The following is a 57671-nucleotide window of genomic DNA, read 5'->3' as shown; positions in this document are numbered from 1 at the left end:
CTGCCGATTACCCGTGGTGCGGCACCGTACACACCGACGATCGAGCACGGACATGGCCGGATCCACCCGGTACGACAGGGCTACGGATGGACTTACACCTGGGTCAACCTGAGCACCGGGGGCTCCGGAACCATCACCGAGCAACAGCCGACCGATGCCGCCACCACGACCGGCTCCGGCCAGGTCGTCGTCACGGCATCCGTCCGGATACCGGATCTGGGCGAGGTGATCGTCACGCCCAGCGTCGGCACGTTTTTCGTGACCCCGTAGGGCCGTCTGCTCGTCTTCGACGAGGCCCGTCAGCGCCGGGTGATCCGGGCCCGCACTCCGTCGAGCACATCGACGGCGCCGGGGCCCGCTGCACCGAGCCCGAACTCGGTGGCGAGTACCTCGCCCGCGATCAGGTCGCGATGCCTGCCGGCCCAGTCCTCATGTGCCGCATCGACTTCGAGGACTAGGCTGATTCGGTCGGACACGTCGAGGCCGGCCGACTTGCGGGCCTCCTGCAGTTCGCGGATCACATCGCGCGCCCAACCCTCGGCCTCGAGCTCCTCGGTGACGGTCGAATTCAGCACGACCAGACCGGCATTACCGGGCAGCGCGGCGGTGGACTCGGGCTCGGCCGCGACGAGCCGCTGGGTGTACTCCTCGGGCAGCAAGACGATACCTGCAGCTCGAACGACGCCCTCGGCATCCTCGGCCCAGTCACCCGCCTTGACCGCCTTGATCACGGTCTGCACGTCCTTACCGAGCCGCGGGCCCGCGGCGCGGGCGTTCACGACCAGCTCGAACTTGCCGTGCACGTCGACATTCGGGGTCAGATCGACCTTCTTGACGTTCACCTCGTCGGCGATGAGGTCGGCGAACGGTGCGAGACGGTCCGCATCGCCGGCCGCGATGGTGACCTCCGAAAGCGGCAGGCGCACCCGCAGGTTCTGCGCCTTGCGCAGGCTCAGCACCGTCGAGCACACCGTGCGGACTTCGTCCATCGTGTCGGCGAGTTCGGCGTCGGCCGGAACTTCTTCCGCGGCAGGCCAATCCGTCAAGTGGACCGACTCACCGCCGGTGACCCCGCGCCAGATCACCTCGCTGATCTGCGGCAGCAGCGGTGCCGAAAGCCGCGAGACGACCTCGAGCACGGTGTGCAGGGTGTCGATCGCGTCCTGCTCCTCCTGCCAGAAACGCTGACGCGACCGGCGCACGTACCAATTGGTCAGTGCGTCGCAGAACGACCGAAGCTCCTCGCAGGCACCGGCGATATCGTAGCTGTCGAGCGCGTCGGTCATCGAATCGCGCAGCGCCGCAAGCTTGGCCAGCACATACCGGTCCAGGACATGCGGCGAATCCGTGCGCCACGTACCCGGCTTGGCCGCGTACAGCTGCAGGAACGTCCAGGCGTTCCACAGCGGCCGCAGCGCATGGCTCACACCCTCGCGGATACCGCGCTCGGTGACAATGAGGTTGCCACCGCGCAGGATGGGCGAGCTCATCAGGAACCAGCGCATCGCGTCCGAGCCGTCCCGGTCGAACACCTCGTTGACGTCGGGGTAGTTGCCCTTCGACTTGCTCATCTTCAGGCCGTCGTCGCCGAGCACGATGCCATGCGCCACAACTCGTTTGAACGCCGGACGGTCGAAGAGCGCGGTCGCGAGCACGTGCAGGTTGTAGAACCAGCCCCGCGTCTGACCGTTGTACTCGACGATGAAATCGCCCGGAAAGTGACCCTCGGCCTCCGCAGTGCCCTCGAACCATTCCCGGTTCTCGAACGGGTAGTGCACCTGCGCGTACGGCATCGAGCCGGATTCGAACCAGCAGTCGAGCACCTCGGGCACTCGGCGCATGGTGGAGCGCCCGGTCGGGTCGTCCGGGTTGGGCCGGGTCAGCTCGTCGATCATCGGCCGGTGCAGATCCGTCGGGCGCACACCGAAATCACGCTCGAGCTCGTCGAGGCTGCCGTACACGTCGACCCGCGGATACGCCGGATCGTCGGACATCCACACCGGGATCGGGCTACCCCAGTATCGATTTCGGCTGATGTTCCAATCCCGCGCGCCCTCGAGCCACTTACCGAACTGACCGTCGCGGATATGTTCGGGGACCCAGGTGATCTCCTGGTTGAGCTCGACCATGCGGTTGCGGAACTTGGTTACCGCGACGAACCAGCTCGGCACCGCCATGTAGATCAGCGGCTGACCCGAACGCCAGCTGTGCGGGTAGGAGTGCTCGATCGTCTCGTGCCGCAACACCTTTGCGGCGGCCTTGAGGTCGCGGATGATGTTCGGGTTGGCGTCGAAGACCATCTGACCCTCGTACGGCGGCACCATCGAGGTGAACCGGCCGCCCTCGTCGAGGGGCTGTACCAGCTCGATGCCGTTGGCAGAGCAGTACTCCATGTCCTCTTCACCGAAGGCCGGCGCCATGTGCACGATGCCGGTACCGGAATCGGTGGTGACGTAGTCCGCGCCGATCACCCGGTGTGCGTTCGGATGCCCCACGAAGAAGCCGAACGGCGGGTCGTAACGCAGCCCGACCAGCGCGGCACCGTCGTACTCGCCCAACACCTCATGCCCGTCGAGCTCTTTGGCGTAGTGCCCGACCCGTTCGGCGGCGAGCAGATAGCGCTTGCCATCGCCACCTCGCACCTGCACGTAGCGCAAGTCCGGATGCACGGCGATCGCCAGGTTGGACGGCAACGTCCACGGCGTGGTGGTCCAGATCAGCGCGTTGGCGCCGTCCAGGGCGGCCAGCGGGTGGTCCGCGGGGACATGCAGCGGCATGTCGACGGTCAGCGCCGGGTCCTGCCGCATCTTGTAGGCGTCGTCGAGCCGGGTCTCCTGGTTCGACAGCGGCGTCTGCTCGTACCAGCTGTAGGGCAGCACCCGGAAGCCCTGGTAGATCAGGCCCTTGTCGTAAAGCGTCTTGAACGCCCACATCACCGACTCCATGAAGTCGATGTCGAGCGTCTTGTAGTCGTTGTCGAAGTCGACCCAGCGGGCCTGACGGGTGACGTAGTCCCGCCACTCGCCGGTGTAGCGCAGCACCGACTGCTTGCAGTACGCGTTGAACTCGGCGAGGCCCATCGCGTCGATCTGCGACTTGTCCTTGATGCCGAGCTGCTTTTCGGCTTCGAGTTCGGCGGGCAGCCCGTGGCAGTCCCAGCCGAATCTCCGGTCGACCTTGTGCCCGCGCATGGTCTGGTACCGCGGCACGAGGTCTTTGACGTAGCCGGTGAGCAGGTGGCCGTAGTGCGGCAGACCGTTGGCGAACGGCGGGCCGTCGTAGAAGACGAACTCGGTCGCGTCGCCGCGCTGCTCGATGCTCTTGCGGAAGGTGCCCGACGCCGCCCACTCGTCGAGCACCTTGGCCTCGAGTTCGGGGAACAGCGGGGCGCTGGAATCGATGCCCGCGGTCAGGTCGACGCGGGGATAGGTCTGCCCGTCGGTGTTTCGCTGATCGGCCATCGTCGCATCTCCTGTGCCAGTTGCTCGGCACGGGGACGACGGCAGTGCTGCGTGCACTGCTACCGCGGTACCACCCCGCTTGCCCAGGTCCGCACCGCGGTGCCGGGGCCACTCTCCCGCGAGCTGTGACGGGCTCTCCCGTTCGGTTCTACTGAGCGAGCGATCTCGCCGTTCTTCCGAAGGCTCCCCGGTGATGACCGGATCGACGCCGAACATTTTCGATTCTACTGGCGCTGTGCAAATCGGTTTTCCGGGTGCACCGCGCGGGCCTACCGGCGGTCACGGTGCCTTGCCGCGGCCGGACAGTGCGCTGACCAGGAGCAGCACGGCACCGAGTAGGCATACCGCAATGCTCCCCCATGCCCACGCGACCGACCCGGTCGTCAGGGCTATCACGAGCAGGCCGAAGCCGACCGCGGCCATGACCAGCGTCAGTACCAGCACAAGGCTGCGAGCTTAGTTGCTCTCGTTCACGAAGGTGGATTGGCCGTGGTTATTGGCCGTGTCGAAGGCGTCGCCGCCGTCGGCCGGCACCGCGGAGCCACGGTTCTCCAGCTCTTCGAGCTGCGACTCCAGGTAGGACTTCAGCCGCACCCGGTACTCGCGCTCGAACGTCTTGAGCCGGTCGATCCGTCCTTCCAGCACGGTGCGCTGCTGGTTGATCGTGGCCATGACCTCGGTGTGCTTGCGCTCGGATTCCGCCGCGATCGCGTCGGACTTCTCCTGCGCGTCGCGCAGCTGATTCTGCGAGCGGGTCTGCGCGTCGGTGAGCAGTGCGTCGGACTTCTGCCGTGCCTCGGCGATCATCGTCTCCGAACGCGAGCGTGCATCGCTGACCAGGCGCTCCGAGTTGGTGCGCGCATTGGTGAGCAGCTGCTCCGACTCCGCCTTCGCCTCGCCGGTGAGCCGGTCGGCCATCTCCTGAGCGAGCCCGAGCACCTTCGCGGCCTGCAGGTTCGCATCAGCGGACGGCGCCGGAGCCGCCGGCGCGGGCGCCGGTTTGGGCTGCTCCGGCTCGGGCCTCGGTTCCGGCTTGGGGGCGGGCGCGGCCTGTGTGGCCTGCTGCGGGGCGTTCTTGGCCTCGCCGAGCTCGGTGTCGAGCTCACTCACCCGCTGGCGCAGATCGGCGTTCTCCTCGATGAGGCGGGCCATCTCCTGCTCGACCATGTCGAGGAATGCGTCGACTTCGTCCTCGTTGTAGCCGCGTTTTCCGATCGGCGGTTTGCTGAACGCGACGTTGTGCACATCAGCTGGGGTCAGCGGCATGGAAGGATCCCTTCACGCATTTCGGAGCGGCAAAGCAACTGGTCGGATCGGCGCCTGGGCGTCATCGAACCTCAACACTGTAACCGTGGTGCGCAGAGTCATGCCAAACCGGCCGGTTGGGCAAGTCGGCTGACGATTTCCATCAGGATGTAAACCACGAACAGCAGGACCATGATCGACAGGTCCAGCCGGAGCCCGCCGAGCGATATCGGCGGAATGATCCGGCGCAGCAGTTTCACGGGTGGATCGGTGATGGTGAAGACGGTTTCCAGAATCACCACGACGATCCCCGTCGGGTGCCAGTCGCGGGCGAACGCACGGATGAACTCCACGATGATCCGGCCGATCAACAACAGCCAGAAAATGAAGAGTACGAAGTACAACACCGCGAACAGGACCACGTATTCACTCTGCCTGACTATCGGCGAGCGATCAAAACCAAACGACCTGCGAACGAAACGACGACGGCCGCCGGTTGCCCGGCGGCCGTTGCGCTGCTGCCTATTGCTGGTTGTAGAAACCGGTTTCGGCGATGCGCTTGCGTTCCTCCGCCGAAACGTCGATGTCGGCTGGTGAGAGCAAGAACACCTTCGTCGCCACCTTGTCGAACGACCCACGCAGGGCGAATGCCAATCCGGCGGCGAAGTCGACGAGTCGCTTCGCATCCGCGTTGCTCATGTCGACGAGGTCCATGATCACCGGAGTGCCGTCGCGAAACCGCTCGCCGATGGTGCGGGCCTCGCCGTAGTCGCGCGGGCGCAGCGTGGTGATCTTCGACAGCGGGCCGCTCTCGTCGAACAGTGGGGTGCGGCGCTCCTCGGCACGGCGCTCGATCCCTGTGTCGACGGCGAGCGCACCGTGGGTCGCCCGCCCGCCCGTGCCACGCGCCACGGGAGCAGTCGGCCGGGACGCGCGGGGCGTGATCGACTCGACCCGTGCGGGACGACGCGGCTCGTACGGATCGTCCTCGAACTCGGGGCGGCGCGCGTAAGCGGCCGACTTGTAGGCGGGCTCCGGGTAGTCGCCGGCATCGTGCTCGGCGTACTCCTCACGAACGCTCGCGCGGGCCGGACGCCGCGGCTCTTCGAGGTAGTCGTCCTCGTAGTCCTCGAACGGGACCATGCCGAAGTACGCCTTGAACTTGTGCAGGGTGCTCATTGATCGACCTTCCTCGGCGCGGCGGGCCCGATTTTCTGAACTTGGTGGACTTCCGGCGGAGACAGCGTGGGGGTGTTTCTGTTGTGACTGGAGTGGTTCCGCGTTCTAGTCCGAGATTATCGGCCGCGAGCCCATCAGGGCGGTACCGACACGCACACATGTCGATCCATGGCGCACAGCAATTTCCAGATCGTTCGACATCCCCGCGGAGAGCTCGGTGGCACCGGGATGCCCGGCAGTCAATGCCGCCCGCAGTTCCGCGAGCCGGGCGAATGCGCGTTCCGGCTCGACGTCGAGCGGCGGAATTGCCATCAGCCCCTTCAGATTCAGCTGCGCGGCGTCGGCGACCACGTCCGCGAGTTCGGCCAGGCCCGCGGCGGCCACTCCGCCGCGGCTCGGATCGTCGTCGAGGCTGACCTGAACGAAGACCTGCAGGGCGGCGGCGCGCTCACCCTCGTCGTGGGCCTCCGCGACGGCGCGTGCCAGGGTCTGTGCGAGTCGCACGCTGTCCACCGAGTGCACCGCGTACGCCCAACGGGCGACCGCGCGAGACTTGTTGCGCTGCAAGCGACCGATCAGGTGCCAGCGGACATCCTCATGCCCTGTGTCGGCGACCTTCGCGGACGCCTCCTGCTCGCGGGACTCACCGAATTCACGGCACCCGAGGTCGTAGAGAATCTGCACGTCGGCGGCGGGGAAGAACTTCGTGACCGGGAGCAGGGCGACCTCGTCGCGGCTGCGTCCCGCCGCGCGGCAGGCGGCATCCAGTCGGTGCGACAGCCGGTCCAGCGCTTCGGCCAGCTCGGACCGTCGGCTCACGGCGCTGTCCTGTTTGGACCGTCTGTCACGGCACTGGCCAATTCGGACCGTCGGTCACGGCACTGGCCAATTCGGACCGTCTGTCACGGCACCGGGGGCACGGACTGCATCCAGATCACGCTGGCCAGTCTGCCAGTGGGCGCAGCACGGCGGTGACTGAACAATGTCGCGTCCTCGATCGTGCAGCGCGGATCCATCGCGACGGCCGAGACGCCCGCCGCCAGCAACTGGCGGCGCAACCCGGCGCGCAGGTCGAGACCGGGGGTGCCCTTCGCCGTCGTGGTCGCGCTGCCGGGCAGATGGGCTTCGACGTCGGCGCGCATCTGCGCGGGTACCTCGTATTGCCGCCCGCTGGCGGCGGGACCGAGGAAAGCGCCGATCCGATCGCGGCGCGCGCCGAGCGCCACCATCGCGTCGAGAACCACTGGGACGATCCCGATCCGGGCGCCCACCCGGCCCGCATGCACCGCGCCGAGCACACCGGCCTCGTCATCGGAGAGCAGGACGGGAACACAGTCGGCCGAAAGCACCACGAGCGCCAGATCGGGTGTGCTGGTGACCAGGGCGTCGGTGGCCTCGACGGCGTGCTCGCGCGGGCCGTCCACCACTTCGACGTTGCGGCCGTGAATCTGCTCCATCCAGACCAGCCGGTCCGGGGTCAGGCCGATCTGGGTGGCCAGTCGGACTCGGTTGGCTGCGACCGCGACAGGGTCGTCGCCGACGTGATCACCGAGGTTGAAGCTGTCGTACGGGGCGACGGACACGCCGCCCGCGCGGGTGGTGACCACCCGGCGAACCTTCGTGCTGCGTGCGGGTTTACCGGTCGGCTGTCCTTGCGGCCCGGTCAACGACGCATGAAGGACGGAACATCGACGTCGTCCTCGAGATCGTCCTGCTCGACCCGCCCGCGCGAACCACCGTGCAGGCCGACCGGTGCCACTTCTTCGGCACGCGCAGGTTCGACGTCCCGGTAGCTCGGCGCGGCGTCGGCGCCATTGCCGCGCGCACCGATCTGGCCGGCCCGGCCGACGCCGATCGAGCTGCGACCCGGCGCCGCCTCCACCGGCCTGCGCGCGGGCGTGCCCGCATCGAAACCGGCGGCGATGACTGTGACCCGAACCTCGTCGCCGAGCGAGTCGTCGATCACCGTGCCGAAGATGATGTTGGCGTCGATATGGGCCGCTTCCTGCACGAGCGAGGCCGCCTCGTTGATCTCGAACAGGCCGAGGTCCGAGCCACCCGCGATCGAGAGCAGGACGCCACGGGCGCCTTCCATCGAGGCTTCGAGCAGCGGCGAATTGATCGCCGATTCAGCGGCTTTCACCGATCTACCCTCACCGCGCGACGAACCGATACCCATCAGCGCGCTGCCTGCTCCCGACATCACCGACTTCACGTCCGCGAAGTCGACGTTGATCAGGCCGGGCGTGGTGATCAGGTCGGTAATGCCCTGCACGCCGTTGAGCAGTACCTCGTCGGCCGAACGGAAAGCGTCCATCAGGCTCACCGCGGCGTCACCGAGCTGCAGCAGGCGGTCGTTCGGAATGACGATCAGTGTGTCGCACGACTCACGCAGCCCGTTGATCCCCGTTTCGGCCTGTCCGCCACGGCGCTTGCCCTCGAACGAGAACGGCCGGGTGACGACGCCGATGGTCAGCGCACCGAGTTTGCGCGCGATGCTGGCCACGACCGGAGCGCCCCCGGTGCCGGTGCCGCCGCCCTCGCCGGCGGTCACGAACACCATGTCGGCACCCTTGAGCACTTCTTCGATCTCGTCCTTGTGGTCCTCGGCGGCCTTGCGACCGACGTCGGGGTCGGCGCCTGCGCCGAGACCACGGGTGAGTTCACGCCCGACGTCGAGTTTGACGTCGGCGTCGCTCATCAGCAGCGCCTGTGCGTCGGTGTTGACCGCGATGAACTCGACTCCCTTGAGTCCCTGTTCGATCATGCGGTTCACCGCATTGACACCGCCGCCGCCGATTCCGACGACCTTGATGACGGCGAGGTAATTGTGCGGGGGCGTCATATGCTCTCGCCTTCCTTCGATCCCGGGGCTTGGGTGGGGGGCGAGTACCCGAAACCCTAAACCTAAACCACAGGGTTAGCGTTATGTCAAGTACCCGACTGCGCAGAACGCTATTCGCCGGAACGGCAAACCGGACGCAGGCGCGCCGCGACACGCGAAAAAATCGGCACTACTTCACAGTTGGCAGGTCGGGGCTGGAGATGTCGTAGGTCTGCCCGGGCTGTGTCAGCAAAGGCAAGGCGATGGCGGCCTTGCGGTCCGCGTTGTCCGCACTCCCCCACACGATCACCCGCTTGTCCAGCAAAGTGAGACGGATGTCCGAGATCGACCGCGCCGCGACATCGGAGACCTGGGTGCGCAACCCGGGCGGGATGGTAGACAGCACATCGAGCGCGGCGAGCGTGACCGGGTCGTCGGGTCCCGGGCTCGACACGGTCAGCCGGGGCACGCCGGGCGGCGGCGGTTCGATCGCGAAATCGACTGCGCCGGAGTCCATCAGGTGCGTTCCCTGCGGCGAGTCGTAAAACACCGCCGGCTCCCGCTCGTCGACGGTCACCCGCACGGTCGACGGATACTCACGTTGCACGCGCGCCTGCGCGACCTTCGGAATCTGCGCCACCCGCTGCGCGGCAGCGCCGGTATCGACCTGCAGCAGCGGCTGCCCCTGCGGCAGGTCGAGCGCGGCCAGCACCTGATCCTCGGGAACCGAAGCCAGCCCACGCACCTCGACCGTGCGCACCGATAGCAGCGGGGTGAACCAGGCGAGGGCCGCCAACGCGATCACCACGACCACGCCGACCGCCACCCACAGCCACCGTCGGCTCATCCGTTCGGTTTTCCGTACCGCGGCCGGGCGCGCAACGCGTCGAGGATCTGGCTACCGAGCATGGTCACGTCGCCCGCGCCCATCGTGATCACCACGTCACCGGGCTGGGTCAGCGCGGCCACCTGTCGACCGACCCGCGACATATCGGGCTGGTAGTGCACCGGCTTGCCGACCGACTGGGCGATCAACGCGCCGCTCACCCCTGGCAGCGGCTCCTCTCGCGCGCCGTAGACGTCGAGCACGACGACCTCGTCGGCGAGGTCGAGCGCGGCGGCGAACTCCGTCGCGAATGTCGCGGTGCGGCTGTACAGATGCGGCTGGAACACCACCACGACGCTGCCGCGCCGGGAACGGGCGCCGTCGCGTGCCTCCTGCTCGACGAGTTCGACCGCGGCGCCGAGCACGGCGCGCACCTCGGTCGGGTGGTGGGCGTAGTCGTCGAACACCCGAACCCCGTGCTCACGGCCGGTGAACTGAAAACGCCGGTGCACGCCGCCGAATACGGCGAGCCCCTCGACCGCCTCCTCCACGTCCGCGCCGACATCGCGGGCCGCGGCGATCGCGGCGATCGCATTGAGCGCCATGTGCCGTCCCGGCACCGCGAGCCGAAGCGTGCGCGGGTTCGGCTCGCCGACGACCTGGAACTGCGCGACACCGCCGACGTCGCGCGGCTCCCAACTGTGCAGCCAGACGCCCACCGGGACACCCTCGTACACCGCGGGAACCTCGCCGGACGCAGTGCTCGGCGACTCGTCGGCGCCGACATTGGGCGACTCGCCGGCGGCGACTTTGGGCGACTCGCCGGCGGCGACTTTGGGCAGCGTGCCGTAACCGACCACCCGGATGTCCCCGCGCGGGCCCGCCACGACGCGGCGGGCCAGCGCCGCCGAACCGGGATCGTCGAGGCAGGCGACCAGCGCGCCACCGGGTGCGAGCCGCGCGAGGAAGTCGTCGAATACCTGCACATAGGCCTCGGTGGTGCCGAAATGGTCGAGGTGATCGGATTCGACATTGGTCACCACCACGGTGCCCGGGTCGTATTCGAGCAGCGAACCGTCGCTCTCGTCGGCCTCGGCCACGAAGACGTCGCCGGTGCCGTGATGGGCGTTGGTCCCTGCCTCGTTGAGCTCCCCACCCACCGCGAACGACGGGTCGAAACCGCAGTGCTGCAACGTGACGACGAGCATCGAGGTGGTGGACGTCTTGCCGTGCGTGCCTGCCACGAGCACGGTGCGATAGCCGCGCATCAACGACGCAAGCACCGTTGGGCGCAGCAGCACGGGCAGCCCGCGGCGGTGCGCCTCGACGAGTTCGGGATTGGTCTTCGGGATCGCGGCGTGGGTGGTGACGACAGCCGTCGGCCCGCCGGGCAACAGGTCCAGCGCCGACGCGTCGTGCCCGACCCGTACCTGGGCGCCACGGGCACGCAGGGCGAGCACCGCGCGGCTTTCCTTCGCGTCCGACCCCGACACCGCGCCGCCGCGCGCCAGCAGAATGCGGGCGATCCCGGACATCCCGGCGCCACCGATGCCCACCATGTGGACACGCTCGAGCTGTGCGGGCAGCGCCGACATCGTCGACCCGTCCTCCGCGCCGCGGAAATGGCCGCCGTCCTGCACGGGAATCACTTGCGCGCCACCTCCAGCACGATCCGGGCGACCTCGTTCGCCGCGTCGCGGTGGCCCGCGCCGGCCGCGGCGAGCCCCATTTCACGCAACCCGTTCCGGTCGAGTATCGCGGGGATCACCCGGTCGATGACGTACTGCGGGGTGAATTGCGCGTCGGCGACGATTGTGCCACCACCCTGCGCGACCACCGGCCGCGCGTTGAGTTCCTGCTCGCCGTTGCCATGCGGCAGCGGCACATAGAACGCGGGCAGCCCGACCGCGGACACCTCGGCGACGGTCATCGCGCCGGACCGGCAGATCGCGACGTCGGCGGCGGCGTAGGCGAGGTCCATCCGGGACAGGTACGGCACCGCGACGTACGGCGCGGCACCGTTGCGCGCGGTGTCGTGCGGGACGCCCGCACGGGCGCTGTCGGGCAAATCGAGGGTGTTCTTCGGACCGTGCGCGTGCAGTACCGAGATACCTGCCGCGGCCAACTCCGCTGCCGCACCGGACACGGCGATATTGAGCGAACGCGCACCCTGCGAACCGCCGAACACCAGCAGCACCGGACCGTCCTGCGGCAGCCCGAAATGCGCACGGGCGCCGGCCCGGAACGCCGAACGGTCCAGCCCCGTGATCGACGAGCGAACCGGAATACCGACGAGCTCCGCACTCGGCGCGCGACGGGCGTGAATGCCCGAACCGGGCACCGCAGCGAGCACGCGCGTGGCCAACCGGGCCCCGACCTTGTTTGCGATGCCGGCCTTCGCGTTCGCCTCGTGCACGACGATCGGAACCCGGCGACGCCGCGACAACCCCGCGGCCAGATAGGCAGGCAGCGCGACGTAACCGCCGAACCCGACGATGACGTCCGCGCCGGATCGGTCGATCACCTCGCGGGTCCGGCGCACCGAGTCCCACACCCGCTTCGGCAGCCGAAGCAGATCCTTGCTCACTTTGCGCGGCAACGGCACCGGTGGGATCAGTTCGAGTGGGTAGCCGCGCTCGGGGACCAATGTCGTCTCCAGGCCGCGCGCAGTGCCGAGTGCGGTCACCTTCACCGACGGTTCGAGTCGGCGCAGCGCATCGGCGACCGCGAGCGCTGGTTCGATATGCCCGGCCGTGCCTCCTCCCGCGACGATCACCGACAGTCCGTCAGGCTGACTCACCTATCTACGTCCTCGCTCTTCGTGGCGTTGCCCGCGTCGCCGACCTCGGAGCGCTTGCCCGCGCTGCCGCCGACCGCGTAGTCGCCGCTTTCGGCGACGCCTTTGCCGTCGCCCGTGTGCCGGCCGGTTCGCGGACCCGCGTCGAGGCGGTCCGTTTGCGGCCGTCGAGCTCACCGCGCGCCGGGTAGCGCACCGGCGTGCGCCGCTCGGCGCGCGCCCGGGCGACCTGCGCCCGGCCGGGCGCATAGGCCTCCGGCATGGGCAACCGGAGCATCCGGCTGAACCGTCCGTCCTCGCCTGCATGCAGCGCCGCGATCGCCTCCGGTTCGTGCCTGGCGGCGCTCGCGATGATCCCGAACATCAGCAGCGTAATCGCCAGCGACGAGCCGCCGGCCGACACCAACGGCAACTGCAGACCGGTGACGGGCAGGATGCGCACCACGTAGCCGATGTTGATCAGTGCCTGGCCGACGATCCAGGTGGTTGCGGTGGCCACGAGCAGACGCAGGAACGGGTCCGCGGACCTCGACGCGATCCGCATTCCGGTGTAGACGAACAGCGCGAACAGGCCGATGACGGCGATGCAGCCGACGAATCCGAGTTCCTCGCCGATGATCGCGAAGATGAAGTCGTTGTGCGAGTTCGGCAGGTAGCTCCACTTCGCGCGACTCTGTCCGAGCCCACGGCCGAACCACCCGCCGTCGGCAAGCGAGTACATCGCCTGCCGGGACTGGTAACCGATGCCCTGCGGGTCCTCGCCGGGACTGAAGAACGCCTTCATCCGGTCCGAGCGGTATCCGGCGGTGAGGGCAAGCGCGACCGCGGCCACCACGCCGGAGACGGAGATGGTGATGAACAACTTGGTGGGCAGGCCACCGAACCACAGCAGCGCCACCAGGATGATGCCGAGTGCGATCGTGGTGGACAGATTCGGCTGCAGCACAACGAGCATGCAGACGATCAGCGCAGCGGGCACCACGGGAAACAGGATCATCTTCAGGTTCGTGCGCTGCGGGATGCGCGAGGCCAGCACGTGCGCTCCCCACAGCGCCAACGTCACCTTCGCGACCTCGGACGGCTGCACCGAGAGCGGGCCGAGCATGAACCAGCGGCGCGCACCACCGCTGACCACGCCGATGCCGGGGATGAGCACGAGTACCAGCGCGACCATGGTGACCGCGAACGCGGGGAACGCGAGCTTGCGCAGCACCCGGATCGGCACCCGCAGCGCGAGGTAGAAGAGCACCGCCCCGAGCACCGCGTACATCAGTTGCTGGGAGAACAGTGCGTAGGCCGAATCGCCGCCGGCATAGGACTCGACGCTCGACGCGGAGAGCACCATCACCAGGCCGAGCACGGTGAGCAGGGTCGCGATCGTGACGACGAGATGGAACGAGGCGAGCGGTCGTGCGAGCCAGGTGCCGATGCGGTTGTTCCCGATCACCTTCTGGCCGATCACCAGTGGGTCCCGAGATCGGCTTCGGTAAGCTCCGCGGCCGCCACGGCGAAGCTGTCACCCCGGTGACCGTAGCTGCGGAACATGTCCAGCGAGGCGGCGGCCGGCGCGAGGAGCACGGTATCGCCGGGTCGGGCGAGTCGCGCAGCGGCACGCACCGCGTTCGCCATGACGGCGTCGGGGTCCGTCACGTCCGTTGCTGGAGTCACATCTGTTACAGCAGTCACTCCTGCATCGTCCCGCGTCGGAACGAGCAGCACCGGAACCTCGGGCGCGTGTCGCGCCAAAGCTGCTGCGATCTTGGTCGCATCGACCCCGATCAAGACCGCCCCGCGCAGCCGCGACGCCACCTCGGCGACCAGGTCGTCCACCGTGGCGCCCTTGAGCTGACCGCCCGCCACCCAAACGACATGCGGGTGCGCGAGCAGCGAGGAACGCGCAGCATGCGGGTTCGTGGCCTTCGAGTCGTCCACGAAGGTGACCCCGCCGAGTTCGCGGACCGCCGATGCGCGGTGCGGGCCGACGTGATGCGCGGCCAGTCCGGCGATGATGGCCCTTGGCGGGACGAGGATCGCGCGAGCCAGCGCGGCGGCGGCGAGCGCATCCAGAATCCCCGCCGGTCCGGGCGGGCTGATCGTATCCGCCGGTCCCAGATCGGCATCCTCGGCGAACGCCCGGTCCACCAGCCGGCCATCGCGTACGCCCAGCTCCTTCGGCCCGGGTTCCCCGATGCGGAAGCCGGCGGTGTGCGGGAGTGCGGCGGCCACCGGATCGTCGAGTCCGACCACCGCGACGTTGCCGGCCAAAGCCCGCGCCTTCGCCGCGACATAGCCGGACAGCCCGCCGTGCCAGTCGAGATGGTCCTCGGCGATATTGAGCACCGCCCCGGCGTTCGGGCGCACCGACGGCGCCCAGTACAGCTGGAACGAGGACAGTTCGACCGCGAGCACCCGCACATCGGGCCGCCGCAGCGCATCGATCACCGGCAGGCCGATATTGCCGCACGCGGCGCTGCCCAGGCCTGCCGCGCGCAGGATGGTGTGCAGCATCGTCGTGGTGGTGGTTTTTCCATTGGTCCCGGTCACCACCAGCCAGCGCCGGGTCGGCCCGTACAACTCGGCATGATCCACCCGCCAGGAAAACTCGATATCGCCCCACACCGGAATGCCGCGCCGCGCGGCCTCGATCAGCAGCGGTGCTTCCGGACGAAAACCGGGGCTGGTGATCACCAGCGCGATGTCGTCCAGCCCGCCCGCCGCGAGCAACTCGGCCTCGGGTGCGCTGTCGAGCCCGAGCCCGACAGCCTCGGCGAGCGAATCCGCCCGCCCGTCGGTGACAACGATCCGGGCACCCAGGATGCGAAGCGGGTCGATGACCGCCCGGCCGGAGATCCCCCAGCCGGCCACCAGCACACGCGCGTCACGAAGTCCGTGCAGATCCTCCGCGAGCGGCACGCCTAGTCCCCGATCGCCGCGAGGTACTCGCTATAGAACAGGGCGAGCCCGATTGCGGCGGCGGTACCGGCGAGCAGCCAGAACCGGATGATCACCGTGGTTTCCGCCCAGCCGGCGAGTTCGAAGTGGTGATGGAACGGTGCCATCCGGAACACGCGGCGACGCGACGAACGGAACACCGCCACCTGGATCACCACCGAGGCGGCCTCGGCCACGAACAGCGCACCGATGACCACCATCAGCAGTTCGGTGCGGGTGGTGATGGAGAGCCCGGCGAGCATGCCGCCGAGCGCGAGTGAACCGGTGTCGCCCATGAAGATGCGGGCCGGGGCGGCGTTCCACCACAGGAACCCGACACATGCCGCGGCGCCGGCGGCGCAGATCAGCGCGAGATCGAGCGGATCGCGCACGTCGTAGCAGCCCTGGCCCGGGCTGGTCTCGCAGGAGTTGCGGTACTGCCAGAACGTGATGATCACGTACGCACCGAGCACGAAACCCATCGAGCCCGCGGCCAGACCGTCGAGCCCGTCGGTGAGGTTGACCGCGTTCGACCAGGCGCTCACCAGCAGGTAGCAGAACAGGATGAACACCAGCGAGCCCATCGACACGGTGGTGATGTCACGAACGTAGGACAGGTGCGTGCTGCCCGGGGTCAGCCCGCTGGCGCCGCGGAACTGCAGCGCGAGGACGCCGAAGATCAGCGCGACCACCAGTTGCCCAACGAGCTTGGCAGTCTTGTTCAGCCCGAGATTGCGCTGCTTGCGGATCTTGATGAAGTCGTCGAGGAAACCGACGCCGCCCAGCGCGGTGGCCAGGCCGAGCACGAGCAGGCCCGACGCGGACGGCCCGTCGGCCTGGTAGCCGATCCCGATCAGGTGCGAGCCCCAGTACCCGGCCCAGAGCCCGGTAATGATCGCGACACCGCCCATGGTGGGGGTGCCGCGCTTGGACTGATGGCTCGCCGGGCCCTCGACGCGTATCTCCTGACCGAAGCCCTGCCGGGAGAACACCCGAATCAGCAGCGGCGTCAGCAGGATCGACACGGCCAGGGCGATCCCCGCCGCGAACAGGATCTGTCTCAATTCCCTGCCTCCGTCATGTCACCGAGCGGATGCTCGGCGCTGTCATCCAGGAGATGCTCGGCGACGGTCCACAGCCCGATCGCCTGCGACGCCTTCACCAGCACGAGATCACCGGGCGCAAGTTCGGCATCGAGCAACTCCATCGCGGCACGCGCGTCCGGGACGAGCACCGCTTCGTCGCCCCACGACCCTTCCATCACCGCGCCCTGATACATCCCGCGGGACGGGCGTCCGGTGCCGACCACGATGAGTTTGCCGACGTCGAGGCGGACCGCGAACCGGCCGATCGCATCGTGCTCCACCACCGAGTCGTCGCCGAGCTCGCCCATCTCGCCGAGCACCGCGAAACTGCGCCGCCGCTGCGGCGTCGAACGAGCCATGGAGACGAGTGCCTTGAGCCCCGCCCGCATCGAATCCGGGTTCGCGTTGTACGAATCGTTGATCACCGTGACGCCGTCGCCGCGGGTCCGCACGTCCATCCGCCGCGCCGATGCCGCCCGCGCCCCGCCGAGCGCGGCGGCGACACCGTCGAGATCGAGCCCGCATTCCAGCGCGACGGCCGCGGCGGCCAGCGCGTTGCCGACCTGGTGCTCGCCGTGCACCGCGAGCTCGACCGGCACCCGCCCGGCCGCGCAGTCGAGCACGAACCGCGCCCGGGCCTGGTCATCGAGCACGACATCGGTGGCCCGCACGTCCGCACCCGGCGTCTGGCCGACCATCACGACTCTGGCCGTGGTCCGCGCAGCCATGGCGGCCACCAGCGAATCGTCGGAGTTGAGGATCGCGACGCCACCGTCGGCCGCCGACGGCAACGCCTCCACGAGCTCACCCTTCGTCTGGGCGATCGCCTCCCGCGAACCGAACTCGCCCAAGTGCGCGGTACCGACGTTGAGCACCACACCGATGCGAGGGGGCGCGATGGCGGCCAGCGCGGCGATATGCCCGACTCCGCGCGCGGACATCTCGAGCACGAGGTGACGGGTCTGGGCGTCGGCACGAAGCGCCGTCCACGGATGGCCGAGTTCGTTGTTGAACGAGCCCGGCGGCGCCACAACCGGGCCGAGCGGACGCAGCACGGCGGCGAGCAGATCCTTCGTCGACGTCTTGCCCGACGAGCCGGTCACGCCCACTACGGTCAGGCCGGTCCGGGCACGCAGGTCGTCGACCACGAACCGGGCCAGTTTCGCCAGCGCGGCCAGCACTGCTGCGCCGGAACCGTCGGAGTCGTGTTCCAAGGCCATGGCCACACCGGCCGAGGGCGTGGCGTCGGTCGGGATCGGCGGCACGACGATGGCCGGGACATCGACCGGGCGCGCGGCGAGGGCGGCGACCGCGCCTGCCGCTGCGGCGGATCCGGCGTGCTCGTGCCCGTCGACCCTGGCGCCGGGCAGCGCGAGAAACAGATCACCGGCGGCGATCTTGCGCGAATCGAACTCGACGGAGCCGGTCACGACCGCGTCCGGGTCGGCCGCATCGTGCAACGTTCCGCCGACGATCTCGGCGATCCGCGCCAACGACAGTGCAATCACGCGCCGGTCGCCTCCCCCGCGTGCTCGATGGCGCTCGCGAGCACCTCGCGATCATCGAACGGGTACTTCACGCCCTGAATCTCCTGACCTGTTTCGTGTCCCTTGCCGGCCACCAACACCACGTCACCGGCGCCGGCCCAGTCGACCGCCGCCGCGATCGCCGCGGCGCGATCGCCGATCTCGCGCACCTCGCCGCGCTCGTCCTCGGCAACCGCGGTGGCGCCGGCCAGCATCGCCGACCGAATCGCCGCCGGGTCCTCCGTGCGCGGATTGTCATCGGTGATCACGAGGAGATCGGCGAACCGGGCCCCAACCTCGCCCATCATGGGTCGCTTGCCGACGTCGCGGTCACCGCCGGCGCCGACCACGAGCGCGATTCTGCCCGCCGACTGGGCGCGAAGCGTGGAAATAACCGCCGACAGCGCGGCCGGCTTGTGCGCGTAATCGACGACCGCGAGAAACTCCTGCCCGCGATCGACCCGTTCCACCCGGCCCGGCACGTCCACCTCGGCAAGCGAACGGGCAGCCGCGACCGGATCGACGCCCGCCGCGGCGCAGGTGGCGACCGCGAGCAGCGCGTTGGCGACGTTGTAGCGCCCGGGCAGGCGCAATCGCGCGGGAATCCCCTGCCACGGACTCGGTCCGACGATCCGGAACTCCTGGCCCCCCGTCGGCAGCACATGCTCCGCCGTCGCGGTCCAATCCGCCGGCCCGGACGTGGCCACCGTACTGAGGGCACCAGCCGCCTTTTCCGCCATCCGCCGGCCCCACTCGTCATCGATGCACACCACGGCGCGATCGGCGTGTACCGAGGAATCGGGCGCGAACAATCTGGCCTTGGCCGCGAAGTAATCCTCGAAGGTGGGATGGAAGTCGAGATGGTCCTGCGACAGGTTGGTGAACGCGGCAACATCGAAGCGGGTGCCGTCCACTCGCCCGAGTGCGAGCGCGTGGCTCGACACCTCCATCACCACGCAGTCGGTGCCCTGCTCGAGCATCGCGGCGAACAGCGCATGCAATTGCGGTGCCTCCGGGGTGGTCAGCGCGCTCGGTACTCGCCGGCCCTGCACCCGGGTCTCGATGGTGCCGATCAGGCCCGGCTCCCGACCGGTGGCGCGCAACGCGGCCTCGATCAGGTAGCTGGTGGTGGTCTTACCGGATGTGCCGGTGACGCCGATGACCAACATCTGCTCGGACGGTCGCCCGTAGATGGTTGCGGCGACCTCGCCGAGGACGCTGCGCGGGGACGGGTGCACCAGCACCGGCACCGAGTCGAGGCCGGCCTCGTCGAGCATCTGCTGCCCGGCCTCATCGGTCAGCACCGCCGCGGCGCCACGTTCGAGTGCCTGGGCCGCGAAGCCCGCGCCATGCGATTTCGACCCGGGCAGCGCGGCAAACAGATCACCCGGCAACAGCGCGGACGACCGGTGTTCGACGCCGGTGACCGTCGCGTCGGCCGAATCGCCCGGCCCGTGGATCACCGTTGCGTCGATGAAGCTTGCCAGCGCCGAAACCGAAGTCGACGGTGGCGCGCTGGGACGGAGCGCGGTCTGTGGACCGACTTGCGCGGGCACCGTGCTCCTTCCGTTTCTTTCGAACGCATCCGGTCACCGCTGCGCCTGCAGGCGCGGCAGAGCCGACGTGTCACGTTACCGAGGATTCACCCGGACACCGAACGCAGTCCCGGGCATGGCGGCCCGTTGCGGCGCTATCGGTTCAGTCGGCCTGCAACGTGTAGTGGCGTGGCGGCGGCGAGAGCGGCACGCTGTCGCGCTGCAGCATCCACGAGGCGATGTTGTGGAACAACGGCGCCGCGGACTGCCCGCCGCCACCGTCCACGCCGCGCTGCGGGGCATCGAGCATGATGCCGACCACGTAGCGCGGGTTGTCGGCCGGGGCGATGCCCGCGAAGGTGATCCAGTAGTTCGAGCTCGAGTAGCACTTGCACGCGGCGTCGACCTGCTGCGCGGTGCCGGTCTTGCCGGCCACCTGATATCCCGCCACGCTCGCGGACGAGCCGGTGCCCTGCTGATACCCCATCGGATCACGCTGTGTCACCGACTGAAACATCGACAGCAGCGTCGCCGAGGTCTGCTCGCTCACCACGCGCACGCCTTCGGGACGGTCGGGCTCGGCCCGCTCGCCGTCGGGTCCTATCTCGGCCCGGACGATGCGCGGCGGCATGCGAACACCACCATTGGCGACAGCCTGGTACATCCCGGTCATCTGCAACAGCGTCATCGACAGGCCCTGCCCGATCGGCAGGTTCGCGAACGTGCCACCCGACCACTGGTCGCGGCTCGGCACCGCGCCGGCGCTCTCGCCGGGCAGTCCGACGTTGGTGCGTTGCCCGAGCCCGAACTTCTGCAGCATCTCCGCGTACCGGTCCTCCCCGACCCGCTGGGCGAGCATCAGGGTGCCGACGTTCGAGGACTTCCCGAATATCCCGGTGGTGGTGTACGGCGCGACGCCGTGCCCCCACGCGTCGGCGACCGTGACACCGGCCATATGGATACTGCCGGGGACCTGCAGCACCTCGTCGGGATTGGTCAGGCCGTATTCGATCGCGGCCGATGCGGTGACGATTTTGTTCACCGACCCGGGTTCGAACGGTGTAGTGACGGTGAGGTTGCCCAGCTGCGCGGACTTCTTCGCCCCGACGCCCTCGGACGGATTGAAGGTGTTGTCATTGCTCATCGCGAGCACCTCGCCGGTGCGCGCGTCCAGCACCACCGCCGACGCGTTCTTCGATCCGGAGAGGTCCTTGGCCTGTTGCACCTGCTGCTGCACGTAGTACTGCAGATCCGAGTCGATGGTCAGCTCGACCTGCGAGCCGTCCACCGCCGGTTGCCGGTCCCGCCAGCTTCCCGGGATCACCGCGCCGTCCGAGCCGCGGTCGTAGGTTTGTGAACCGTCGGTGCCGGCGAGCGTGGAGTCCATCGAAGACTCGAGCCCCAGCAGGCCGTGCCCGTCCCAGCCGGTCGCGCCCACCATGTTCGCCGCCAACGCCCCGCCCGGGTACTGCCGGATATCTTGGCGCTCCAGTCCCACTTCCGGGTACTTGTCGGAGATTTCGGCGGCGACAGCGGGATCGACACTGCGCGCGAGATAGACGAACGTCTCCTCGCTACGCACCTTTTCCAGCACATCCTTCTCGCGCGCCGCAGCGCCGAGCTTGTCGTGCACGAGCTTCGCGATATCGGTGAGCCGTTGGTCGGGATCGGGCGCGCCGGGGTCCTTGGCCTTGGCCTCGGCGAGCTCCTTGCGCACCCGAACCGGCTGGAAGGTCAGCGCTTTGGCCTCCATCGTGAACGCCAGCGGCTTGCCGTTGCGATCCACGATCGCGCCGCGGGTCGCCGGGTCGACCACGGTGGTACTGCGCTGGCTCGCGGCCTCGGCCTGCAGCCGCGGTGCCGAGATCGCCTGCGCGATGAACAAGGGCACGACCACGGCGAACAACGCGATCAGCATCACCGCGCGGCCGGACACCAGCCGGAACCGCAGCGGGTCGTTCGCGCTGCGGGGGCGTGGCCGGCCAGCCGGCGGCCGACGCTGCGCGCCGGTGCGTTTGGTCGCACTCGCCCTTGTTCTTGCCGCGCCGCCCGAGTTTTTGCTCGTTCCGCGGGCGCGATTCACCGCGGCTGCCCGCTGCTCGCCTGTCCCGGAATGGCCATGGGTACCAATTGTTCACCCTGCGGCTGCGCATTCACGCCGGTCCGCTGCGGCGTGTCGCCCGCCCCGGTCTGCCGCGTCGGGGTCTGGGCCGTCGGCGTCTGGGCCGTCGCACGAGAACCCGCCGCCGAACGCGCCGTCCCGAGCACGGTGTTGTCCCGCGACTGCCCGTTGAGCAGTGGCACCGGCGGGCCCTGAGCCGGTGTCGGCGTGCCGACCACGGCAACGCCGCCGTCCGGGGCCACGACCAGCCGGGCGGGATCCTTCGCCGGGATCATGCCGAGCTCACGGGCCTTCGCGGCGAGGTCGGGAGCCGAATCCGCGGTCTCCACATCACGCTGCAACGACGCCAGCTGCTGTGACAACTGCTGGTTGTGCACCCGCGCGGCGCTGAGTTCGTAGCTGTCCTCGGCCGACCTGGTGGTGAGCAGCAGCGTGCACACCAGGCCGCAGGCCAGCAGGCCGATCACCGTGGCTACGTACGGAATCCGTGCGGCGAACTGCGAACTTCGCTTGGGCAGCGCGGCAATCGCGGCGGTATCGCCACGGTGCAGCGCCGCGCGCTGCTGACGACGCTCGTAGGCGCGCCGCGCCGCACCCGAGCGGGTGCTGGAATCGGTGTCCACCGCGGCGCGGACCGCGACGGTGCCCTTCTTGCCGCCCGCCCGGCCATCCTCGGACGACCTGCTCTTCCGGTCGCTTCCGCCGCGCTTGTCTTCGGCTCCCTTCGCGCCCCGTGCGCTTCCCTCCCGCTTCGCGCCCCGTGCGCGTTCCCCCCGCTTCGCTCCACCGGACGCGTTGTCGAGTGTGCTGGTGCGCGCGTTCATGCCGCTGACCTCCTGGCAATCCGTTCCGCCGCCCGCATCCGCACGGGCGCCGATCTCGGGTTTTCTTCGATCTCTTCGTCAGTTGCGCGCTCGGCGCCGCGGGTGAGCAGGCGGAACTCCGGGCCCATCCCCGGCAGTTCGACGGGGAGCCCCCGCGGCGTGCGGGAAACAGTCCGCGGTGCGAGTTCCTGTTTGACCACTCGGTCCTCGAGCGACTGATAGGACATGAACACCACGCGGCCGCCCACCTCGAGCGCGTCGAGCGCTGCCGGAACGGCGGTGCGCAGCGAATCGAGCTCGCCGTTGACCTCCACCCGCAGCGCCTGAAAGGTGCGCTTGGCGGGGTGGCCGCCGGTGCGGCGGGTGGCCGCCGGGATCGCGTCGTAGATCAGTTCCACGAGCCGGGCACTGGTGTCGAACGGTTGCTGGGCGCGGCGGCGGACGACCTCGCTCGCGATCCGGCCCGCGAACCGTTCTTCGCCGTAGACCTTGAGGATTCGCGCGAGATCGCCGTGGCTGTAGGTGTTGAGCACTTCGGCCGCGGTGAGTCCGCGCGACTGATCCATCCGCATGTCCAGCGGCGCGTCGACCGAATACGCGAAGCCTCGATCCTGCTCGTCGAGTTGCATGGACGAGACCCCGAGGTCGAACAGGATGGCCCGCACGGATTCCGTGCGGGCCAGTCGGGCTTCATCGAGCGCCTCCGGCAACTCGTCGTAGCGGCTGTGCACCAAGGTGATTCGATCGGTGAAGGGGCTCAGCCGCGCACGCGTGAGGCGCAGCGCCTCGGTGTCGCGATCGAGCCCGATGAGCCGCATCCGCGGGTAGTTGTGCAGGAAATGCTCCGCGTGGCCACCGAGCCCCAGGGTCGCGTCGACGTAGATGGCGTCATCGATATCGACTGTGCCCGTTGATGTTTCCTCGCGCAGCGCGGGCCCGAGAAGTTCGTCTGCGCGGTGCAGCAGGACCGGAATGTGGCGCGAGTCGGGCGAATTGGCCGAGCCACCGGATGCCTCCCGGTCGTCGCCCGCTTCGCCGTCCACCGTCGTCACTCCGATCCTGCAGTCGCTTCGCGCCGCACGTGCGCAGGCGCTTCTCGGTGGGTGCGAATGCTTCGGGGTCTCTGTCCGATGACTGGCGCCTGGCGCTGGGGAAGTGCGTCAGGATCCAGTTCGGACAGAGGCCTCGCGGCACTCGCCTGGCTCGGGTGCGGTTAGAAGATCTCGCCCAGCGACTCGTCGCCGGCCTGGGAGTAGTCCTCCTCGTTCTCTCCGACGTAGGACTCCCAGGCCTCGCGGTCCCAAATCTCGAGGAAATCCACCGATCCCGTCACCACGCACTCGCGCGAAAGGTTCGCGTACGTCCGGTGGTCGGAGGAAAGCGTTATCCGTCCTTGTGCGTCGGGGCGCTGCTCATCGGCACCGGCGGCGAGCCCGCGAATGAACGCACGCGCCTTCGGATTGCTCCGTGACACCGATGCGGCCTTTCGGGCCAACTTGACGAACTCTTCGCGCGGATAGACGGCGAGCGTATGGTCCTGACCTCGTGTGACCATCAACCCTCCCGCCAATTCGTCACGAAACTTCGCCGGCAACGTCAATCTCCCCTTGTCGTCGAGCTTCGGCGTGTAGGTACCGAGGAACATCTCGACACCTCCAAGGATCGCCACCGCTCTCCGATGTGCCCCACTTTACCCCACTTCCCCCCACTTACAACCGCTACGGATTGCGTGTTCGGCCTGATCTCGGACTATCCGCTGGTGAGAGAACTACTGCGAGGTGCGACAAATCGGTCACAGCAGAATTCGATAGGCCGGCCGCGACCGAGAGCTGCCGGTATTCCGGCAGAAGACTCGGCCAATTACCGGCCCGATGGGGCTTGCGGCGACCGATTCGCAGCGTTTGGGCGCCCGTGTGGAGCGAAGTGGGGATTGTGGGGCCGAGTGGGGATGGTGGGCGCAGTGCGGCGCACCACCCTGCCGGCGCACGAAAAACGGCGTGCACCGAGGTACACGCCGTCTGCATCTGCCCAGTCGGGCTGATTACTGCCCGGGGCTACTACTGATCGAATCTGCGGCGGAACCTGTCCTCCATCCGCGCGGAGAACCCACCGGACTTCCGCTTTCCGGCCGACTTTCCTGAACCGCCTGGACCGCTGCCCTTCGGCTTCGACCCCCCATCGTCGACGACGCTGAGGCCGGGACGGGACGTTCCTATCAGCAGCAACACTCCCGCACCGAACATGACGATGAAGCCGAGCAGGCTGATGATCGGGAACCCGCCCGGCTTGAACGGAAGTGCTACACCTGCAACGAGAAGCACGAGACCGAGGACAAAGAGCGTCGCTGCTTGCAGCCGCCGACGATTCGACGTGCCGCGCAGCCGTCCACCGCGAACGTGCGACGCAAACTTGGGATCCTCAGCGTAGAGAGCGCTCTCGATTTGTTCGAGCATGCGCTGCTCGTGCTCGGAGAGTGGCACGGTTACCTCCCCCGGCACTAGACATGGTCCGCCGCCTCCGGGTAAGACGACGCGTAGCCGACCATTTCGGCTACGTACTTGCAATGATACGAGGTGAACCTAGGTGGTACCACCTACTCTGGTTCACGACTTGTTCAATCTTTCCCGCGAAGTTCCCGTTACACCCGTTCGTGAGGTCATGCGGACATATCGGTCGCCGCCGCCGGCCGCAACCGGGACTCGTCGCCGATCAGGTCCTCGACATCGTGCAGGAACGCCGTCACCCGCAGACAGAACTCGTCGGCCTCGGCGCCGGTGACGTCTCGGCTGATCCCGGCCTCCAGCGCGGCCCGCGTCGCGGAAAAACCGGCGAAGTAGTCCGACCACATGACGAACTCGGGCGCCGCACGCGCCATCAACACCCAGGCGCTGCGGGACTTCGCCCTGGTGGGCGCACTCGCCGTGGTGATAGCGAGGACCGCGCCCGCGCCGCGCAGGGCGGCGAGATAGGCCGCACGGAACCGTTCCCGCGGGTCCCGCTCGCCCATCGCCTCGATCAGTAGCCGGTCCGCCCGGTCGAGCAGGGTGTGCTTGCGCGTCGCGCGGGCGCGCCGCCCTACCGTTCTCGACCCCTCACGCTGAGCAGCCAATCGACGACCTCCTCGCGTCGCCGGGACCCGGCGATGGTCCGCTTCCCTCGGCCCATCGCCGGATCGCCGATGTCGAACATTCATTCGACAGATTGAATGTAGCCACGCCCACCGACAAGTTCGCTCTCACGGAAATGGTCATGGCCGTCGAATACACCCCAGCGAAGCCGGTCGTCGTCGAACTCTCGGCGCAGGATCTGCGCAGCCGCCTGTACGAGGCGCTCGACGTCTACGTCACGGCGATGGGGTATCCGCGCGGCACCGAACACCATCGCGCACCGATGTGGACCGAGCACGTCACCCGCCCCGGCTGGCGGGCGGTCGGCGCGCTGCTCCCGACCACGAGCACCGCCGCGAGCGGCGAAATCGGCACCGCCGCGAGCGGCGAAATAGCCACCGCGTCGCAACTCGTCGCGATCGCTTACGGCTATCGCGGTGCGCCCCAGCAGTGGTGGCAGACGCAGGTCCACGCCGGGATGCGCAAGGCCGGCTGGGGAGAGGCCGATATCCGTACCATGCTGGCGAACTACTTCGAGGTGACCGAGGTGCACGTGCATCCCGACGCACAGGGCCACCGGCTCGGCGAAACGATGCTGGCGAAACTGCTCGACGGGCGGAGCGAGGAGCGGGCGCTGCTCTCCACCCCAGAGGTCAGCGGTGAGAACAATCGCGCGTGGCGGCTGTACCGGCGACTCGGCTTCACCGATGTCGTACGCAACTTCACCTTCGCCGGCGACAGCAGGCCCTTCGCCGTCCTCGGCCGACGCCTACCGCTGTGATACTCGACGCCGCGGTCATCGGTTCCGGACACAACGCCCTGGTCGCAGCCTGCTACCTGGCCCGCTCCGGCTGGTCGGTCGAGGTGCTCGAACGCGACACCGTGCTCGGCGGCGCGGTCTCCACCGTCGAGCGCTTCCCCGGACATCAGGTCGATCGCGGATCGTCCGCGCACATCATGATCCGGCACACCGGGATCGTCGAGGATCTCGAGCTGGCCCGGTTCGGGCTGCGCTATCTCGACTGCGATCCGTGGGCGTTCGCCCCCGCCCCACCCGACTCGGACGCACCGCCGATCGTGTTCCGCCGCAGCGTGCGCGACACCTGCGCATCGATCGAGGCAGCATGCGGCGCGCGCGATGCCGACGCCTACCGCCGGTTCGTGCAGGTCTGGGGACCGCGCAGCGCGCGGGTGATGCGCGCGTTCGGTGCCACACCGACCGCACCGAACCTGGCCAGAGCGTTTTGGGGACTGACGCCCGAGCGCGGTTCCGGATCATCGGGTCGTTTCGCAGGCTCCACTCCCGGCGCCGGCAGCGCGTTGTCACGGGAGTTCCTCGGCTCCGGCGACGCCCTGCTCGACGAATGGTTCGACGACGAACGGCTCAAAGCCGCGCTCGCCTGGTTCGGTGCGCAGTCCGGTCCACCGATGTCCGAACCGGGCACCGCACCGATGGTGGGGTTCGCCGCGCTCATGCACACCCTCCCGCCCGGACGCGCAGTCGGCGGCAGCGGCGCACTGACGAAGGCACTGGCCGCGCGGCTCACCGCGGACGGTGGTCGGGTACACACCGGGGACGAGGTCGCCGCGATCGCCAGGCGCGGCGAGCACTGGTCGGTTCGCACCGTCGGCGGTCGCGAGGTCACCGCCCGCACGGTCGTCGCGGGCTGCCATATCCTCACCACCCTCGACCTGCTCGAACGTGGCGGACACGACAGCACCGAGCTGGACCGATGGCGCCGACGCATCCGGGTCGGGCCGGGAATCGGGATGGTGGTGCGCTTGGCCACCACCGACTTGCCCCGCTACGGCGGCGTCGATTCGTCCGCCGAAACCAGTAGCGGCCTGCAACTGCTGGTCAATGACCGGCGGGTACTGCACGCCGGGCACGGAGCGGCGCTCGCGGGCGAACTGCCACCGGAGCCTGCCGTGCTCGCGATGAGCTTCAGCGCCCTCGACCCGTCCATTGCGGCACCGGGCCAGCATCAGCTCTCGCTCTGGTCGCAATGGCACCCCTACGCCCTGTCCGGTGGCCGGACCTGGGCCGATGTGGGCGAGCGCGAAGCCGACCGGATCATCGACGTGATGGACCGCTTCGCGCCGGGATTCGCCGATTCGGTCGTGCACCGCCACGTGCAGACCCCGGCGGACATCGAGTCCGAGCTGGGCATGCTCGGCGGCAACGTCATGCACGTGGAGATGTCGTTGGACCAGATGTTCTTCTGGCGGCCGCTGCCCGAACTGGCCAGGCACCGCGTTCCCGGAGCGCCGGGGTTGTATCTCACCGGGGCGTCCACCCACCCCGGCGGCGGCGTCTCGGGCGCGAGCGGACGCACCGCCGCCCAGGTCGCACTCGCCGACGCGAAACCCGGGTTCGTGCGCCGGTTCCTGCAGCGGTGAACAGCCCTGCGGGCACCGCGAAGCTGCCGATCGTCCTCGCGCTCGGCGCGGTGCTCGCCCAGATCTGCTACCCGTTGACGTCCGGATCCACACGCGACCTGGTGACGACCGCGGTGGTACTGCTCGGCGCCGCGGCCGCGCTCAGCGATGCCGCCGTTCAGCGCGGTGGGCGGTTCGCCGTGTCGCTGTTGCTGCTCACCGCCGGTATCGGGCTGGGCGCCGAAATCGTCGGCGTCGCGACCGGCGTCCCGTTCGGTTGCTACGACTACGCGAGCGACCGGCTCGGACCGGCGGTGGCCGGCGTCCCGCTCGTCGTCCCGCTGGCCTGGACCGCCGGCATCTACCCGGTGTGGGTGGTGGCCACCGTCGTCGCCCGCACGGTTCCGGCGCAGACCGCGCTCACCGCGATCGGTGCCGTCGGGTGGGATCTCTACCTCGATCCGCAGATGGTGCACGACGGCCAATGGCAGTGGTGCTCGACCGCGCCCGCGCTGCCCGGTGTCGACGGCATCCCGGTGACGAACTATCTGGGCTGGTTCGTGGTCGCTGCCGTGATGGCCGGCGGCATTGCCGCAGCCGCGCGCAGCGCCCGTCCACCCACGTCGCGCGCGGTGCCGATCGCGCTGTTCCTGTGGACCTGGCTCGGCTCGGCATTGGCACACGCGGTGTTCCTCGGACCGGAGCTGCGGTGGTCGGCGCTCTACGGGTTGATTGGAATGGGTGTGCTCGGTGTCCCCCTGCTCGTCAGGCTGCGCCGCCGCACCGGGTGAGGATCACGCCTGCACGCCGGAAACTCTGGCACCATGGCCGATGTGCAGCCGACTCAGCCCCGATCCCGGCGCGCCGCACGCGTCGCGTCGCTCGCCGCACTCGTCCTCCTGATTCCGCTGCTGTCCGGCTGCCTGCGCGTCCAGGTGTCGATGGGCGTTTCGGCCGATGACCGAGTGTCCGGCCAGATCGTCGCGGCCACGGTGCCCGCGGACGAGAACGACAAGGGACCCGAACTCGTCGTGCCGGACTCGCTCACCTCGAAGGTGCGCGTTCAGCCCTACAGCCAGGACGGGTACGTCGGCGCGCAGGCGTTCTTCTCCGATCTCACATTCGGTGACGTGGAGCAGCTCGGACAGCTGTCCGCCGAGAACTCCGGAACCTTCCAGATCCAGTTGCAGCGGTCCGGGGACTTGGTCACCCTCGACGGCAAGGTGGACCTGAAATCGGTGCCGACGCAGGGCTCCGATGTGCAGTTCACCATCGCGTTCCCGGCCCGGGTGGCCACCACGAACGGCACGAGGGAGGGCGACTCGATCGTCTCCTGGAAGCTGGCTCCCGGTGATGTCAGCACGCTGCGGGCCGAGGTCAAGTACGCCGATCCGAGTACCCGCAGCTTCGCCGGCTGGGCAGGCATCATGGGCGGGGTGACGCTCGGGGTCGCGGCGATCGTGGCCGCGCTGGCCTACATGAACCGCAATCCCCGCCCCCCGCGACCCTCCCGGCGCACCGCCGAACGGCAAACCGAAGACGCGTAGTGCTACCGGTCCGCGCGGCGACGCTGCTGGCCCTGGCTCGGGCCGGGCTCACGCTGTACAACCGTTACGCGTTCCCGCGGCTCGCCGCGGCCGCGCCGGGCTCCGCTCCCGGTCCCGTTACGGTTTGCATTCCGGCGCGCAACGAAAGCAGCCGACTGCCCGCGCTCATCGCCGACCTGCGCGCACAGCGCGATGTGGCCGACCTGCGGGTGCTGATCCTCGATGACGACTCGACCGACGACACCTTCGGCGTTGCCCGCGCCGCGATCGGCGACGACGACCGGTTCGCGCTGTACCGGCACACCGAGGCACCGCCGGCCGGCTGGGTCGGCAAGCAGTCCGCGTGCGACCGGCTCGCCGCGCTGGCCGATGTACCGGACGGCGTACTGGTATTTCTCGACGCCGATGTGCGGCTGGCACCGGAAGCGCTGGCGTCCGCCGCCCTGGCGCTGCGCACCAGCGCAGTGGCGCTGCTCTCGCCGTGGCCGCACCAACTGGCCGGTTCCGCGGCCGAGCTGCTGGTGCAGCCGCTGCTGTGCTGGTCGTGGGCGGCGCTGTTGCCGATGCCGGTCGCCAACCGGTCGCGACGTCCTTCGATGGCCGTCGCGTGTGGGCAGTTTCTGGTGTTCGACGCCGCGCAGTACCACCGGATCGGCGGACACGCGGCGGTCGCGGCGAGTCTGACCGAGGATCTCGCGCTGGCCCGCGCCCTGCGCCGCTCGGGGGCGCACACCGCGGCGCTGCCCGCCGGTGACCTCGTCCGGTGCCGGATGTACCGCGGCTCAGCCGAGCTCGACGCGGGCTATACACGCTGGCTGTGGTCGGCCTACGGCGGTGCGGCGGGCAGCCTGGCGGTGGCCGCGGCGCTGGTTTTCGTCGACCTGCTGCCGCCCGCCGTGGCGCTGTGCGGCCACGGCCGGGTGCGCGTCTGGGGCGCCATCGGCTACGCGGCCGCCGTCTCGTCGCGTGTGTCGGCCCGGTCCATGGAAACCGCGGCTCCGCTGCGTCGCACCGACCTCGCCGTGGCGCTGTCCCATCCGGTGTCGATCGCCGCCTACCTGGCGCTCACCGTGCGATCGCACCGGGCGCATCGGCGCGGCGCGACCCGCTGGCGCGGGCGACCGGTCTAGCGCTCGTTGGCGGCAAGCCAGTTCGCGCCCCGTCGGGCGGACGCCCGGGAAAGCCACGCGTCCTCGATCACCTCCGCGAGTTCCCGGCGGCTCAGCTCGCCGATCCGGCTTGCCCGGCACAGCACCGAGAGGTGTCCGTTGAAATGCGGCGTGCTGAAGAACGGCGTCGATTCGTCCTGGATCAGTGCCTGTTTGTCGTCCACGGACGGCACCCAGAACACGATCACGTCGGGATAGCGCTCGCCGGTCTCCGGGTCCTTCGCATCCGGCCGGGGGTTGCGGAAGAACACGAACGACTTACGGCCGACCTGGTACACCGGACGATCGTCGGAGATCCACTCGACCGTGACGTGTGGCATCCCGAGCGCGAGGTCGTGCACGTCCTGCACGCGCGCGCGGCGGGTGCGAGCCATTGCACCTCCCCGGCAGTCGGACGGGTCCAGATCAGACGGTTGCTGCGCCGAGCCCCAGGTTGGCCAGTACCTCGCTCGTGGCCCTGGCGAAGTTGAGCGTGATGAAGTGCAGGCACGGCGCACCCTCGGCGATGAGGCGCTCGCCCATCTCGGTGGCGAGTTCGATGCCGATCTCCCGCACCGCCGCGCGGTTCTCTTGTGGTCCGTCGCCGGCCGCGCGGGTCAACCGCTCTTCGAGGGCGCTGGGCAGGTGCGAACCGGACAGCTCGACCATCCGCCGGACCGACCGCAACGAAGTAATGGGCATGAGCTCGGGAATGATCGGTTTCGCGCCCTGTTCGGCGTCGCACGCGGTGACCCGGTCCCGCAACCGCAGAAAGTGCTCAACGTCGAAGAACATCTGGGTGATCGAGTACTCCGCACCGGCGCGGAGCTTGGCGCACAGGAACTCGGTGTCGTGGTCGAGGTCGGGCGAGCGGTAATGGCCCTCCGGGAACGACGCGACACCGACATGGAAATCGCCCAGGTCGCGAACCAGGCTGACCAGCTCGTGGGCGTACTCGACACCATCGGGATGGGTGATCCACTCGCCAAGCGGGTCCCCCGGCGGGTCGCCACGCAGCGCCAGGATATTGCGCACCCCACAGTCCGCGTATGCCCCGACGAGCGCACGCAACTCATCCACGGTGTGCTCCACCGCGGTGAGGTGCGCAACCGGCAGCAGCGTGGTCTCGGTCGCGATCTGTCCGGTGACGCGCACCGTCCGGTCGCGCGTCGATCCGCCCGCGCCGTAGGTCATCGACACGAACGCCGGACGCATACGCTCGAATTCGCGTACCGCACGCCACAATCGGGCCTCCGCGGCCTCGTCACGCGGTGGCGAGAACTCCACCGAAAACGGCACCCGACCGCACTCCGCGGACGCCAGGCGCTCCACCACGGACGGTGTCGATGACACCCAGCCCGCGCTGGCGCGGCCCCGGATCGGCTGCGGTGCGGCGGTGCCGACCGGCGGCGTGCCGCAGGTGTCGGAATCGGAGTTCACGGCCCCAGCATAAAGTGCCTCGGTCCCCCGCCGAGCGTCCGCACTATCGTGAACAGCGACCCCATCGACTCGCCGCGGAGGCAGCCCTGAGTATCGGACCAAGCCTTTCGGCGGCAGCGACAGCCGACCCGGCCGCCCTTCCGTCCGCGGTCGAATCCGAACTCGCCGACTTCTTCGCCTCGCGCCGTGACCTCGTCCAGGGGGTCGGCGGCGAATTCGTGGCGGCGGTCGACGAGCTCGAGCAGTTCGTGCTGCGCGGCGGCAAACGCATCCGCCCGTCCTTCGCCTGGATGGGGTGGCTCGGTGCCGGTGGCGATCCCGACGGACCGACGGCGCGCGCGGTGCTGAAGGTGTGTGCGGCGCTCGAACTTGTGCAGGCCTGCGCACTCGTGCACGACGACATCATCGACGCCTCCGCGACCCGCCGAGGCCACCCGACCGTGCATGTCACCTTCGCTGGTCGCCATGCCCGCGACGGCTGGACCGGCACGTCGTCGCGGTACGGCGATGCGGTCGCGATCCTGCTCGGCGATGTCGCGCTGGCCTGGTCCGACGACATGGTGCGCGAAGCCGGTCTCCCGTCGGCGGCGGCTGCCAGGTTGGCGCCGGTGTGGTCGGCGATGCGCACCGAGGTCCTCGGCGGTCAGCTACTCGACATCACCGGAGAATCGAGAGGCGACGAAACGGTCGAGGCGGCGATCCGGATCGACCGCTTCAAGACCGCGTCCTACACGATCGAACGACCGCTGCACATCGGTGCCGCGCTCGCGGGCGCACCGGACGAACTGATCGCGGCCTACCGGCAGTACGGCACCGATGTCGGGATCGCGTTCCAGCTGCGCGACGACCTGCTCGGGGTGTTCGGCGACCCGGCGACGACCGGCAAGCCGTCCGGGGACGATCTGCGCGACGGCAAACGCACCGTGCTCTTCGCGATCGCGCTGCAGCGGGCCGACGAGCGCTCCCCCGAAGCCGCCGCTTTGCTGCGCCGCCGTATCGGTACCGACCTGACCGACGCGCAGGTCGATGAGTTGCGCACCGTGCTCAACGAGCTGGGGGCGGTCGACGAGGTGGAGCGGCGGATCGCCGAACTCACCGCGCGCGGCCTCGCCGCCGTGGAGCACAGCAGCGCCACAGTGGCGGCGAAGCGGCACCTTCGCGCGATGGCGCGCTCCGCCACCCGGAGGACGGCCTGATGCGCACCGTCACCGGTCCCACCGACCATGTGCTGATCATCGGAGCCGGGTTGTCCGGGCTGGCGGCGGCGCTGTATCTGCGCGGCGCCGGGCACGAGGTCACCGTCGTCGAACGGGCCGACCATCCCGGCGGGCGGGTCGGAGTTTTCCGCGGCCCGGACTACGAGATGGACAACGGCGCGACCGTGCTGACCATGCCCGAGCTGATCACCGATGCGCTGGCGGCCGTCGGCACCACCCCGGCCACCGGACCGGAGCCGCTGCGCATCGAGCGGATCGAACCGGGTTACCACGCGCGGTTCCACGACGGCCGCGTCATCGAGGTCTACGGCGGCCCGGACGCGATGGCGGCCGAGGTCGAGCGCAGTTGCGGTGCCGGCGAAGCCACCTCCTACCGACGGCTGCGCGGCTGGCTCGGCGAGGTGTTCGACGCCGAGTACACGCGCTTCCTGGACGCGAACTTCGATTCGCCGCTCGACCTGGTCAACTCCCGCGCCGCGCTCGCCGACCTGGGCCGACTCGCCAGGCTCGGCGGCTTCGGCCGGCTCGGCCCGCAGATCGGACGCTTCCTGAAAGACCCGGCGCTGGCCCGGTTGTTCACCTTTCAGGCGCTCTACGCCGGCGTCGCGCCCGCCGAGGCGCTCGCCGTGTACGCCGCGATCCCGCATATGGACACCTGCCTCGGGGTGTATTTCCCGGTCGGCGGCATGCGGGCGATCGCGCGGTCGATGGCCGCGGCGTTCGTCGCGGCCGGCGGCAAGCTCGAACTGCGCACCGACGTGGCGCGCATCGATTTCGAGGGCCGTCGCGCGCGCGGCATCACGACGACCGAAGGCGCCCGGATCGACTGCGACACGGTGATCGCCACCGCCGACCTGGGTGCGCTGCCCGGGCTCGGCGTCCCGCGGCGCCGCCGACTGCGTGCCTCACCATCCGCGGTGGTCGCGCTGGGCACCGTCCCGATCGAGGTCAGCGCCCGCTGGCCGGGGCAGGCGCATCACGTCATCGATTTCGGCGCCGCCTGGGATTCGACGTTCGCCGAGATCACCGCCCGCCGGGGCCGCGGCCGGCCGATGTCGGATCCGTCGTTGCTGATCACGCGCCCGGCGTGCACCGATCCGGGTCAGTACATCGAGCGCGGGAGCCCAACAGGCGGCACTCGGCACGAGCCGCTCTCGGTACTCGCACCGTGCCCTAACTTGGAGAGCGCGCCGCTGGAGTGGACCGCGCTCGGGCCTGCCTACATCCGCGAGGTGCTCGGCGTCCTCGAGGCGCGCGGCTACATCGGTATCGCGGAGCATTTCACCGTCGACCACCTCGACACTCCACATACCTGGCAGGCGCAGGGCATGATCGCCGGCAGCCCGTTCTCCGCAGCACATCTGTTCCGGCAGACCGGGCCGTTCCGGACCCGTAACCTCGTCCCTACCGCGGACAATGTCGTTCTCGCGGGTTGCGGAACCACACCGGGGGTCGGCGTACCCACCGCGCTGCTTTCCGGAAAGCTCGCCGCCGCGCGGGTCGGCGGCCCGCGTGCCCGGCCCTAGCAGCGACAGTGGCAAAGGAGAGACGACGCTTGAACGTCATTTCCGACCACACCAACTAAGCTGTGGGCTCGACCGGTCACTCGACCGGCCTCGCCCAAACGACGTCGGGAGGCAAGCAGCGCTATGTCCCTCTCGTCGACGACGTCGGAAACCAGCGCCTCCAACGGGCGCGCCGCGGAGCCGATCAAGTCGGCCGGCCGATTCCGGTCCCGGCTGGGTACCGTCGCCGATTTCGTCCGGAGTCCCGAGGGACACCACGCCGTGCTCGGCCTGTTCGGCGCGATGATGATCACGTTCGGCGGCTTCGGCGCGGGCAGCGTGCGCCGTCGCGACCCGGTACTCGAGGCCGCGCACCTGTCCTGGCTGCGCTTCGGCCACGGGTTGGTGCTGTCGTCGCTGATGGTCTGGGTCGGCGTACTGCTCATGATCGCCGCCTGGGTGCGGCTGGGCCGGACCACCATCGCCGGCGGCGTCACCCTCAACGAACTACGCGCCATCGTCGGTATCTGGCTGTTCCCGCTGCTCTTCGCGGTGCCGATGTTCAGCCGCGACGCCTACTCCTATCTGGCGCAGGGCGCACTGCTGCGCGACGGCTTCGACCCGTACGCGGTGGGACCGGTCGCCAACCCCGGCATTCTGCTGGACAACGTCAGCAATGTCTGGACCACGACGACGGCCCCCTACGGCCCGGTCTTCCTGCTGCTGGGCCGCGCGATCACCTCGATCACCGGCGACAGCGTGATCGGTGGCACATTGCTGTTGCGCCTGACGATGCTGCCCGGCCTGGCTCTGATGATGTGGGCGGTTCCGCATCTGGCCCGCCACCTCGGTGGCAAACCGGCGGTCGCGCTGTGGCTGGCAGTGCTCAATCCGCTGGTGCTGATCCACCTCATCGGCGGCGTGCACAACGAGATGCTGATGGTCGGTCTGATGGCCGCAGGCATCGCGCTCGTCCTGGAGCGGCATCATGTCGCCGGTATCGGACTCGTCGCGATCGGTGTCGCGATCAAGGCGACCGCCGGAATCGCGTTGCCGTTCATCGTATGGATCTGGATGCAGCACGAACGCGAGCGGCGAGCCGAACGTGGCGAGGGGCCGCTCCCACATCCGGTCGCGTTGTTCGCGCGCACCGCCGCGCTGGGTGTCGCCGTCTTCGCCGCGGTGTTTGTCGTGGCCTCGGTGATCGCCGGCGTCGGCATCGGCTGGCTGACGGCGCTGTCCGGCTCGGCGAAGATCATCAACTGGCTGTCGCTGCCGACGATCCTCGCGCACATTGTCACCTGGTTCACCCCGCTCGCGCTCGGACCTGTCCTCGACGTCACCCGGATGTTGTGCGGCATCGCCCTGCTCGGCGTGCTGGCCTGGGCGTGGTGGCGGTTCCGCCGCACCGAACGCGAGGCCGTGCTCGGGATCTTGATCGCCTTCTGCGCCATTGTGGTGCTGTCGCCCGCCGCGCTGCCTTGGTACTACTCGTGGCCACTCGCCCTCGGCGCCGGCTTCGCCCTGTCCACCCCGACGCTGATGACCCTGGTCGGGGTGTCCACCTGGCTGATGCTCGTGTTCCAGCCGGACGGCTCGATCGGACTCTACAACCCGCTGCACGTTGCCCTGGCGACGTTCGCGGCTGTCGTTGCGGCGCTCTCGCTGCGCACCGTCGATCCCCTCCGGCTGCGGGCGACGCGTCCGCAGGCCCCGCCACCGCCCGCCGCGGCCGCCGATCGATCGTCGCAGTCCGCGGTGGCCGGCGATCATGACTGAGCCGGTCATGGCCGAATTCACCGATCTCGCCGCGGCGTACCGGATCTGCCGCGGCATCGCCGCACGGCACGGACGAACCTACTTCCTCGCCACCCGGCTACTCCCTGCCCAGCGCCGCCCCGCCGTGCACGCGTTGTACGCCTTCGCGCGCGCGGTCGACGACGTCGTCGATATCGACGCCGGGGCCCGTCGACCCTGGTCGGACCAGGCGCGCGACCTCGACCGGATCGAACGGCGGCTGCGCGGCACCGGCACACCCGACGAGTTGACCCCGGCGTGGGACCCGGTCTTCGCGGCGTTCGAGGACACCGTGCGCTCCTACGAAATCCCGCGCGAGTACTTCTGGGCGTTCCTCGACTCGATGCGCATGGACGTCCCGGGTACCCCGCTGTTCCGCAACCGCTTCGCCGACATGGCCGAGTTGGGCCGCTACATCTACGGTTCGGCAGCGGTCATCGGCCTGCAACTGCTGCCGGTGCTCGGGACCGTGGTGCCGGTCGAGGAAGCGGCCGAACCGGCCGCCGCGCTCGGCGAGGCGTTCCAGCTGACGAACTTCATTCGCGATGTCGGCGAGGATCTCGACCGGGATCGGGTGTATCTGCCCTCCGATCAGCTCGCCGCGTTCGGCGTCGACGACGAACTGCTCGCCTACTGCAGGCGCACCGGAACCTCGGACCGCCGGGTCCGCGCCGCATTGGCGCATCTAGCCGCGCTGAACCGGTCGATCTATCGGCGTGCGCGACCCGGTATCGCGATGCTGGAACCGCGCGTACGCCCAGGGATCAGTGCCGCGTTCACCCTCTACGGCGAGATCCTCGACCGGATCGAGCACGACGACTTCGCGGTGCTGCAAACCCGCGCCGTGGTGCCGCGCGGACGGCGGCTTGCGGTCGCGGTCACCGAGCTCGGCAAGGGAGTACTGCGGCACGCGGTGTGAACCGCCCCGCCGGGTCGGAAGGCCATCCCCGCGGTGCGGGTCAGAAGGCCATCGCCTGTGCGCGGCGAATGACCTCGCGGGCCTGATCCCCGTGCAACGCGGCCGCCGGGGTACCCGGCAGGCTCTCGTCTTCGGTGAACATCCAGCGCAGAATCTCCGGCTCGGTGTAGCCGCCGTCGCGCATCACCGAGAGCAGACTGGGCAAGAACTTGAGAACCTGCCCGTCGGAACCGAAGAAGTCCTCCGGCACTCCGACGTAGCCGTCCCGCTTGACGGCGATCAGTTGATGGTCGCGCAGCATCTGGTGTACTCGCGTAACGACGAGACCCAACTGTTTGGCGACATCGGGAAGCTGCAGCAGCGAGACATCGGCGGACAGGACATCATCGCAATAGGGGATGGAACTCACCCGGTTAACGTTATCGGCTCGCCGCATCGGATCTGTACCCGAGGCCATGTCGCGATACCGGACTTCGCGCTGGTCCTGGCTACCATCGTGTAACCACGGCGAATCACCGACCGACCCGTCGGTGCCGAGACGAGAGGGGGCAAAGCGATGCGTGGCGGGCGTGACCAGCTGTTGGGCCAACTGCTCGAGCGGCGCTACCGGCTCGACGCCCCGATCGCCCGGGGCGGGATGTCGATGGTCTACCGCGGCCTCGACGTGCGTCTCGACCGCCCGGTAGCGGTGAAGGTGATGGATCCCAAGTTCGCCGCCGATCCGCAGTTTCTGGCCCGGTTCGAGTTCGAGGCGCGCGCGGTCGCGCGACTCAAGCACCCCGGACTGGTCGCGGTGTACGACCAGGGCGTCGATGGCGAACTGGCGTTTCTGGTGATGGAACTCGTCGAGGGCGGGACGCTACGCGAGCTGTTGCGCGAGCGCGGCCCGATGCCGCCGCACGCGGCCCGCGCGGTGGCCGAACCGGTGCTCGATGCGCTCGGTGTCGCGCATGCGGCGGGCCTTGTGCACCGCGATATCAAGCCGGAGAACGTGCTCATCTCCGATTCCGGCGAGGTGAAGCTCGCCGATTTCGGTCTCGTGCGCGCCGTCGCCGCCTCGAACACGACGTCGAGCAGCGTGATTCTCGGTACCGCCGCGTACCTGTCCCCCGAACAGGTCACCAGCGGAACGGCGGACGCCCGCAGCGACGTATATGCGATGGGCGTCATGCTGTTCGAGATGCTTACCGGCCGGGTGCCGTTCACCGGCGACAACTCGCTCTCGGTTGCCTATCAGCGCATCGACAACGAAGTGCCGCGGCCGAGCGAACTCATCGACGGCGTGCCGGAGCAGTTCGACGATCTCGTGCTCGCAGCGACCGAGCACGATGCGAGCCGGCGATTCCCGAACGCGGGTGCAATGGCAGCCGAATTGCGATCTGCCGCAGTCGAACTCGAACTTCCACCGTACCGTGTGCCCGCACCCCGTCGGTCGGCCCAACATGCCAGCGCAGGTTTCCGGGCCGCACCGCCCGATGCGCCGACCACTCGCGCACCCACCGCCGCGCGCACGGCGGCCGCGACCACCGTGCTTGCCCAGCCACAGGCCCACCCCCATGCCCAGCCACCGGCCGCTCCGCCGCACCAAACCAAGGTCGTGACGACGGTGACGCCGCGTCCCGACACGGCGCCGGAACACGAACCGGACCGCGACCCGCGGCACCCGCGGTTCCCGGACCTGCAGAACGACCGGCGCCGATCCCGACGCACGACCATCGTCTGGTTGCTGATCGTGCTCGCGCTCGCGTTGCTGGTAGGCGTGGGCGGCTGGTGGCTCGGATCGGGTCGCTACACCGCCATCCCGCCCATCGACGGACTCGACCGTGGTGGCGCGGTCACGGCCATCGAGAACGCCGGCCTGTCCACCAAGATCAGCGGCCAACACTCGGACACCGTGCCGGTCGACGCGGTGCTCGGAACCGATCCTCCGGTGGGGTCGAGGATCCCGAAGAACAGCACGGTGACCGTGCTCGTGTCACTCGGCCGGCCCGCGGTGCCCGCGTTCACCCCCGGCGATGCGACGGACGACGTGTTCGAACGTATCCGGGCAGCTGGGCTGAAGCCGGTCGACGGCGGCGAGACCTACAGCCGGACGGCGGCGCGCGGCACGGTGGCCGCGCTCGACCCGACGCCGGGCACCTCCGTCGCGGTCGATGCGCAGGTGAAGGTGCTTCGCAGCAAGGGCGCGCCACCCGCGCCGATCCCCGACCTGAAAGGCCGCACGGTCGCCGACGCCACAGCCGCGCTCGCCGACCTCGGCGTAACGGTGCGCGAGACACGTACACGGTTCGACGCGGACGTCGACGAGGGAAACGTGATCGGCACCGATCCCGCCGCCGGGTCCACGCTCGACGGCGGGGACAGCGTGGTGCTGATCGTCTCGAACGCGGTAAAGGTTCCCGGTGTCGTCGGATCGTCGGTGGGATCGGCGCGTTCCGAGCTGGAGCAGCTCGGCCTGCGCGTGCAGGTGCGGCAGGTCGCCAAGACCGATAACTCGGTGGTGATCACGCAGAACCCGGGTTCGGGTTCGCGCGTCGAGCCGGGTAGCAAGATCACGATCATCTCGCTGCCGTGATCCCACAACCCGGATCGAGGGCCCCGTAGTTGCCCCAAAATCCCAATCAAGTCCTGGATGGTGACACCAGGCACTGTTACCGAATACTTACTCTCGCAGCATCTCCGCGACCAGGAACGCCAGCTCCAGCGACTGCTGAGTGTTGAGCCGCGGATCGCAGGCAGTCTCGTAGCGACCGGACAAATCCAGATCGGAGATGTCCTGCGCGCCGCCGAGGCATTCGGTGACGTCTTCACCGGTCAGCTCGATGTGGATACCGCCCGGATGGGTACCCAGCGCGTGGTGCACCTCGAAGAAGCCCTGCACCTCATCCACGATGCGGTCGAAGTGGCGGGTCTTGAAACCGGTGGACGCCTCGTGGGTGTTGCCGTGCATGGGGTCGCACTGCCAGATCACCTGGTGGCCGGTGGCCTGCACCTTCTCGATGATCGCCGGCAGCACGTCGCGCACCTTGGTGTTGCCCATCCGGGACACGATGGTCAACCGGCCCGGCTTGTTGGTCGGGTCGAGCCGCTCGACGTACTCCACCGCCTGCTCGGGCGTGGTCGTCGGGCCGATCTTGAGACCGATCGGGTTGGCCAGCAACTCCGCGAACGCGACGTGCGCGCCGTCGAGCTGGCGGGTGCGCTCGCCGATCCAGAGGAAGTGCGCGGACAGGTCGTACAGAACCGGGTTGCCCTGCTCGTCCTCGGACAGCCGCAGCATCGCGCGTTCGTAGTCGAGCACGAGCGACTCATGGCTGGCGAAGATCTTGGCCGACTGCAGGTTCGGGTCGGTCACCCGACACGCGTTCATGAACCGCAGGCCGCGATCGATCTCCTCGGCCAGAGCTTCGTAGCGGGCGCCGGCGGGCGAGTTCGCGACGAACTCGCGGTTCCAGTCGTGCACCTTGTGCAGGTCGGCCATGCCTGCGCCGGTGAGCGCGCGCACGAGGTTCATCGCCGCGCTGGCGTTGGCGTAGGCACGCACCAGCCGGGACGGGTCGTGCTGGCGCACCGATTCGTCGGCCACCAGCGAGTTCACCATGTCGCCGCGATAGGACTGCAGGCCGAGCGCATCGATGTTCGACGAGCGAGGCTTGGCGTACTGCCCGGCGATTCGGGCGACCTTCACCACCGGGAGGCTCGCGCCGTAGGTCAGCACGACAGCCATCTGCAGCAGGGTGCGGATGTTGCCGCGGATGTGCGGCTCGGTGTTGTCCGCGAAGGTTTCGGCACAGTCGCCGCCCTGCAGCAGGAACGCCTCCCCGCGGGCCACCTCGGCGAGCAGTCCCTGCAGTTCTTCGACCTCGGCGGGCACGCATATCGGCGGCACGCTCTCGAGGACGGTGCGCATGGCGGCCGCCTGTCCCTCCGGCCACGACGGCTGCTGAGCGGCCGGGCGGGCCAGCGCCGCGTCGAGCTTGTTGCGTAGCTCGGCAGGCAGCGGCGGCAGTTCGGGCAAGCGGTCGATCGGAACGTCGACAGTCCAGTTCACCCTTACAGGGTATTCGCCCGCCGACCGGAACAGGGTGGCGGGATCATTACACCCAGGGATGAATTCTTCGACACCGCCCACACTGGCCAGGAGTCAACCGATGACCGACAACCGCACCAATATCGCCCGCCAGCCGGCCGACCGGCCGCTGGACTGGGCGACAAGCAAAGTGATGAGCCCCGCGGACGCGATCATGTGGCGCGCCGATGATGATCGCCGGTTCCGGGCGCCCGTTTTCGGCGTCGAACTCTACGACTGTGTGCCTGATTGGGACCGTCTCGTGGCGGCGATCGACTGGGCGAGCCGGATGCTGCCGCGCATGCGCGAGCGTGTGGTCGACTCGCCGCTCGGAATCGGCGTCCCGACCTGGGCCGTCGACGCCGATTTCGACCTGCACTACCACGTGCGCCGAGCCGCGGTACCCGGCGAAGGCACGTGGAGCGATCTACTCCGGGCGGTCGAGGCGATCGCGATGACACCACTGGACCGGGCCCGCCCGCCCTGGGAGGCCTACCTGTTCGAAGGGCTTCCGGACGGCATGGCCGCGTTCGTGGTCAAGGTGCATCACGCGGTTGCCGACGGTTTGAGTGCGATGCTCGGAATGAACCTGCTGCGTTCCACCACCCGCGAGCACCAGCCGGGGAAACCGCAGCCGCTCCCGGCTAGGCCCGAACATCCTGGTCCAGCCGAGGTGATCGGAAACCAGATCACCTCCTCGATGCACCGAGTGCCGACGGTGCTCGGCGCACTCCGGGACGGTGCACGTTCGATCACCGACCCGATCGGATCCCTGCGGCGGGCGATCGATTTCGGGCTGTCGGCACGGCGAGTCTCCGGCATAGCGAGCCCGCCCGGCTCGCCGCTGCTCGCCCACCGCAGCCTGTCCTGGCGGCTGAGCACCTACGACGTTCGGTTCGTCGACCTCCGCGCTGCCAGCAAGGTCGCCAATGCGTCGTTCAACGACGCCTACCTCGCCGGACTCATCGGAGCGATGCGGCTCTATCACGAGAAGCTCGGCCACCCCATCGACGTGATGCCGTTCGCGCTGCCGATCTCGCTGCGCACCGAAGGCGACGCCGCCGGCGGCAACAAAATCACCGTCGGCCGGGTGGCCGCGCCGCTCTCGATCGTCGATCCCGTCGAACGGATGCACAATATCGGCGCGCAGGTGCGGCTGGCTCGCACCGAGCCCGCGGCCGGTCTTCTCGAGGCGGTGGGCCCGGTGCTGGCCTGGCTTCCGTCGGAGTTGCTCGGTTTCGCAGGCAAGACCACCTCCGTCAACGACGTGCAGGCCAGCAACGTGCCCGGGCTGCGTCATGACACCTACATGGCGGGTGCGAAGGTGCAGCGTAGCTATCCGTTCGGTCCGCTGCCCGGCTGCGCGGTCATGGCCACCATGCTCACGCACGGCTCGACCGGCTGCCTCGGCATCAACCACGACGCCGCGGCGATTACCGAGCCGGAGCTGTTCTTCGACTGTGTGGTGGACGGGTTCGGCGAGGTCCTCGCTTTGGTACCCGACGCCGAGCCCATGTTTCAGCGGGTGTGAGGGTTTCGGCGGGTGTGCGGGTTCCGACGGGTGCGCGGCTCGTCAGGGCTGCCGCCGGCGAGCGACCTCGATCGCCTCGAACTTGGCCAGGTTGTGCCGCGCGTCGGCGAGCGCGTCGTGCGAATCGTCCGGTATCGGCGGCAAGTCGGGACGGCCGTGATCCTCCCAGTGCTGCTTGAGCTCCCGAGTGAAACGGGGCAGCGCGTTGGGCAGCGCCGTCATATCGCCCCAGAGCTGGCACAACGCGACGTGATCGTAGGCGGCGACCCAGGCCCACAATTCGGGCACGACGGTCGGGCGCGGCACGAGAAACGCATAGAGGTCGTCGCGGATCCGCTCCCGGTTGCGCCATGCGCTCGATCCCGTCGACGGGAGCTTCGGCAGCACATTGCGGCGCACCCACGGACCCGCCCGGTCCGGGTCGAATTCGGTGGAGATGGCGTAAAACTCTCGGCCGTCCTCGGCGGCGACACCGATCGATACCAGGTCGATTGTGCGACCATCCTCGATGAACTCGCAGTCATAGAAGTAGCGCACGCACGGGACCCTATGCCAACCTGACCAGTCGAGGTGCAGCGACCTGCGCGCGACGCACCTCGACCCCAACCCAGTACAGCAAGAGGAAGTCGTGATCGATTCGATGACCGGACCGGCGCCCGCCCAGGGACCCGACGAGACGGCCGCGCCGACCGCCGGCGGTGGCTGGAACCGGGTTCTGCTGACCGGCCTCGCCGTCGTCGGAATCGTGGGCGCGGTGGTAGGCATCGTCTACAACCTGGTCGGCCTGCCGTGGCTGGGCCGCTCGTTCGGCAGCTCGTACCGCATCGATCTCGACGTGTACCGGCTCGGCGGCACGGCGTTCGCGAAGGGGGCGGAGGTCTACGGGCAGCTGCCACCGACGCAGATCGGCAACCCGCTCCCGTTCACCTACCCGCCCATCGCGGCCATCTCGTTCGGGCCGATGTCGTGGGTCAGCCTCGCGCAGGCGAGCATCGTGATGACGGTGGTATCGGTCGTGGCGCTGTTCGCCGCGATCGCGCTGACGCTGCGCTCGCACGGGATCGGTATGCCCACCACCCTGCTGTGGGGCGGCGGGCTGGCGCTCGGTCTGGCGATGCTGTCCGAACCGGTCTTCTCGACCTTCAACTACGGGCAGGTCAACCTCGTGCTGATGGCGCTGGTGCTGGCCGACTGCCTGCCCAAGCGCACCCCGTGGCCGCGCGGCATACTGATCGGTTTCGTCGCCGCGTTCAAGCTGACCCCGGCGGTGTTCGTGCTGTATCTGCTGCTGCGCAAGGACTTCCGCGCGATCGTCGTATCCGCGATCAGCTTCGCGGCGTTCACTGCGATCGGGTTCGTGCTCGCGTTCGGCGATGCGACGAAGTACTGGACCGAGATCCTGCCGGACTCGAATCGGATCGGCCGTCCGGCCTATCCGGCCAATCAGAGCATCACCGGATTCCTCGCCCGGCTCGGCGTCGAGGATCTGCGCACCCCGTTGTGGCTGCTGGCCTCGGTGCTCGTGCTGGCGGTCACGATCGTGGCGATGCGCCGCGCGCTGAAGGCGGACGAACCCGCCCTGGCGTTGTGCGCGAACGCATTGGCCGGGCTACTCGTCTCTCCCGTGTCCTGGTCGCACCACTGGGTCTGGGCGATCCCACTGCTGCTGACCATGGTCGTCCTCGCCCACCGACGGCGCAGCGTGCTGCTCGGCGGCTGGGCGGTGCTCGGCGCGGTGATGTTCCACTTCGCGCCGCATTGGCGCCTGTCGTCCGGCCGCTACGACGGACTCGGCTGGCCGATCACCGACCAGCTGTTGGCGTCGTCCTATGTGTGGTGGGGCCTGGGGACGCTGGTCCTCATCGCGGTGCTGCCGGTGCAGCGGTCCGTCGCGGACGTGGCCGCCGACGAGGCGCGCGCCGCCGCTGCGGTGTAAATTCCGGCGTCAGCTGGCGCGGGTGTCCGGGATGCGGTCTGCGGTCGCGGCCTTGTCCACGGCGTCTCTCGGCACGTACCCCTTTTTCATCGATGCCGCGTAGACATCGACGTACTCCTGGCCCGACATCTGCATAAGTGTGTACATGACCTCGTCGGTGACCGCGCGCTCGACGAACCGGTTGCCGCCCATGCCCTCGTAGCGGGAGAAGTCGATCGGCGCACCGATCCGGACGACGATCTTGTGCCTACGCCACTTGAACGGCCCGGGCGGGCTGACCTGGTCGGTGCCGATCACGGCCACCGGGATCACCGGCACACCGGTCTGCAATGCGATCCGGGCCATCCCGGTCTTGCCCTTGTAGAGCCGTCCGTCCGGCGAGCGGGTGCCCTCCGGGTACAGCCCGACGAGCTTGCCCTCGTCGAGCAGACGGCTCGCGGTGGTCAGCGCATTATCGGCGGCCGAGGCGCCGCTGCGGTCGATCGGCACCTGGCCGGCACCGCTGTAGAACATCTTCTGCAGCCAGCCCTTGAACCCGGGGGTGGTGAAGTATTCGCTCTTCGCCAGATAGGTGACGCGCCGCGGCACCATGAGCGGCGTGAAGAGCCAGTCCGCGATCGAGAGGTGATTACCCGCGAGGATCGCCGGTCCATCGGCGGGGACGTTTTCGAGTCCCTCGATGCTCGGCCGGTTGTAGAACGAGATGAACGGTCCCACGAACACGAACTTGAGCAACCAATAGAACATGGCGTCCTTTCCGACTTGATATCGCTGCGCAGGCTCCGCTCGTGCGAGCCCGATCGGGCAGAACGAGGATGGTCAAGACTCTACCGAGCAACAGTGGTACCAGCCACACAACGGTCACTCGTCCAGGGAAATCTCACACTCGGCTGCCTCCGCGGGAGAGGTTCCGCTCAGGCGACGGAGTACGCGGCGCGGGCGAGTTCGGCGGCGCCGATCATCGCGGCGGCCTCCCCGAGTTGGGTGGTGCGAATGCGGGCCAGCGGCCGGTGCCCTGCTCCGGTGACCAACCCGGCGTAGTTCTCGCGCGCCTCGTCGAGAAACAACGGCGCCGACGTGCTCACCCCGCCCGCGATCACCACGAGGTCGGGATCGTAGATGTCACCAACCATCGCGAGGCCGATGCCGAGCCAGCGGGCGAACTCGGCCATCGCCCGCTGTGCGATCCGGTCGCCATCCTGCGCGGCGGCGGCCACCCGGCGCCCGGTCAACGAGCCCGGATCGCGAAACTCCTCGCGCGCCAAGATGGTTGACCGCGACGGGTCCGCGGCGAGCAGTTCGATCGCCGTCTCGGCCAGCGCGGTTCCGCTGCAGTACCGCTCCCAGCAGCCGCGCTTGCCGCACGGACAGGCCCGCCCGTCGGGCACCACCTGGATATGCCCGAGTTCTGGTGCCACACCGTGACTGCCGCGGTACAGCACGCCGTCGACCAGCAGCGCCGCCCCGATCCCGGTTCCGATCGCCAGCATCACCGCGTTGTGCCCACCGGCCGCGGAACCGAATCGGTGCTCGGCCCACATCGCGGCGTTCGCGTCGTGTTCGAGCAGCACCGGCAGGCCGAGTCGCTTGCCGAGGTCGTGGGCGACCGGGGCATCGACCCACGGCAAGTGCGGCGCGAACCGCACGGTGGTGCGATCGTCGGTGATGAACCCGGCGACCGCGAGGCCGACCGCGCCGATCCGGTGCCGGCCGCCCAGTTCGCGCACCGCATGCTCGAGCCCGTCCTCGAGCGCGCGCGCCGAGTGCGGGGTCGGCGCCTGGGTGGTATCGATGACCTGACCGGACGCGTCCACTACCGACGCGCGCACGCTCGTGCCGCCGATGTCGATGCCGACGGTGGCCGCGCGCACGGCGCCGTCGGCGGGCCTACGCCCGGTGCCGTCGGCGGAAGTCCTCATGTCTTGATCGTGACGGGTATCGGCTTGTACTGCTTGGAATCGGCGACCTCGGCGGATCCGCGTCCACCCGAATCGGGGTCGGCAGGGCGCCGATCGCCGGCGGGTCCGTCCGTGCTGTGTTCGTGGCCGGGCGGCCAGATCGGGTCGACCGGCATCCCGGCGAGCGCTTCGCGCAGCACCGTCACCATCGCGGTCCCGTGCTCGGCGAGGGTGGCCACCACCTCGTGATGCTCGCCGCGGACGAGCGCGACCGCGGCGCACAAGGGGCACCACGAGCAACTCGCCCACTCCTGCTGATCTTCGCCGGTGGCGGCACGTCGCAACGCCGGCTCCATCCGTGCCAGCACGGTGTCCACGAGCAGCCGGAGTTCTTCGGCGAGGTCACTGTGCGAATCCGTCACAGGGGCGTCCCGTCGCTGTGCTGCGGCCACACCGCCGGGTTCGGCCGGAACCGCACGACGAGGCTGTGACCGTCGAGTTCCGCGCTGTCCACCTCACATCGCCGCAGCACCGATGCCAGCCGCACCCGCTGCCGCACACCGTCCGCGCCCACGATCAAGTCGTCCTCCGCTCGCCCCAGGCTCAGGCTTGCGGGATCGACGAGCGGCAGATGCATCCGCATGGCGTAGATGGAATCCACCCCGGCCCCCGATTCCAATCGCACCGTCGACGGCGCGCCATTGGCCACTCCACCGTCGACGCCGACCCGTTCTTCGCAAACGGTGCCGGCCAGTGCCCCGAGCGGCGCCAACCCTACCGGCTCCGTTCCGGTGTGCGCCGCGACGACGATCGGCACGTCGGCCATGACCCGTTCGAGTTCGGCGATGATGTCGAGTTGTCCGGCGCGGCGCTCGCGGTACCAGCGCACGACCGGGTCTGCGGGCGCGCGCGAGGCCGAATCGAGTTGATCGAGAACCTTGTTCACGATCACGCCGTCGAGGCGCATGTTCAACAACGCCATCGCCGAACGGGTCCTGGCAGCCTCGGCCAACGCGACCCGCTCCGGCACGGTGACCAGCCGCGCGGTGGTCCGCTCCCGGTCGGCGAGCAGATCACGAATCGCGGTCACCGCCTCCACGGCGCGTTCCAGGGTCGCCACCACGACCGCGAGTCGCAGGTCAGGACCGATCGCCGCGCCGACGCGTTCGTGTTGCGGCCAGATCCGTTCCAGGTAGCCTAGCAGCGTCGCCGGGGCCGCGATCGTGCGCTGCAGATCGGCCGTCGCACCGCAATCCACGATCACGATGTCCCACTCGTCGCTGCCTGCGAGTTCGACGACCTCGGCGAGCGCGAGCAACTCCTGCACACCGGGTAGACCGGTGAGCTCGGCTGGGTCGAGCGCGGTGAGGTCGAAACCGTGCTCGTGCCTGCCGCCCGCGGCGATGAGCCGGGTCGTGTCCCGGAAGCGTTGTTCGAGCAGCGCGAGCGAGTCGATCTCCACGGCGTCGAGCCGTTCGGTTACTCGATGAATGCCGGCAGTCGTGCCGGGCATCCGCGCGATCGTGATCCCGAAGGCGTCGGCCACCGAGTGAGCCTGGTCGATGGAAGCGACCAGCACCCGCCTGCCGCGCTGGGCATGTCCGATCGCGGCGGCACAGGCGAGCGTCGTCTTTCCCACGCCGCCTTTGCCGACGAAGAACTCAACCGTGCTCGTCGTGTCCGCCGTCCTTCGGCCGGGTGCGTGCCCGTTTCCTACGCTCAGCCCTCGACCCGTTTCTTGAGTTCCTTCAGGGCGGCATCGGTGATCATCTTCTCGGCTTTGCGCTTGAACATGCCGATCATCGGGATGTTCACGTCGACAGTGAGTTCATAGGTCACCGAGGTGCCCCCGCTGGGGGTGTCGACCAGGGTGTACTCACCGTCCTGGGCCTTCTGCAGGCCACCGGCGATCAGATGCCACCGAACGGACTTGCCGTCCGGCGCCCACTCGTACTGCAAATCGTAGGTGTCCTTGAGCATTCCCGCATCGAGGACGAACTTCGCCTTGGATGGGCGACCGTCCGGGAAGGACTCGAGCACCTCGACAGATTGTGCGGCCGACACCCAATCCGGGTACGCGGCAAGGTCGGCGATGACGTCCATAACCTTGTCCGACGGCGCGTCGATGTCGATCGATCTCTTGGTCTTGTCGGCCATTCGGGCAACGATTCCTTTCCCAGGCGGCGGTCCGATTGCCTATCACACACGATCGGGTTCGGCGCGTCGAGAGGCAGCACCGCCCCGAGCCCGTCAGGCGGCGGGCTCGCCGGCGGCGCGGCCCGCTTCGATGCGTCCTTTCACCTCGAACGACATGCGTTTTCCTGCCACCCGCCACTCCCGGTTGGCCGCCGCGAGATCGCGCACCTGCCGATCCGGGGAAGGGTCCGCGTGCAGGAAATAGTGCAGGATTACGCCATCGAGCGACGGCTCGAGCCAGACCTCCATGGTGCCGGTCAACGTGCCCGCCACCGACCACCGAATTCCCTTCTCGGCGCGGTCTTCTCGCACCTCGAGGCGCAGACCCGGCCACCACGCGCGCCATTTCGACGGCGACGCGATCGCCTCGGCGACGCGCTCGGGCGCGCCCGCGACGAAGGTCTGGTCGGCAACCTGAATGCTGCTCACCACTGGGAGCCTAATGGCATGGTCGGCGCGCTTGTAGCGCGGCTGCCGCAATCCGGTGGCAGTGCACCACAGCCGTGGTCCGGCTCAGTGCAACAGCCGCCCTCCGGCTCAGTGCAACAGCCGCCCTCCGGCTCAGTGCAACAGCCGCTGCAACCGGCCGGCCAGGCTGTCCCAACGCCAGTCCCGCTCGACCCAGGCCCGCCCGGCCGCGCCCATCGCGGCGGCACGGTCGGGGTCGGCGAGCAGGCCCGCTATGGCCGCGGCGATCGAATCGGTGGACCGGCCGTCCACGACGTGCCCGGTTTTGCCCTCGATTACCGTCTCCGGGGCACCGCCGGAGGTGCCCGCGACGACCGGAACCCCGGCCGCGGACGCCTCCAGGAAAACGATGCCGAGGCCCTCGACGTCCAGGCCTGCCCCGCGCGTGCGGCACGGCATCGCGAAGACGTCGCCGATGGTGTGATGCGCAGCCAGCTCCGCGCCGGGCACGCCGCCGGTGAACACGACGTGGTCGGCAACCCCGCAGCGCTGCGCGAGGCGATGTAGTGCCTGTTCGTAGGGCCCGCCACCGACGATGACCAGGACGGCGCCGTCGATACGGGAGCGGATGGCGGGCAGCGCTCGGATCAACGCGTCCTGGCCCTTGCGAGGTACCAGCCGGGACAGGCACAGCACGGTGGGCCGGTCGCCGAGCCGGTAACGGGCCCGCAACTCCGACCTGGCGCCCGGGTCCGGGCGGAAGGCGCCGGTATCGACGCCGGGGGGCACGTGCTCGAGCGCCGCCCGCGGACCGAACGCCGCCGCGAACCGGCCGCGGGTGTAGCGGCTGACGTAAGTGACGACGTCGGTGTGGTCCCCGATCACCCTTAGCGACTGCCGCGCACCCGGCAGCATCGACCAGCCCACCTCGTGACCGTGTGTGCTGGCCACAATGCGCCGCACTCCTGCCGACCGCAGCACCGGCGACAGCAGGGCCAGCGGCGCGGCGGCACCGAACCAGACGGTGTCGCATTCGCGTTCGGCAATCAGCTTGGCTGCACGCCGGGCGACCAGCGGCGTCGGCAGCATCAGGGTCGTGGGATGGCGGACCACCTCGAACGGTTGCTTGGCGTCGAATCGACGGTGGCTGTCCCCACGCCAGCGGGGCGCGTAGACGACCAGTTCGTCGGCGGGCAACCGGGTGGCCAAGGCATGCAGATAGGACTGGATGCCGCCGGGGCGGGGCGGGAAGTCGTTGGTCACCAGCAGCGTCCGCGGCATGTGGGACACCGTAGGCGATCGGACGTTTGGTTCAGCTCACCTGTCGGGTCACCCATGCGCGCCACCGATCGATCAGCTCGCCGGCGCCGACACCGAGCACGTCGCGCGTCGCGGCATCGATCTGCTCCGGATCGGCCGGGCCGTCCGAGAGCGCCCGGTACAGCGCGGTCAGCGCCGGTTCGCCGAATTCGTCGGCGACGAAGGCGTTCACCGACCACGCCCACTCGTAGGCCAGGACCGCCCGTGCCCCGGCGAAATCCGCGTCGGCGGGCAGCGCGGCCGGCAGGTCACCGGAACGCGCGGCGGCGGCCAGCGTGGGTGCGATCCGGTCGAACCCCTGATCGGACCCGCGGTGGCCGACATAGTCGGCGAAGCCTTCGGTGATCCACATCGGTGAGCCGTCCAGCGTGCTCGCGCGGGCGGCGACGTGGGTGAGTTCGTGCCGCAGCACCGAACGGCGGGTCTCGTCGGTGAGCCCGTCCGCCGCGTCCGGGCTGAAGATGATGCGCTGCCCGGTCGCCGTGTCGTGCTCGCGGTCCGTGGCGTCGGCCACGGTGACCGCGGCGACCTGGGACGCATCGCGATTGGCGCCGGCCAGGGCGGCGAACTCGGCCTGGTCGCCTGCTGCTTCGACGAGCACAGCGCGGGCCCAGTCCGGGCCCCACACTGCGCTCACCGCGGCTTCGGCATCGTCGACCTCCGCAGCGAGGGCGACGACCTCCGCGGTCTGGTCAGGATGACCGAGCACCACCGACGCCCGGCCGTCCGGTCCGGGCACGCGGCGGCCGATCAACGGTCCGAAGTCCCACGGGCCGCGCCAGGTGGAGCGGCCGGCGACCGGCGCATCCGAGACCAGATACCAGTCGTCGCCGTGTCTGGCCACGGTCAGCGACACCGGTTTGCGCGTCGATGTCGCATCGGGGCCGTCGACCGCGTAGCGCAGCCACACCGTGGGGTACCAGGCATCGGAGGCGTCGAGTGCGGTGAAAACGTCGGCGGGAACGGGCGTTTCGGGATCGTCGCCGATCTCGAAACCCCAATCGGCCAGCGGCACGTCGCGCAGGTTCGCGGCACGGTCGTGTTCGGCGGCGCGGAAGACCGGGTCGGCACGCGGGTCGAACAGGGTGTCGAGCGCGGCGGGATCGCCGCTGCGCAGTGCGGCCGCCCAGCCGTCGAGCAGTCGTTGCACGCCCTGCCGCCGCTGCGCCAGGTAGGGATCCGGGGTGGCCGATGTTGCGTCCCTCGCACCGGACGTCTCGGCGGATCGCGAATCCGGCACCGCGACGGCAATGATCACGAGGATTGCCGCGAGCACGAGGACGAGGCCGGCGAGCAGAATCGATTCACGGCCGGAGAGGCCCCTCGATCCGGTTCGCCGGTCGGTGGAGTCCGCCTCAGACGCGGCGGGCATCGTGGAACGGCATCTGCGACATGGGCGAGACACCGACCGGCACACCGAAGGTCGAGGCGTGCAGTACCAGTCCGTTTCCGGCGTAGATGCCGACGTGTGAGGCGTCGGAGTAGAAGGTCACGATGTCGCCGGGCTGCAGTTCGTCGCGGCCGACCGGGGTACCGGCGCTGGCTTGCGCCTGGCTGGTGCGCGGTAGCGGCTTGCCGATCTGCTTGTACGCCCAGACGACCAGACCCGAGCAGTCGAACGAGTCGGGGCCGGTGGCGCCCCAGACGTAGGGAGCGCCGACCCTGGTGAGCGCGGCCTGCAGTGCACCGGTATTGCTGCCGGGCGTGAGTCCGCGCAACAGCGTTTCGACGCTGAAGCCGGACAGCACGCCCTGCGCGGCGTACGCGGCCTGCTCGGGGCCGGACATCTTCGCCCACGCCTCGGTGACGCGGCCGATCTCGACGTCGAGCGAGGAGCGCTTGCCCGCGAGGGTGTCACGGTCGGTGCGCGCCTGATCGGCCGTCTTGCCCGCCACCTCCGCCGATTTGCGCGAGGCGTCCTCGGCGGCCGCGGCGGCGGCAATCGCGTTTTTGTATTCGGTGGTTTCTGCCCCGGTCTCGGAGGAGATCACGTCGATGGCCGACATCTGGTCGAGCACCTGTTGCGGCGAATCGCTCATCAGCACCGACACCAGCGGGTTGGTGCGCGCACCACGGTAGGACGCTGCGGCGGCCCGGTCGATCATCGGCTGCAACCCGGCAATCCGCGACTTGGCCTCGGTCAGCGCGGCCTGGTCGCGCGCCTGCTGGTCCTGTGCGGCCTGCAAGGCGGCCATCTTGCCGTCGAGGTCGGCCTGCACCTGGTGTACGGCCTCGTTGGTCTGCTCGGACTGGCGCGACAGATCGGACAGCTGCTGCATCGCCTCGCTCGGGCTGCCGATCGCAACGGGGTCTGCTCCGGCCGAACTCGGGCCGATCGCGAGACCCAGTCCGAGCAGCCCCGTCGCGAGGATGCCGACCACCGGCCGACGGATGCGGTGAGGGGCCACGCGAGTCGCACTTCCGTTCGTCATCGATTCCGGACTCCGATTGATCTCGGAAAGATTACGGAATGGCAACCTTTCGTGTCCACTCCGGACCGTCGGTCGAACTCAGTAGCGGCGGGCGCCCGAGACCGGCATCGACGACAGCGCCGCAACCTTCACCGGCTGGCCCGAGGTGGACGCGTGCACGACATTGCCGTTGCCCGCGTACAGGCCGGAGTGGCCGCCGCCGTAGAACGACACGAGGTCACCGGGACGCAGGTCGGAGATCGCGACGGGTGTGCCTGCGCCGAGCTGCGCCTCGCTGGTGCGCGGCACGTTGACGCCGGCCTGCGAGTAGGCCCACTGCACGAGGCCCGAGCAGTCGAACGAGTTGGGGCCGGCCGCACCATAGACGTAGGGCGCGCCGATCTTGGACTCGGCGGCCTGCAAGGCGCGGTCACCCGCGGTCAGCTGCGGCGCAGGCGCCGGTGCCGGCGCGGCGGGCGCACCCGGCAACGGCGGCAGTGCGACACCGGGGATTTCGGGGATGTCGAAGGTGCCGACGCCGGGCACGGACACCGGAGCGGCGAGCGCCGGGGCCGCGGGCGCGACAATCGCACCGAGCACCAGGGCGCCGGTGACGGCGGCACGACGGACGGAACGCTTGGATTCGAGGGTGGCCACGACAGGGGTACTCCGTTTCTTCCACTGCCCGCCGACCGAGTTAGCTGTCGGGTTCGGGCCGGGAAGATGGCCCTACCCGCCGCGCAACTCGGCAGCGGGATTCACCCCAGGGAATGTGGGTCCCCGGCTTGTGGCGCAATCCAATGGATCGCTTGCCACAATTAGGCGGTGACCTTGCGGCGCCGCGCCGGCTGGCGCGAACAACCTCCGCGAAGGTCTCGAAAAGATTACGAAGCGATATCGAGTAGAACCAATCGGTTGCGCGAATCACCGGCATGTGACTAGCCGGCGCCCTTACTCGGTGTGGGATAGGCCACGCTCCGAGACTTCTTCGTTACCTTTCGGCTCGGCACATGGGATCCGCGCCGTGACGAGCCGCAGCCGGGGCACCAAACCCTCGCCCGCCAAAACGTCGAGCGCCTCGCATTCGGCCTGCTCGAAGCGGATAGGCGCGGCAACCGACGCAGCACCGCCCGGACGCCGCAAGGGTGGCGCCGGCAAGCCGAGCAAAACCGTGACGACGCAGTCGGCGCACGCCTGCCCGCGCACCGTGCACTCATTGCAATCGACAATCACTGTGATCCCCGTCTCGCTCGGCGGGGCGCGGTGGAAAAGCGCCCCGAAATCGGCCTGTCGCGTTCGCGCGCACGCTAACCCCGGCCACCGACATGCCGGACGAAACGCCCTCGTCGGGCGTGCGTCGTCGCGGCGGAGCCGCGCGTACCCGCGACGTCGCGGTGGAAGCCGCGCGCCCCCGGCGCGTGTCGGCCCCGCGGTGTCGGACCCCGCTCCTACGCTGACGCCCGTGACCTTGCCGATGCCGCTGCCGCTCGATCCGCGGGCATCCCGGTCGATGCCGATTCGGCCGCAACAAGCCACCTCGATGACGGTGCGTCGCTCGGCCACCAGGACCGCGGCCGGGCAGCAACTGAGTTTCGACGAACTCGACGTCTCGCTGCGCGACACCACGTTCGTGGTCGTGGACCTGGAAACGACCGGCGGCAGCGCTGCAGAAGACGCGATCACCGAGATCGGGGCAGTGAAGGTTCGTGGCGGTGAGGTGCTCGGCGAACTCGCCACCCTCGTCGATCCGGGCCGCAGCATCCCCACCTACGTCGTCGAGCTGACCGGAATCACCACGGCAATGGTGGTCGGCGCCCCGCGCATCGAGCAGGTGCTGCCGAGCTTCCTCGAGTTCTCCCGCGACTGTGTGCTGGTCGCGCACAACGCGGGATTCGACATGAGCTTTCTGCGGGCCGCCGCCGAGCGCGCCGACCTCACCTGGCCCAAGCCCAGGGTGCTGTGCACGGTCAAACTCGCCCGCCGGGTACTGACCCGCGAGGAGGCACCGTCGGTCCGGTTGTCCGCGCTTGCGTCGCTTTTTCGCGTGGACAACCAGCCGACCCACCGCGCACTCGACGATGCCCGCGCGACCGTCGAGGTGCTGCACGAGTTGATCGGGCGGGTCGGCAACCAGGGTGTGCACAGCTACACCGAACTGATCGACTACCTGCCCCACGTCTCCGCCGGACAGCGGGCAAAGCGGTTCCTGGCGGGGAATCTGCCCCGCACGCCGGGCGTCTATCTGTTTCGTGGGCCGTCGGACGAGGTCCTCTACATCGGCACCGCGGTGAACCTGCAACGCCGGGTGCGCAACTACTTCACCGGGTCGGAGACGCGCGGCCGGATGAAGGAGATGGTCGCCCTCGCCACCCGCATCGACCACGTCGAGTGCGCGCATGCGCTGGAGGCAGGCGTGCGTGAACTGCGGCTGCTCGTCGCGCACGCACCGCCCTACAACCGGCGGTCCAAGTTCCCCAAGCGGGCCTGGTGGATTTCGCTCACCGCCGAGGCGTTTCCCCGGCTCTCGATCACGCGGACCGCGGGCAGCGACGCGCTCGGCCCGTTCGGGTCGCGCGCCGACGCAGCGGCCGTCGCCGACACGATCGCGGAGTACTGCGCGTTACGGACCTGTTCGCGCCGCATCGCCCACGACGGCCGGCACGACTGTCCGGCGGTCCCGGTGGGCGGCTGTCCGGCGAGTCGACCGGGCGCCGCGCTCGATGCCGAGACCTATCGAAGCGCCCCAGAAGCAGTTCGGGCGCTGATGACGGGCGGTGCCGATGACCGGATAGCCGAGTTGCACGACCATATCGAGCGCCTAGCCGCGGACGAGTTGTTCGAGAGTGCCGCACGGCTTCGCGATCGCGCGGCAGCGCTGATCCGCGCGCTGCGCAGGGTTCAGCGGCTTGCCGCGCTCGCGACGGTCGAGCAACTCGTCGCCGCCCGCCCGGCATTCGAGGGCGGTTGGGAATTCGCCGTCATCAGGCACGGCCGGCTGGCATCGGCGGGTAGGTCACCGCGCGGTGCCGCACCGATGCCGGTGGTCGAGGCGCTGATCGCCGCAGCAGAGACGGTGATGCCGGACGAGACTCCGCTGCGCGGGGCGGCGCCCGAAGAAGTCGCGCTCATCGCCCGCTGGCTCGAAGGCTCCGGCACCCGCATCGTCACCACCACCGAGGGTTACCGCGAACCGGCTTATGGCGCGGGCCGCTGGCTGGAATGGTCCGGGCTGGCCGAGGATGCGGCCCAATCCGAGCGCCGCTTCGGGTGGGACCAATAGGCTGATCGACATGATCACCGCCATCGTCCTGATCGACGCCGAGGCCAACCTCATCCCGGAAACCGCACAGGCTGTTGCGGACACGCCAGGGGTCAGCGAGGTCTATTCCTGCGCGGGCGACGTCGACCTGGTGGCAATCGTGCGGTGCCGCGACCACGAGGAGATCGCCGGCGTGGTGACCGGCCGGATCAACAAGGTGGCGGGGGTACGCACCACGACCACGCACATCGCGTTCAAGACGTATTCGCGTGCGGACGTGGAGGATGCGTTCTCGATCGGCGAATAGCCCGCGTCGACCGGACCCTGTTTATTCGGGACCGAGTTGCGCGGTGAGGGCCGCCCAAGTGGTCAGCAGCGCCGCCGCGGCACCGTTGTCGATGACGGTCGCCGCCCGTTCGATACCGGCCGCGAACGCGTCCAGCAGATCCGCGCCCGGGCCGTCGAACGCGACCAGCGCCGCCGCCGAGTTGAGCAGGACGGCATCGCGCACCGCGTCACGCCGACCGGCGAACAACGCATGGGCCACCTCGGCATTGAACTTGGCGTCACCACCGCGCAGCGCGTCGAGTGGCGCGCGCTCGATCCCCAGCTCTACCGGGTCGAGAGTGACGTGCCGGACCTGCCCACCCGCGACGACGTGCATCTCGGTGGTCGACGAGGTGGTGATCTCGTCCAGCCCGTCGTTACCGCGCACGACGAGCGCATTGCTGCCGCGCTTGGCCAGCACGCCCGCAATCACGGGCGCGAGGTCGGCGAACGCACAGCCGACGAGGCCGGCGCCGGGCTGAGCCGGGTTGGTCAGCGGCCCGAGCACGTTGAAAGCGGTCGGAATACCGATTTCCTTGCGCGGCCCCGCGGTGAACCGGAACGCCGGATGGAACACCGGGGCGAAGCAAAATCCGATGCCGACCTCGCGGACGCATCTCGCGACCGACAACGGCCCGAGACCGAGGTGCACGCCGAGCGCCTCCAGGACGTCGGCACCGCCGCTCTTCGACGAGGCCGCCCGGTTGCCGTGTTTGACCACCGGCACCCCTGCCGCAGCAACGACGATGGACGACATCGTGGAGATATTGACGGTCCCGGAGCGGTCGCCGCCGGTCCCGACGATGTCGACAGCAGGGATGGACAGATCGACCCGCACGCCGTGCGCCAGCATCGACGCCGCGAGACCGGTCAACTCCTCGGAGGTCGGCCCCTTCATCTTC

The 57671-nt window shown here is 69.1% G+C and carries 53 protein-coding genes and 1 riboswitch (2 of these 54 cut by a window edge); of the genes, 15 read left to right on the top strand and 38 right to left on the bottom strand.

Features of this window, described 5'->3' with window-relative positions; translation table 11 throughout:
- Nucleotides 1–270 carry the 3' portion of a hypothetical protein gene (locus OG921_RS22765; RefSeq protein WP_266114811.1) on the top strand. The gene continues 138 nt to the left of window position 1, outside the view, so the window shows 270 of its 408 coding nt (coding positions 139–408); its start codon lies off the left edge, out of view; it ends in the stop codon at nucleotides 268–270.
- Between the two features lie 29 nt (nucleotides 271–299).
- Here OG921_RS22765 and ileS read toward each other — a convergent pair whose 3' ends face one another.
- The 22 genes from ileS to OG921_RS22655 all read right to left on the bottom strand — a co-directional run bounded on the left by ileS (nucleotide 300) and on the right by OG921_RS22655 (nucleotide 25362).
- Nucleotides 300–3461 (bottom strand): isoleucine--tRNA ligase, encoded by a 3162-nt coding sequence (gene ileS, locus OG921_RS22760; protein ID WP_266114810.1) that lies wholly within the window; start codon nucleotides 3459–3461, stop codon nucleotides 300–302.
- 279 nt (nucleotides 3462–3740) lie between these two features.
- Nucleotides 3741–3905, bottom strand: coding sequence for a hypothetical protein (locus OG921_RS22755; RefSeq protein WP_266114809.1), 165 nt, complete (start codon nucleotides 3903–3905; stop codon nucleotides 3741–3743).
- Between the two features lie 12 nt (nucleotides 3906–3917).
- Nucleotides 3918–4727 carry a DivIVA domain-containing protein gene (locus tag OG921_RS22750; protein ID WP_266114808.1) on the bottom strand — a complete coding sequence of 270 codons (810 nt, stop codon included), beginning with the start codon at nucleotides 4725–4727 and terminating at the stop codon, nucleotides 3918–3920.
- Nucleotides 4728–4825: 98 nt separating this feature from the next.
- Nucleotides 4826–5128 carry a YggT family protein gene (locus tag OG921_RS22745; protein WP_266114807.1) on the bottom strand — a complete coding sequence of 101 codons (303 nt, stop codon included), beginning with the start codon at nucleotides 5126–5128 and terminating at the stop codon, nucleotides 4826–4828.
- Between the two features lie 100 nt (nucleotides 5129–5228).
- On the bottom strand, nucleotides 5229–5885 hold the full coding sequence (locus OG921_RS22740) for a cell division protein SepF (RefSeq protein WP_266114806.1): 657 nt from the start codon (nucleotides 5883–5885) through the stop codon (nucleotides 5229–5231).
- 105 nt (nucleotides 5886–5990) lie between these two features.
- Nucleotides 5991–6704 (bottom strand): YggS family pyridoxal phosphate-dependent enzyme, encoded by a 714-nt coding sequence (locus OG921_RS22735; RefSeq protein WP_266114805.1) that lies wholly within the window; start codon nucleotides 6702–6704, stop codon nucleotides 5991–5993.
- Between the two features lie 83 nt (nucleotides 6705–6787).
- A complete protein-coding gene (gene pgeF, locus OG921_RS22730) occupies nucleotides 6788–7492 on the bottom strand; it encodes a peptidoglycan editing factor PgeF (protein ID WP_266114804.1) in 705 nt (234 codons plus the stop codon).
- Nucleotides 7493–7548: 56 nt separating this feature from the next.
- Nucleotides 7549–8730: a cell division protein FtsZ gene (gene ftsZ / locus OG921_RS22725; protein WP_266114803.1), complete on the bottom strand. Its 1182-nt coding sequence runs from the start codon at nucleotides 8728–8730 to the stop codon at nucleotides 7549–7551.
- Between the two features lie 169 nt (nucleotides 8731–8899).
- The gene (locus OG921_RS22720; protein ID WP_266114802.1) at nucleotides 8900–9556 is read right to left on the bottom strand and encodes a cell division protein FtsQ/DivIB; all 657 of its coding nucleotides are present in this window, start codon (nucleotides 9554–9556) and stop codon (nucleotides 8900–8902) included.
- On the bottom strand, nucleotides 9553–11130 hold the full coding sequence (gene murC, locus OG921_RS22715) for a UDP-N-acetylmuramate--L-alanine ligase (RefSeq protein ID WP_266114894.1): 1578 nt from the start codon (nucleotides 11128–11130) through the stop codon (nucleotides 9553–9555). The genes OG921_RS22720 and murC overlap by 4 nt, the downstream gene beginning before the upstream one ends.
- Nucleotides 11131–11180: 50 nt before the next feature.
- Nucleotides 11181–12335 carry an undecaprenyldiphospho-muramoylpentapeptide beta-N-acetylglucosaminyltransferase gene (murG, locus tag OG921_RS22710; protein WP_266114801.1) on the bottom strand — a complete coding sequence of 385 codons (1155 nt, stop codon included), beginning with the start codon at nucleotides 12333–12335 and terminating at the stop codon, nucleotides 11181–11183.
- Between the two features lie 4 nt (nucleotides 12336–12339).
- Complete coding sequence (ftsW, locus tag OG921_RS22705) at nucleotides 12340–13794, bottom strand: putative lipid II flippase FtsW (protein ID WP_266114800.1); 1455 nt, start codon at nucleotides 13792–13794, stop codon at nucleotides 12340–12342.
- The gene (gene murD, locus OG921_RS22700; RefSeq protein WP_266114799.1) at nucleotides 13791–15245 is read right to left on the bottom strand and encodes a UDP-N-acetylmuramoyl-L-alanine--D-glutamate ligase; all 1455 of its coding nucleotides are present in this window, start codon (nucleotides 15243–15245) and stop codon (nucleotides 13791–13793) included. Before murD ends, ftsW begins: the two co-directional genes overlap by 4 nt.
- Before the next feature lie 2 nt (nucleotides 15246–15247).
- On the bottom strand, nucleotides 15248–16327 hold the full coding sequence (gene mraY, locus OG921_RS22695) for a phospho-N-acetylmuramoyl-pentapeptide-transferase (protein WP_266114798.1): 1080 nt from the start codon (nucleotides 16325–16327) through the stop codon (nucleotides 15248–15250).
- A complete protein-coding gene (gene murF / locus OG921_RS22690) occupies nucleotides 16324–17856 on the bottom strand; it encodes a UDP-N-acetylmuramoyl-tripeptide--D-alanyl-D-alanine ligase (RefSeq protein ID WP_266114797.1) in 1533 nt (510 codons plus the stop codon). The genes mraY and murF overlap by 4 nt, the downstream gene beginning before the upstream one ends.
- Nucleotides 17853–19430, bottom strand: coding sequence for a UDP-N-acetylmuramoyl-L-alanyl-D-glutamate--2,6-diaminopimelate ligase (locus tag OG921_RS22685; protein ID WP_266114796.1), 1578 nt, complete (start codon nucleotides 19428–19430; stop codon nucleotides 17853–17855). Before OG921_RS22685 ends, murF begins: the two co-directional genes overlap by 4 nt.
- Before the next feature lie 142 nt (nucleotides 19431–19572).
- Nucleotides 19573–21348 (bottom strand): penicillin-binding protein 2, encoded by a 1776-nt coding sequence (locus OG921_RS22680; RefSeq protein ID WP_323182862.1) that lies wholly within the window; start codon nucleotides 21346–21348, stop codon nucleotides 19573–19575.
- 140 nt (nucleotides 21349–21488) lie between these two features.
- A complete protein-coding gene (locus tag OG921_RS22675) occupies nucleotides 21489–22355 on the bottom strand; it encodes a hypothetical protein (protein WP_266114795.1) in 867 nt (288 codons plus the stop codon).
- The gene (rsmH, locus tag OG921_RS22670; protein ID WP_266114892.1) at nucleotides 22352–23329 is read right to left on the bottom strand and encodes a 16S rRNA (cytosine(1402)-N(4))-methyltransferase RsmH; all 978 of its coding nucleotides are present in this window, start codon (nucleotides 23327–23329) and stop codon (nucleotides 22352–22354) included. The genes OG921_RS22675 and rsmH overlap by 4 nt, the downstream gene beginning before the upstream one ends.
- 239 nt (nucleotides 23330–23568) lie before the next feature.
- Nucleotides 23569–24000, bottom strand: coding sequence for a division/cell wall cluster transcriptional repressor MraZ (gene mraZ / locus OG921_RS22665; RefSeq protein WP_266114891.1), 432 nt, complete (start codon nucleotides 23998–24000; stop codon nucleotides 23569–23571).
- A 412-nt stretch (nucleotides 24001–24412) separates the two neighbouring features.
- Nucleotides 24413–24835 carry a DUF3040 domain-containing protein gene (locus tag OG921_RS22660; protein WP_266114794.1) on the bottom strand — a complete coding sequence of 141 codons (423 nt, stop codon included), beginning with the start codon at nucleotides 24833–24835 and terminating at the stop codon, nucleotides 24413–24415.
- A gap of 176 nt (nucleotides 24836–25011) precedes the next feature.
- A complete protein-coding gene (locus tag OG921_RS22655; protein WP_266114890.1) occupies nucleotides 25012–25362 on the bottom strand; it encodes an SAV_6107 family HEPN domain-containing protein in 351 nt (116 codons plus the stop codon).
- Nucleotides 25363–25604: 242 nt separating this feature from the next.
- Here OG921_RS22655 and OG921_RS22650 point away from each other — a divergent pair, with 242 nt between their 5' ends.
- The 5 genes from OG921_RS22650 to OG921_RS22630 are packed head-to-tail and all read left to right on the top strand — an operon-like array spanning nucleotide 25605 to nucleotide 30518.
- On the top strand, nucleotides 25605–26243 hold the full coding sequence (locus tag OG921_RS22650) for an N-acetyltransferase (RefSeq protein WP_266114793.1): 639 nt from the start codon (nucleotides 25605–25607) through the stop codon (nucleotides 26241–26243).
- The gene (locus OG921_RS22645) at nucleotides 26243–27862 is read left to right on the top strand and encodes an NAD(P)/FAD-dependent oxidoreductase (protein WP_266114889.1); all 1620 of its coding nucleotides are present in this window, start codon (nucleotides 26243–26245) and stop codon (nucleotides 27860–27862) included. The genes OG921_RS22650 and OG921_RS22645 overlap by 1 nt, the downstream gene beginning before the upstream one ends.
- The gene (locus OG921_RS22640; protein WP_266114792.1) at nucleotides 27859–28632 is read left to right on the top strand and encodes a carotenoid biosynthesis protein; all 774 of its coding nucleotides are present in this window, start codon (nucleotides 27859–27861) and stop codon (nucleotides 28630–28632) included. The genes OG921_RS22645 and OG921_RS22640 overlap by 4 nt, the downstream gene beginning before the upstream one ends.
- 33 nt (nucleotides 28633–28665) lie before the next feature.
- Complete coding sequence (locus OG921_RS22635; protein ID WP_266114791.1) at nucleotides 28666–29388, top strand: DUF3153 domain-containing protein; 723 nt, start codon at nucleotides 28666–28668, stop codon at nucleotides 29386–29388.
- Nucleotides 29388–30518: a glycosyltransferase family 2 protein gene (locus OG921_RS22630; RefSeq protein WP_266114790.1), complete on the top strand. Its 1131-nt coding sequence runs from the start codon at nucleotides 29388–29390 to the stop codon at nucleotides 30516–30518. The genes OG921_RS22635 and OG921_RS22630 overlap by 1 nt, the downstream gene beginning before the upstream one ends.
- On the opposite strand, the gene OG921_RS22625 is transcribed toward OG921_RS22630, so the two are convergent.
- Nucleotides 30515–30931, bottom strand: a complete 417-nt coding sequence (locus tag OG921_RS22625; protein WP_266114789.1) for an MmcQ/YjbR family DNA-binding protein — start codon at nucleotides 30929–30931, stop codon at nucleotides 30515–30517. The genes OG921_RS22630 and OG921_RS22625 overlap by 4 nt on opposite strands.
- Before the next feature lie 31 nt (nucleotides 30932–30962).
- Nucleotides 30963–31889: a methylenetetrahydrofolate reductase [NAD(P)H] gene (metF, locus tag OG921_RS22620; RefSeq protein ID WP_266114888.1), complete on the bottom strand. Its 927-nt coding sequence runs from the start codon at nucleotides 31887–31889 to the stop codon at nucleotides 30963–30965.
- A gap of 179 nt (nucleotides 31890–32068) precedes the next feature.
- Here metF and OG921_RS22615 point away from each other — a divergent pair, with 179 nt between their 5' ends.
- The 4 genes from OG921_RS22615 to OG921_RS22600 all read left to right on the top strand — a co-directional run bounded on the left by OG921_RS22615 (nucleotide 32069) and on the right by OG921_RS22600 (nucleotide 37414).
- Nucleotides 32069–33172: a polyprenyl synthetase family protein gene (locus OG921_RS22615; RefSeq protein ID WP_266114887.1), complete on the top strand. Its 1104-nt coding sequence runs from the start codon at nucleotides 32069–32071 to the stop codon at nucleotides 33170–33172.
- A complete protein-coding gene (gene crtI, locus OG921_RS22610) occupies nucleotides 33172–34719 on the top strand; it encodes a phytoene desaturase family protein (RefSeq protein ID WP_266114788.1) in 1548 nt (515 codons plus the stop codon). The genes OG921_RS22615 and crtI overlap by 1 nt, the downstream gene beginning before the upstream one ends.
- A gap of 123 nt (nucleotides 34720–34842) precedes the next feature.
- A complete protein-coding gene (locus OG921_RS22605) occupies nucleotides 34843–36477 on the top strand; it encodes an alpha-(1->6)-mannopyranosyltransferase A (RefSeq protein ID WP_266114787.1) in 1635 nt (544 codons plus the stop codon).
- A complete protein-coding gene (locus OG921_RS22600; RefSeq protein WP_266114786.1) occupies nucleotides 36470–37414 on the top strand; it encodes a phytoene/squalene synthase family protein in 945 nt (314 codons plus the stop codon). The genes OG921_RS22605 and OG921_RS22600 overlap by 8 nt, the downstream gene beginning before the upstream one ends.
- Nucleotides 37415–37454: 40 nt before the next feature.
- Here the strand turns inward: OG921_RS22600 and OG921_RS22595 are convergent, their stop codons facing one another.
- Entirely contained in the window at nucleotides 37455–37823 is a 369-nt protein-coding gene (locus OG921_RS22595) for an Rv2175c family DNA-binding protein (RefSeq protein WP_266114785.1), read from the bottom strand.
- Between the two features lie 147 nt (nucleotides 37824–37970).
- Here OG921_RS22595 and pknB point away from each other — a divergent pair, with 147 nt between their 5' ends.
- Nucleotides 37971–39989 (top strand): Stk1 family PASTA domain-containing Ser/Thr kinase, encoded by a 2019-nt coding sequence (gene pknB / locus OG921_RS22590; protein WP_266114784.1) that lies wholly within the window; start codon nucleotides 37971–37973, stop codon nucleotides 39987–39989.
- 87 nt (nucleotides 39990–40076) lie between these two features.
- Here the strand turns inward: pknB and OG921_RS22585 are convergent, their stop codons facing one another.
- Nucleotides 40077–41465 carry a class II 3-deoxy-7-phosphoheptulonate synthase gene (locus tag OG921_RS22585; protein ID WP_266114783.1) on the bottom strand — a complete coding sequence of 463 codons (1389 nt, stop codon included), beginning with the start codon at nucleotides 41463–41465 and terminating at the stop codon, nucleotides 40077–40079.
- Nucleotides 41466–41565: 100 nt separating this feature from the next.
- Here OG921_RS22585 and OG921_RS22580 point away from each other — a divergent pair, with 100 nt between their 5' ends.
- Entirely contained in the window at nucleotides 41566–43014 is a 1449-nt protein-coding gene (locus OG921_RS22580; protein WP_266114782.1) for a wax ester/triacylglycerol synthase domain-containing protein, read from the top strand.
- Nucleotides 43015–43056: 42 nt separating this feature from the next.
- Here OG921_RS22580 and OG921_RS22575 read toward each other — a convergent pair whose 3' ends face one another.
- On the bottom strand, nucleotides 43057–43551 hold the full coding sequence (locus OG921_RS22575) for a polyadenylate-specific 3'-exoribonuclease AS (RefSeq protein ID WP_266114781.1): 495 nt from the start codon (nucleotides 43549–43551) through the stop codon (nucleotides 43057–43059).
- A gap of 91 nt (nucleotides 43552–43642) precedes the next feature.
- On the opposite strand from OG921_RS22575, the gene OG921_RS22570 reads away from it, so the two are divergent.
- Nucleotides 43643–44950: a glycosyltransferase 87 family protein gene (locus OG921_RS22570; protein WP_266114780.1), complete on the top strand. Its 1308-nt coding sequence runs from the start codon at nucleotides 43643–43645 to the stop codon at nucleotides 44948–44950.
- Between the two features lie 9 nt (nucleotides 44951–44959).
- Here OG921_RS22570 and OG921_RS22565 read toward each other — a convergent pair whose 3' ends face one another.
- The 10 genes from OG921_RS22565 to OG921_RS22520 form a co-directional block, all read right to left on the bottom strand.
- Nucleotides 44960–45697: a 1-acyl-sn-glycerol-3-phosphate acyltransferase gene (locus OG921_RS22565; protein WP_266114779.1), complete on the bottom strand. Its 738-nt coding sequence runs from the start codon at nucleotides 45695–45697 to the stop codon at nucleotides 44960–44962.
- A 167-nt stretch (nucleotides 45698–45864) separates the two neighbouring features.
- Nucleotides 45865–46869 (bottom strand): ROK family protein, encoded by a 1005-nt coding sequence (locus tag OG921_RS22560; RefSeq protein ID WP_266114778.1) that lies wholly within the window; start codon nucleotides 46867–46869, stop codon nucleotides 45865–45867.
- A complete protein-coding gene (locus OG921_RS22555) occupies nucleotides 46866–47270 on the bottom strand; it encodes a hypothetical protein (protein ID WP_266114777.1) in 405 nt (134 codons plus the stop codon). Before OG921_RS22555 ends, OG921_RS22560 begins: the two co-directional genes overlap by 4 nt.
- Entirely contained in the window at nucleotides 47267–48571 is a 1305-nt protein-coding gene (locus OG921_RS22550) for an ArsA family ATPase (protein ID WP_266114886.1), read from the bottom strand. Before OG921_RS22550 ends, OG921_RS22555 begins: the two co-directional genes overlap by 4 nt.
- A complete protein-coding gene (locus OG921_RS22545) occupies nucleotides 48568–49005 on the bottom strand; it encodes an SRPBCC family protein (RefSeq protein ID WP_266114776.1) in 438 nt (145 codons plus the stop codon). The genes OG921_RS22550 and OG921_RS22545 overlap by 4 nt, the downstream gene beginning before the upstream one ends.
- 93 nt (nucleotides 49006–49098) lie before the next feature.
- Nucleotides 49099–49473: a polyketide cyclase / dehydrase and lipid transport gene (locus tag OG921_RS22540; RefSeq protein ID WP_266114775.1), complete on the bottom strand. Its 375-nt coding sequence runs from the start codon at nucleotides 49471–49473 to the stop codon at nucleotides 49099–49101.
- 132 nt (nucleotides 49474–49605) lie between these two features.
- The gene (locus OG921_RS22535) at nucleotides 49606–50733 is read right to left on the bottom strand and encodes a glycosyltransferase family 4 protein (RefSeq protein WP_266114774.1); all 1128 of its coding nucleotides are present in this window, start codon (nucleotides 50731–50733) and stop codon (nucleotides 49606–49608) included.
- Between the two features lie 31 nt (nucleotides 50734–50764).
- The gene (locus tag OG921_RS22530) at nucleotides 50765–52144 is read right to left on the bottom strand and encodes a hypothetical protein (protein WP_266114773.1); all 1380 of its coding nucleotides are present in this window, start codon (nucleotides 52142–52144) and stop codon (nucleotides 50765–50767) included.
- Entirely contained in the window at nucleotides 52128–53180 is a 1053-nt protein-coding gene (locus tag OG921_RS22525; protein WP_266114772.1) for a C40 family peptidase, read from the bottom strand. The genes OG921_RS22530 and OG921_RS22525 overlap by 17 nt, the downstream gene beginning before the upstream one ends.
- A 102-nt stretch (nucleotides 53181–53282) precedes the next feature.
- Entirely contained in the window at nucleotides 53283–53840 is a 558-nt protein-coding gene (locus OG921_RS22520; protein ID WP_266114771.1) for a C40 family peptidase, read from the bottom strand.
- A gap of 13 nt (nucleotides 53841–53853) precedes the next feature.
- Nucleotides 53854–54018, bottom strand: a riboswitch (cyclic di-AMP (ydaO/yuaA leader).
- A gap of 705 nt (nucleotides 54019–54723) precedes the next feature.
- Here OG921_RS22520 and OG921_RS22515 point away from each other — a divergent pair.
- Together OG921_RS22515 and OG921_RS22510 are read left to right on the top strand one after the other, a co-directional pair.
- Nucleotides 54724–56463 carry a DEDD exonuclease domain-containing protein gene (locus OG921_RS22515; RefSeq protein ID WP_266114885.1) on the top strand — a complete coding sequence of 580 codons (1740 nt, stop codon included), beginning with the start codon at nucleotides 54724–54726 and terminating at the stop codon, nucleotides 56461–56463.
- A gap of 10 nt (nucleotides 56464–56473) precedes the next feature.
- On the top strand, nucleotides 56474–56749 hold the full coding sequence (locus OG921_RS22510; protein WP_266114770.1) for an Lrp/AsnC family transcriptional regulator: 276 nt from the start codon (nucleotides 56474–56476) through the stop codon (nucleotides 56747–56749).
- Between the two features lie 21 nt (nucleotides 56750–56770).
- On the opposite strand, the gene trpD is transcribed toward OG921_RS22510, so the two are convergent.
- A protein-coding gene (trpD, locus tag OG921_RS22505) for an anthranilate phosphoribosyltransferase (protein ID WP_266114769.1) crosses the window boundary here: on the bottom strand, nucleotides 56771–57671 show its 3' portion. Its footprint extends 161 nt past the window's final position; the window shows 901 of its 1062 coding nt (coding positions 162–1062); its start codon lies off the right edge, out of view; the stop codon is at nucleotides 56771–56773.

Origin of the sequence: Aldersonia sp. NBC_00410, from assembly GCF_026342035.1 — a bacterium.
In the GTDB taxonomy this organism is placed as follows: Bacteria; Actinomycetota; Actinomycetes; order Mycobacteriales; family Mycobacteriaceae; genus Aldersonia.
Note: the sequence above shows the minus strand (reverse complement) of the source record. Positions and strands in the feature narration are given on the sequence as shown.

Coding starts and splice junctions, on each gene's coding strand:
- ileS (WP_266114810.1), bottom strand. CDS start 3,461: ATGGCCGATCAGCGAAACACCGACGGGCAGACCTATCCCCGCGTCGAC.
- OG921_RS22750 (WP_266114808.1), bottom strand. CDS start 4,727: ATGCCGCTGACCCCAGCTGATGTGCACAACGTCGCGTTCAGCAAACCG.
- OG921_RS22740 (WP_266114806.1), bottom strand. CDS start 5,885: ATGAGCACCCTGCACAAGTTCAAGGCGTACTTCGGCATGGTCCCGTTC.
- ftsZ (WP_266114803.1), bottom strand. CDS start 8,730: ATGACGCCCCCGCACAATTACCTCGCCGTCATCAAGGTCGTCGGAATC.
- OG921_RS22720 (WP_266114802.1), bottom strand. CDS start 9,556: ATGAGCCGACGGTGGCTGTGGGTGGCGGTCGGCGTGGTCGTGGTGATC.
- murC (WP_266114894.1), bottom strand. CDS start 11,130: ATGTCGGCGCTGCCCGCACAGCTCGAGCGTGTCCACATGGTGGGCATC.
- OG921_RS22675 (WP_266114795.1), bottom strand. CDS start 22,355: ATGAACGCGCGCACCAGCACACTCGACAACGCGTCCGGTGGAGCGAAG.
- mraZ (WP_266114891.1), bottom strand. CDS start 24,000: ATGTTCCTCGGTACCTACACGCCGAAGCTCGACGACAAGGGGAGATTG.
- OG921_RS22655 (WP_266114890.1), bottom strand. CDS start 25,362: ATGGGCGAGCGGGACCCGCGGGAACGGTTCCGTGCGGCCTATCTCGCC.
- OG921_RS22650 (WP_266114793.1), top strand. CDS start 25,605: ATGGCCGTCGAATACACCCCAGCGAAGCCGGTCGTCGTCGAACTCTCG.
- OG921_RS22635 (WP_266114791.1), top strand. CDS start 28,666: ATGGCCGATGTGCAGCCGACTCAGCCCCGATCCCGGCGCGCCGCACGC.
- OG921_RS22625 (WP_266114789.1), bottom strand. CDS start 30,931: ATGGCTCGCACCCGCCGCGCGCGCGTGCAGGACGTGCACGACCTCGCG.
- crtI (WP_266114788.1), top strand. CDS start 33,172: ATGCGCACCGTCACCGGTCCCACCGACCATGTGCTGATCATCGGAGCC.
- OG921_RS22605 (WP_266114787.1), top strand. CDS start 34,843: ATGTCCCTCTCGTCGACGACGTCGGAAACCAGCGCCTCCAACGGGCGC.
- OG921_RS22600 (WP_266114786.1), top strand. CDS start 36,470: ATGACTGAGCCGGTCATGGCCGAATTCACCGATCTCGCCGCGGCGTAC.
- pknB (WP_266114784.1), top strand. CDS start 37,971: ATGCGTGGCGGGCGTGACCAGCTGTTGGGCCAACTGCTCGAGCGGCGC.
- OG921_RS22580 (WP_266114782.1), top strand. CDS start 41,566: ATGACCGACAACCGCACCAATATCGCCCGCCAGCCGGCCGACCGGCCG.
- OG921_RS22565 (WP_266114779.1), bottom strand. CDS start 45,697: ATGTTCTATTGGTTGCTCAAGTTCGTGTTCGTGGGACCGTTCATCTCG.
- OG921_RS22560 (WP_266114778.1), bottom strand. CDS start 46,869: ATGAGGACTTCCGCCGACGGCACCGGGCGTAGGCCCGCCGACGGCGCC.
- OG921_RS22545 (WP_266114776.1), bottom strand. CDS start 49,005: ATGGCCGACAAGACCAAGAGATCGATCGACATCGACGCGCCGTCGGAC.
- OG921_RS22535 (WP_266114774.1), bottom strand. CDS start 50,733: ATGCCGCGGACGCTGCTGGTGACCAACGACTTCCCGCCCCGCCCCGGC.
- OG921_RS22530 (WP_266114773.1), bottom strand. CDS start 52,144: ATGCCCGCCGCGTCTGAGGCGGACTCCACCGACCGGCGAACCGGATCG.
- OG921_RS22515 (WP_266114885.1), top strand. CDS start 54,724: ATGACGGTGCGTCGCTCGGCCACCAGGACCGCGGCCGGGCAGCAACTG.
- OG921_RS22510 (WP_266114770.1), top strand. CDS start 56,474: ATGATCACCGCCATCGTCCTGATCGACGCCGAGGCCAACCTCATCCCG.